Consider the following 57,671-nt stretch of genomic DNA (forward strand, 5'->3'; position numbering starts at 1 on the left):
CGCCCATATTCACGCTCATGACGATAGCCAGGACGAGCGCGCTGAGGCCCAGCAGCAACATCAGGTCGCCTACGCCGACCTGCGTCCATATGCCGCCGGCGACGGCGGCGCTGAAAGCGGAATAGACCACCAGCAATATCGCGCCCCGGTCAACCGGCATCAAAAGCCCCTTACGCCGGTCGATAAAGCCGCCGATATAGGGGCGCAGAAAATGACCCGCGACGAAGGGGACCAACAGTTGCAGGGCGATATTCTGGACGGAATGGATCGTGGCCGTGCCGCCATGTCCCTCTACATTCAGGGTCAAGGTGACGAGCAGCGGCGTTAGCAGGATGCCGATCAGGTTGGACAGCGACGCGCTGCACAGGGCGGCGGCGACATTGCCGCCCGCCATCGCGGTAAAGGCGATCGACGACTGGACCGTGGAGGGCAACAGGGTCAGATAGAGCAGGCCCGACATGAGCACCGGATCGGCCCAGCCCCGCATCAGCGATGTCATCGCGATGCCGACGGCCGGGAACAACAGATAGGTCGATGCAAAGACCAGCAGATGCAACCGCCAGTTGCCCGCCCCCTGCAGAATCGCCGCGCGCGACAGTTTTGCGCCATGAAGGAAGAACAACAGCGCTATCGCGATATCGGCCAGTATATCGATCCAGCCCGCGGCCTGCCCCCTGGCCGGCCACAGCGACGCTGCGCCGACCGTCGCGACCAGCCACAAGAGAAACGGGTCAATCCGCAGGATAGCAAGGGTCGGGCGCGCCATGCCGGCCTTATGCTCGCCTTGCCCCTACCGATCCAATAGAATGACTTCAACGGATCGTTGCAAAAAACAGAGCGGCCCAGGCGTTGATAGCGCGCGTGCGCATTGCGGCCTGCTATCATTTCTATTCGTCACAATGGGCCTGGTGCTCAGGCGATCGTCACTATCTGCGCTCCGCTGTCATGCGGCATCGGCTTAACGACAACCTGATCGCCCATGCGATCGAATGCGATGTCGACTTTGGCCGCATCGATGCCCAGGCTGCTTATCGTCAGGCTCTGAAGGAAATGCGGCAAAGTAGGCTTGTGAAACGAAATCTGCTTTGCCGACACATCGAAACGCAGCCCCAGGCTGGATTGGATCAGCGCCAGTGGCGCGGCGGCCGACCAGGCCTGCGGGCTGCAGGCGACCGGATAGAAAGTAGGGCCTTGAGAGCGGCGCCGTGGGAAACCGCAGAATAGTTCCGGCAGCCGCATCATATCGACATAGGTCGCGGCGGCGAACAGGCCCTCGAATATTTGCGCTGCCTCGCGCTGATAGCCGTAGCGCGAAAAACCGCTTGCGATCAGCGCATTGTCGTGAGGCCAGATTGAACCGTTATGATAGCTCATGGGATTGTAGCGTTTTTCGGTCGAGGCGATCGTGCGCACCCCCCAACCGGAAAAGGACGCCGGCGCCATAAGGGTGCGGACGACTGCTTCGGCGCGCTCTTCCCGCGCCAGCCCGGTATAAAGGACGTGTCCGGCATTGGATGATCGCACCCGGCATGGCCTCTTGTCGCCATCGAGCGCCAGAACGTAGGTGCCCAGCGCGGCGTCGAAAAAGGCGGCGTCGAACCGATCGCGCAACTGACCTGCGCGATCCCGATAATCCGCCGCGCGAACATCGTCGCCGACCGCACGGAACAGCGCTGCCGCCGTACGCCACGCGCCATAGACATAGGCCTGGACCTCCGCCAGGGCGATCGGGCCGCGCGCAATGCTCCCATCGGCGTGGAAAATGGAATCATGACTGTCTTTCCAGCCTTGATTTTGCAGGCCCTGATCGGTCAGGCGTCCATATTCGACGAAACCGTCGCCATCGCGGTCCCCATGCAGGTCGATCCAGGCGAGCGCCGCCTCAATATGGGGAAGGATCGTCTTTAGAAAAGCCATGTCGCCGGTGCGCTCGAGATAGGCGCCCGCCAGCATCACGAACAGCGGCGTGGAATCGATGCTGCCATAATAATGGCGGAATGGCACTTCGCCCAATTCGGCCATCTCGCCGTGGCGCACCTCATGCAATATCTTGCCCGGTTCGGCATCGGCCGCCGGATCGAAGCCGGTCGCCTGATGCGCGGCCAGATACCCCAGCACGCCCCGGCTGATCGCAGGGTCCATCCACAAGGTTTCGAGCGCGGTGATGATGGCGTCGCGCCCGAACACGGTGCTGAACCAGGGGATGCCGGCATAGGGATAGGTGCCAAATTCGGTATCGGTGGACAGCATGGAGATGTCTGCGACCGACCGCCGCGCCACTTCGTTGAACAGGTCGTTGGACGAATGCAAGGTCGCCCCGCGCTTACGCGCGGATCGCAACGCCTGCATCGCTTCGCGCAAGGACTTGAGGAATTGCTTGGACAATCCGTCGCGGACATCGATCTTGCTGCAGGAGATGCGGGTGAACAGGGCGCAACGCGCCCCCGGCGGCACTGTGACATCGAAGCGCGCATGGCTGTCCGTCAATTCGGTTGGCATGGGATCGAAATGCAGGTGGGTCTGTCGTTCCTGATCGTCCCGTCCAAGATAACCGAGCAGGACGTCCGCCGCGCCGACCTGCGCCTCGCGCATCGCCCCGCGCCGCAAGCGGGTCATGCCGCGTATCTCGAACAGGTCGGCGAAGTCGGCGGCAAAGCTCAGGTCGACGCTGATCTGGCGCGTTTCCGTATCAAAATTGCGAAGGGTGATCCGCTCGTACAACGCATCTTTCCAGAGGAAACGGGTGCGGCGCAAATGAATAAGGTCATGCTCCACCGCCACCCGTCCATCGTCACCGAAAAAATCGGGATTGGCGAGGTCGCATGTCAGCATGGCGTTGTCGTCACGCAACGCCGAACTCAACAGGATCGGCCGCATGTCGTTGACAGTGAAATAGAGGTGCGAAAGATGTCGTGTGTCGCGATGATAGAGGCCTTCCGGGCTGCCGGGGCCGGATATCGCGTCACCGCTATGGTCGAACACGGCGAAACTGTCGCCATGTTTGAGCGTGCGCGGCCTGCGTTCATGCAGCGAGGCTGTCGCCGGGATGAAGAATTGAGTTTGCGCCTGAGACAGGGCCTGTCCTCCCGCGATGCCGGGCGTGTCTGGCTGGATCTGCGTCATGGCGTCTCCTATGCGACGATTTGCAATTCGGCGTCTTCGCCCCGCTGCCGGCGTAGTCGGGCGGCGTCCGTCCGCGCGCCGGGCAAATCATGGTATAGCGCGACATAGTCGGTCGCCATGCGCTGCGCCGTGAAGCGTGCGTCAAATGCGCCACGCACCCGGCGGCGGTCGAGATGCGGCAAGGCCGCAATGGCCGCCACAGCCTCATCTTCGCTCTCGACGATGAAGCCGGACACGCCGTGCTCGATCACTTCGGGCACCGATCCGCAGCGGAAGGCGATCACCGGCGTCGCACAGGCCATGGCCTCGATCATCACCAGGCCGAACGGCTCTGGCCAGTCGATGGGAAACAGCAGTGCGCTCGCCTGACCCAGAAACCGCGCCTTTTGCTGCTCATTGATCTCGCCGATATAATGGACATTGGGATAATGTTCGACGAGCGGGGCGATCTCGCTTTCCCAATAAGCGCGATCGACATTGTCGATCTTGGCCGCGATCTTCAGTTGCAGGCCCGATCGCGCCGCGATGCGGATCGCCCGGTCTGGCCGCTTTTCCGGCGATATGCGGCCCAGAAATGCAAGATAATCGTCGCCCGGTCCCAAACGTGGCGCCAGCAGATCGGCAGGCAGGCCGTGATATATGGTGCCGCCCCAATTAACCGGCGGCATGGGCAGTCGTTGATGGTCGGATATCGACACCAGACTATGATCGGGAAAGACGCGGTAAAAGGGCGGCAGGTCTGGCAGGTCGAGCCGACCGTGCAAGGTGGTGACGGTGCGTCCGATAAAGTCCTGAACCATCGGCAGGTGCAGCATGTCGATATGAAAGTGCAGCGCGTCGAATTCGTCGGCGCGGCGGCGGACCTGCTCCAGCATCATCATATGATAGGGAATGGTGTCGGACACGGCCGGATTAAGACGAAGCGCCATGTCGGTGATCGGCACCAGTTCGGCTTGTGTCTGAGAATCGCCGCTGGCGAACAGGGTGACATCATGCCCCTGGCGGACGAGTTCTTCGGTCAGGTAGGAAACGATACGTTCGGTGCCGCCATAGAATTTGGGTGGGACACTTTCGGCCAATGGGGCGATTTGCGCGATCTTCATGCAGGCATTCCTCTCTAACGAGTGGAGCCTCCGTTCCCCGACTTGCGGTAGGCTGTACCGCTACAAGCATTCAGGCACGGACTGGTTTCATGAACAAACGATGTTTCGTCTCCATCCCGGCCGCCAACCATGTCATGAAGATGCGCAATGAGCGCGCATGTGAACGCCTGCGCAATTCGCGCGTCGGTCGGCGCCCTTCAGGGGCGAGCGGAAGCTGGCTGGCATCCATGTCCGCTTTATGGGCTTCAACGATATCGTGGATCCTACTGCGCCAGCGAGACGATATAAGCGGCCATCGCATCGGCCTGATCGTTCGTCAGCGCTGCGCCGCCGCCCGGCGGCATTGGCGCCGGGAATTGCTTGGGGCGGGGCACGCCTTTGAGGACGGTCGCGCGAATGTCGGCCACGCCACCATCGCCCCATAACCATTCCCGGTCGATCAGATTCGGACCTACGGGCGTACCTTCGCCTGCGGGACCATGGCATCCGGCGCAAGGCGCGCCGGCAATTTCCCCTGCATAAAGGCGTCGGCCAAGCGCGACCTTTGCGGAGTCGGCGTTCTTGGCCTGTCCGTCGCTCTCGCCTCCACTGACCGACAGCAGTCCACCGTCCGCCGCTTTGGCCGCGATCAGGGACGCAGCCTTGTCGCCGCGATAGCGGACCCGCCAGACACGACCCTGCCTGTCGTCCGATATATAGAGAGAGCCGTCCGGCCCGATGGCGAGGCCGGTCGGCCGATAGTCTGCCTTGCCGCTTGCGCGTTCAGGGCCGGCAAAGCCATCCGCGAACAATATGGGACCGCCTGACGCACGACCTTGCTTCATCGGCTGGAACAGGATGTTGAAGCCCTGTTGCGGCCCCGGCGCGCGATTCCAGGAGCCATGGAAGGCGATGAAGACGCCGTCCCGATAGGCCGTAGGGAACAGCGTCCCGGCATAGAATATCACCGCATTGGGCGCCCAATGAGCGGGAAACGTAGCGACCGGCCCGCGTCGCCCGGCGCAAGGGCCAATCGCCTTTCCGCCATCGCCGCCATATTCGGGGGCCAGCACCAGGCGCTTGGCACGGGGGTCGAAATAGCATTCCGGCCATCCATAGTCGGCGTCCGCCGCGACCTCGATCAGTTCTTCGGCCGGCGATTCCTGCCCCCGGATGGCCGAATAGAGATGACCCCAATTTTCATGCAACTGGTCGCGGCCATGCTGGGTCGCGAACACGCGCCCCTTACCATCCACGGTGAGACCTACCGCGTTGCGGATGCCCGATGCGAAACGCGCGGCGGGCCCAAAGCGCTGTTCCTTGCCGGCCGCATCGAAACGCCAGATGCCCGCACGCAGCGTCTTTTCGGCACAGGGCGTCTGGCCCGGCGACCCGCTTTGTCGATTATCGATCTGGCAGGCATTGGTGGCGCTCCCGCTGTTGACGAACAGGCTGCCGTCCGCGCGCAGGGCGATGCTGTGGCTGTCATGATCGCCGGTGGCGGGCAATCCGACGACTACCCGCTCGACCGCATTCATGGGCCTGCGGGTGGCGCCGTCCAGCCGATAGCGTAGGATATGATCGCCATCCTCCAGGAACAGTCTGTCGCGATCGATGGCTATGCCGGTGCCGCCGGTCTGGCCGGGGAAAGGGCGCTCGACATGATCGGCGCGGCCGTCGCCATCGCGGTCCTGCAACAGGATCAGGCCGGATGCGACCTGCCCGTCTTCGCGGTCGGGCGCGCTGTTGGCATAGACGGTTCCGTCCACCCCCACCACCAGGTGGCGCACATGGCCCAGCTTGTCGGCGAAAATCTCGGCACAAAAACCGGGCGGCAGCGTCAGGCCGCCCGACAATTCGGCGCAGCCTGCATCAGCCCGCTCAGGCGCGGCCAAATGATCGGAGCAACCGCCAAGGGCGGCAAGAGCGCATAGGATGGCGACAGGGAAAAGGCTTTTGAGCGTCATGCAAATCCTGTTTCGAAAAGCAGGGGCGATGGCGGTCTGCCGCCGCGTCTCTAAAAGCCATAATCTAGTATGAGAAATAGATCAATATCGCTTACAGCATTCCTGCGTCGGCCGATGCGTTGCGGATCAACGCCAGCATCTTCCGCCGGGCTTCTTCGCCTTCGCCGCGCATGATCGCGTCGAACACGGCGTCATGGTCCGGCATGGGATCGCGCGATTCCTTGCGCTCGTCACGGGCGAAGCGCGTGGTCCAGGCGACCACCGCCGTGACCGAGGTGGCCAAGGTGATGAGCGATTCATTGCGAGTGGCGAGCAGGATCAGGCGATGGAAACTCTGGTCGGCCGCGCGCCCCTCCGCGGTTTGCAGGCCGAAGCGCCGCATTTCCTCCAGCGCGTGACCCATGCGCGAAATATCCTGCCCGTCACGGCGCAACGCCGCGAACTCCGCCGCCGCCGGCTCCACGACGATGCGCAACTCAAAGATATCGCGCAGAAATTCCGGCGTCGGCCCGGCCTCGAACATCCAAGCGAGGACATCCAGATCCAGCATGTTCCACCGCAACCTGTCGTTGATGCGTGTGCCGCTCTTGGTTCGGCTATACACCATGCCCTTGGCGGACAGGACGCGGACCGCTTCCCGATAGGCGGTGCGCGACACGCCCTGTTCGGCGCTGTACCGCTCCTCGCCCGGCAGAATATCGCCCGGCTGATAGCGCCCGCCGACTATCGCGACGCCCAGATCATGGGCGATCCGGTCATGGACTGCGCGTTGCGCCGGACTGGAGGCGCGGGCCAGGGGATGGTCGTCTGCTTGCATCATGCAGCCTTCGTCAGCCCTATCAACATGGTCGTCAAGTCCGATCCAAGCCAGTCGGATCATTGGTCTGAGGAAAATAGTCAGCTTTTGGGCCTAATTCATTACTCCGTCAATTTATGGCTTGAATTGGTTTCAAACATTCGTAATCTAGTATGAGAAATAAAAAATGACTCGGAGGGGATGATGTCATGAAAAATAGCGTGCAACTGTCCATATCGCTGTTCGCCCTGCTGGCGGCGCAGTCCGCCCTGGCCCAGGCCGGCGAGGACCAGAGCGCCAAGTCGGTGAGCGATGGCGACATCATCGTGACCGGTATGCGCGCCAGCCTTTCGTCGGCGCAAAATATCAAGCGCAACGCGCAGCAACTGGTCGATTCCGTGGTGGCCGAGGATATCGGCAAGCTGCCAGACAATAATGTGGTGGAAGCGCTCCAGCGCGTGCCAGGCATCCAGGTATCGCCTCGCGCCCGCGGCGAGTCCGCGACCGTGCTGATCCGCGGCCTTCCCGACGTGGTGACGCTGGTCAACGGCCATAACATCTTCAGCACCACCGGCCGCTCGCTCTCGCTGGCGGACGTGCCCGCCGACCTCGTTGCCGGCGTGGACGTCTACAAATCGCGCTCCGCCGATCAGTTGGAAGGTGGCATCGCCGGCCTCATCAACGTCCGCACCCGCCGCCCCTTCGACTTCAAGGGCTTCGAATTCGCGCTGGCCGGTCGCGAAGTCTATAGCGAGCAGCCCGACAGGATCGATCCTTATGCCAGCGCGCTGATCAGCAACCGCTGGTCGACCGGCATCGGCGAAATCGGCGCGCTGGTCAGCCTGTCCTATCACAAGACCCGCTATCGCGACGAAACCATCTATAGCGGCGGCTATTTCGGCTATAATCTCGACAATAGCCGAGCGCCCTATACCCCCGGCGTTCCGCTCGATCCGCGCGGCGCCAGCCCGACCGATCCCAAGGTTTTCCGCACCGACGTCATCGGCGCTTTCGACCGCATCGGCACGCGCACCCGCCCGGCGATCAACGCCACGCTGCAATGGGCGCCCGACGACCGGCTGACCATCCACGCAGACGGACTCTTTTACGGCTATCGTGAACGCGGCAACAGCAACCAGAACTTCACCTCGATGAACGGCGCTCTGCTGTCGCCGCTGGTTTTCGTGGGTGATACAAAACTGGTCCAGTCGCTCAGCATCGCCAATGGCCGCGTCGCCAATTTCGGCGGCGCGTACAAGAATAAGGCGGACCGCTGGCAGGGCGCGCTGGGCGCCGACTGGACCAGCGGCGACTGGAAGGCATCGACCGAGTTTTCCTATACGCGGTCGAAGGCGACCGACATCGGCAACAATCTGGACGTGGATTTCATCGCCTCGCGCACCGATGCGGTGTTCAACGACGGATCTGGCGCGCCCCGTTTCACCCTGCCCAATGACGATATGGCCGACCCGTCGCGCTATTATCTCTCGCGCCTGTCCACCACCCGCACGATCGGCGATGGCAAGGAACTGGCCTGGCGCGGCGACCTGTCCTGGCGCGCGCCCTTCCTCATCTTCTCCGGCCTCGACGCCGGCATCCGTCTCAGCAAGCGCAACGCCAAATCCGACAGCTTCACCCAGACCATCAACTGCTCCGCGACCGGTGCGGTCCAATGCTACAGCATCAAGGCGGCCAGCTTGCCCGGCCTCATGACGGTCACGCCCGGCGACTTTTACACCGGCACGCGGGAATTCGTGCGCCAATGGGCAACGCCCACCACCGATTATCTGCTGAACAACATAGGCTCCTTACGCCAATTGTTCGGCCTTGCGCCGGGCGATCCGGCCTTTCAGGATACCCAACATTTCGACATCGAGGAGAAGAATTACGCCGGCTATGGCCAGGCCAATGTGGAAGTCGGCCGACTGGACGGCCAGATCGGCGTGCGCGTCATCCGCACCGACATCACGTCCAACGCCTTCCTGGTCCTGCGCGGCGCGACATCGCCCGTCACCATCCGCAACAGGAGCACCGACATTCTCCCCAGCCTGGCGCTGCGCTACAAGCTGAAGGATAATCTCTTCCTGCGCTTCGCCGCCAGCAAGACGATCACCCGCCCCAGCTTCGCCCAGCTCAATCCGGCGCTCACCCTGACCCCGCCGGTGCCGGGGCAGCAGCCCTTCGGCCGCGGCTCCAGCGGCAATGCCGACCTGAAGCCGGTGCGGTCGGACAATTACGACCTCTCGCTCGAATGGTATATCGATCGGTCCAGTTCGATCACCGCGACGATCTTCCGCCGCGACGTTAGCGGCTTCATCCAGTCGGTCACCAGCAATTTCGACATCGACTATCTGGGCGCGGACAATGGCGTCTATCAGATCACCCGGCCGGAAAATTCGGGGTCAGGCAAGTTGCAGGGGATAGAGGGCGGCTTCACTTTTTTCCCCAAGGGACTGCCGACCTGGCTGGACGGCATCGGCATCAGCGCCAACGGCACCTATATCGACGGCAAGAACAAGGCGCTCTCGCCGCTGCCGGGCGTCACCGGCTTTATGGACATCCCGTTCCAAAACGTGTCCAAATATTCCGCCACCGGCACCTTCATCTATGAAACGGGCGGCTTTTCCGCCCGCGCCTCCTATGTCTGGCGCGACACCTATAATGCCGGCCTGCACTTCACCGGCGTCAATCCCAATTTCATCACCAACGGCCAGATCAGCAATCTTGACCTGTCCTTCTCCTATGAGATCAATCCCAACTTCACCATCGTCGCCGACGCGACCAATATACTCAAAAATCTCTACCAGACCTCGTTCAAAGACCCCGGCCTCTACCCGCGCGACACCGTTCTCTACACGCGCACTTTCGCGGTCGGGTTCCGGGCGAAGATCTGATGTTCCTATCGAGAGGATGCCATATGACGATTTCCAGGGTGATCGCTTCGCTGTCCATATTGATGGCGCTGCCCCACGCCGCCCAGGCGCAGGAAGCCAGACAGGTCGCGATCAGCGTGGACGCGGCCAAACCGGTGGGCAAACTGCCCCCGATCTGGCGCTTCTTCGGCGCGGACGAACCCAATTATGCGACGATGAAGGACGGCCGCAAGCTGCTCGTCGAACTGGGCGAACTGAAAAAGGGGCAGGTCTATTTCCGCGCCCATAATCTGCTGAGCAGCGGAGATGGCACCGCCGCCTTCAAATGGGGCAGCACTAACGCCTGTACGGAGACAACGGACGGCAGGCCGGTCTATAATTGGGGCATCGTCGATGGCATCATCGACGCCTATCTGGAACAGGGCATCCGTCCCTATCTCCAGATCGGCTTCACGCCAGAGGCCATGGCGAACGCGCCGGCCGGCACGCCCTATCGCCATAGCTGGCGTCCGGGCTTCGCCTATAATCTGATCGCCACCGGCTGGACCTATCCGCCAAAGGATTATGAAAAATGGGCGGAGCTGATCCATCAATGGACGCTCCACAATATCGAGCGCTATGGCCGGGCCGAGGTCGAGAAATGGTATTTCGAGGTCTGGAACGAACCCAACAGCGCCTTCTACTGGAGCGCCAGTCCCGAAGAATTCTACAAGCTGCACGACTATGCCATCGCCGCCGTGCGCAAGGCGCTGCCGACGGCACGCGTCGGCGGCCCGGATGTCGCGGGGCCGGGCGGCGCCTTCATGGACGGCTTTCTGAAGCATGTCTCGTCAGGCAAGAACTATGCGACCGGCCGGACCGGCACGCCGACCGACTTCCTGTCCTTCCATGCAAAGGGGCGGCCGACCTTTGTCGATGGCCATGTCCGCATGGGCATCGCCACCCATCTGCGCGAAACCGATGGCGGCTTCACCAAAGTCCTGTCGATCCCCTCGCTTGCCAATAAACCCGTCGTCATCGGCGAAAGCGACCCCGAAGGTTGCGCCGCCTGTCCGGGACCGGCCAACGCCTATCGCAACGGCACCATGTATAGCAGCTACACCGCCGCCAGCTTCGCGCGCATCTGGGAATTGGCCGAAAGGCGGAAGGTCAATCTGGAAGGCGTCGTGTCCTGGTCCTTCGAGTTTGAGGACCAGCCCTGGTTCGCGGGCTATCGCCAGCTTTCCACCAATGGCGTTGACCTGCCAGTGCTCAACGTCTTTCGCCTGTTCGCGCAATTGGGTGAAACGAAACTGACCACGACCAACAATGCCCAGGTGCCGCTGGACGCGCTGATGCAGCATGGCGTGCAGGGGGATGCCGACATCGGCTCCATCGCCACCCGCACCGCCGACGGCAAGATAGCGCTGCTCGTCTGGCACTATCATGACGACGACATCGCCGGGCCGGACGCGCAGGTCAAGTTCAGCCTGAACGGCATTAAGGGCAAGCCTGCACAGGCGAAGCTGTGGCGGGTCGATGGCGATCATGCCAACGCTTTTACCGCCTGGAAAAAAATGGGGTCGCCCCAATCCCCCGATCAGGACCAGTATAAGCAACTGGAAGCCGCATCGGTTATGCGCGCCGAAACCCTGCCTGTAGCCACAGGCCAGCGCGGCGGCGCCAGCATCGACTTGCGCCTGCCGCGCCAGGGCGTCGCCCTTATCATCCTCGATGGCCAGTAAGGGCAAAAGGTGGCGGCCATGAAGCGAGCGGGGACGCGGTCCTACGCGGGACGCTGGGCGATCGCGGCGATGATTGCCGTCGCCATCGCCATCAGCTATCTCGACCGCCAAACCCTGCCCTGGGCGATCAAATATATCGAGGCCGATATTCCGATCGGCAACCAAACCAAGGCGTTTCTCGATTCCGCCTTCCTCGCCACCTATGGCCTCATGTATCTGGGCGGTGGCTGGCTGCTGGATCGGTGGGGCACCCGGCGCGGCTTTCTGGCGATCATGATCTTCTGGTCGCTCGCCTGCGCCAGCCACGGGTTGGCCAGCGGCATCGCGGCGTTGATGGTCAGCCGACTGCTGCTGGGCGTAGGGGAGGGCGGGGGCTTCCCCGCCGCTACCCGCGCCATCGCCGAATGGTTTCCCGCCGAACGCCGCGCCGCCGCCATGGGCCTCGTCAATGCCGGGACGGCGGCCGGCGCGGTGATGGCCCCGCCGCTGATCGCAGGCATATTGGCCTATGGCGACTGGTTCGGCTTGTCGAGTTGGCGCTGGGTCTTCTTTGTCACCGGCGCTTTCGGGCTGGGCTGGGCGCTCTGGTGGTTCGCGACCTATCGCACGCCGCCGGTCGCGGACAGCGACACGCATGAAGCAGACGGCCCCGCCCCGACCATCGCTATGCTGCTGGCGCGCCGGGAAGTGCGCGGCTTGGTCGCCGCCAAGTTCCTGAGCGACGGCGCCTGGTATTTCTACCTTTTCTGGCTGCCCAAATATCTGTTCGAGGCACATGGCTTCGACCTGAAACAGGCTGCGACGATCGGCTGGATACCCTATGCCGCATCGGGCGTCGGGAGTCTCTGCGGTGGCTGGCTCTCCAGTCGTCTTCTGTCGTCCGGCCGCTCGGTCGATGCCGCGCGCAAGATCGCCCTGGGGCTGAGCGCCGCCTGTATGCCCTGGGTGATGTTCGCGCCCACGACCGGGTCGATCGCCGCGATCATCGCGATCTTCAGTCTCGCCTTTTTTGGGCAGCAAAGCTGGTCCACCCTGGTCATGACCCTGCCGACCGACCTTGCTCCACGCAGCGCGCTCGGCCGTCTCGCCGGCCTGGTCGGCCTTGGCGGCGCGTTCGGCGGCATCGTCATGGGGCAGGCGGCCGGCTGGGCGCTCGATGCCGGGCTTGGCTACACCCTGGTCCTGACCGTCGCCGCGACCCTGCACCTGATCGCCTTCGCGCTGATCTGCATCGCCATTCCCCGCATCGTCCCAATCACCTTCATGCGAAAGGCCGTTCCTTGAAAATCACCGAAATCCGCACCCGCGTCGTCCAGTGGGAAGGCGAGACCGTGCCGTTGCCGCCGCATTTCTGCACGAACCCGATGGATCTTGTCTCGCCGATGCTGTCGCCCGAGACGATGGGCACCTTCACTTTCCATGGCTGGCTGATCTTGGAAATCTTTACGGACGCAGGTCTGGTCGGCATCGGCAACGCCGCGCTCGCGCCGCTCGTGACCAAGCAGATGATCGACCAGTATCTCAGCCCCCTGCTGATTGGCCAGAACCCGTGGGACAGCGAGTTCCTGTGGCAACATATGTATCGCAAGACCATGGCGTTCGGGCGCAAGGGCGTGGCGCTGGTCGCGATCTCCGCGCTCGACATCGCTATCTGGGACTTGATGGGCAAGGCTGCCAAACAACCCGTGTTTCGCCTGCTGGGTGGCCGGACCAAGGCGAAGATCCCGGTCTATGCCAGCCGCCTCTATTCGATCCCGCTGAATGAGTTGGCGCAGGAAGCCGCCGCCTACAAAGCGCAAGGTTATAAGGCGATGAAGCTGCGCTTCGGCTGGGGGCCGATCGACGGGGCCGCGGGCATGGCGCGCAACGTGGAATTGATCCGCACCGTGCGCGAAACCGTGGGCGACGACATCGACATCATGGCGGACGCCTATATGGGCTGGAGCCTGGACTATGCCAAACGCATGATGCGCCTGATCGAACCCTTCAACCTGCGCTGGCTGGAGGAGGCGATCATCCCCGACGACATCAACGGCTATCATGAGCTGCGCCGCTTCGGCACGACGCCGATCGCGGCGGGCGAACATGAGTTCACCAGCTACGGCTTCCGCCAGATGATCGAGGCGAAGGCGCTCGACTATTTCCAGTTCGACACCAACCGCGTGGGCGGCATCACCGCCGCCCGCAAGATCCAGGCGCTGGCTGAGGCCTATTCCATCCCCGTCGTTCCCCATGCCGGGCAGATGCACAATTATCATGTCGTGATGGCCAGCCTGAACAGCCCCATCGCCGAATATTTCCCGATGGTCGATGTGGAGGTCGGCAACGAACTCTTCTGGTATATTTTCAAAGGCGAACCGCAGGCGGTGGACGGCTATATCGATCTGGACGACACTCTCCCCGGTCTGGGCCTCGAAATAGACGAGGCCGCCCTCTCGCGCTTCAAGGTGATCGGATGATGAACAGGAAAGTCGCCGTTCTGGGACTGGGCATTATGGGGTCCGGCATGGCGCGGCGATTGATCGCCGCCGGATTCGAGGTGGCGGTGTGGAATCGTAGCCGCGAAAAGGCGGAGGCACTGGGCGCGGCCGGCGCGCGGATCGCCGAAACGCCGGCAAACGCGGCCAGCGGCGCATCGATCGTCGTCGCGATGCTGGCCAATGATGATGTATCGCGGACTGTCTGGACCGGCGACGACGGCGCCCTTGCCGTCATGGATCGGGACGCGATCGCGATCGAATCCAGCACCCTGACCAGCGATTGGGTATTGGAACTGACGCGGGACGCCGTCGCGCATGGCGTGCGCTTCATCGAGGCTCCGGTCACGGGCAGCCGGGACCAGGCAGCGCAGGGCATACTTCGTTTCCTTGTCGGCGGCGACGCCGATGCGATCGACGCCGCACGCCCTGCCTTCGACGCCATGGGCAGCGCACTCGTCCATCTCGGTCCGGTGGGCAGCGCCGCGACGGTCAAGCTCGCCAACAATTATCTGTGCGGCGTGCAGGCCGCCAGCCTGGCCGAAGCCATCGCCCTGTTCGAAAGGCGCGGCCTCGACATGGAGCAGGCGATGTCGATCCTGTTCGACGGCGCGCCCGCCAGCCCGATGGTGAAGGGGGTGGGTCGCCGGATGCTTGATCGAGATTATGCGCCGCATTTTCTGGTGCCATTGATGGCCAAGGATCTGGGCTATGCCGCCCAGGCCCTGGCCGATGCCGGCATCCCCTCCGCCATAGCCCAGGCAGCGCGACAACGCTTCGCGGAAGCCGATGCGGCCGGCGAGGGGGAACGCGACATAGCGGCGATCGTGGAGCAGCTGCGAAAAGCGTGAAAATCGAGGGCGAGAGAGGCGGACGCCCCAACGCTTTACGGTATTCTGAAAATGCTGAATTCGAATGAATTCGTATGCGCAGCTTGCTCGTCGCCCGTCGCCATGCAAGCGGTGATGGTTGATGCAGGCAAGCGGCGGCAGGCCGCGTCCGCGACGGGAGGGGACAGGCATGAACAAGCCGAAACAGGGCTTTGCCGGATTGTGGAATATCAGTTTCGGTTTTTTCGGCATCCAGATCGGCTTCGCGCTGCAAAACGCCAATATGAGCCGGGTCTTCCAGTCGCTTGGCTCCAGCATCGACGACCTATCGGCCTTATGGGTCGCCGCGCCGCTGACCGGCCTGCTGGTCCAGCCGATCGTCGGGCATCTTTCCGATCGCACCTGGCTGGGGCGGCTCGGCCGTCGCCGCCCTTATTTCCTGGCAGGCGCGATCCTCTCCACGGTGGCGTTGCTGGGGATGCCGCAAAGCGACGGGCTGCTGATGGCCGCATTGCTGCTGTGGATGCTCGACGCCAGCCTCAATATCTCGATGGAGCCGTTCCGCGCCTTTGTCGGCGATATGCTGGGCAAGGATCAGCATATAATAGGCTATGCGGTGCAGACCGCGTTCATCGGTGCGGGCGCGGTGGTGGGATCGCTCTTTCCCTATGTCCTAGACCATCTGGGCGTCGCCAACGTCGCGGCGGCGGGGCAGGTGCCCGATACGGTGCGCTACAGTTTTTGGGCAGGCGGCGCTGCGTTGCTGGCCGCGGTGCTCTGGACCGTGATGACGACGCGCGAATATGCGCCGGACCAGATCCGCGCCTTCGCCGACGCTGACGAAGCCGCCGCCACGGCGCCCGATCTGGCAGGCCGCGCCATCGGTCCCTGCGTCATCTGGATTGGCGCGGGAGTCTTCGTCGCGCTGCTGGTCGCCCTCTGGGCAATGGAAAAGGAAGTCTATCTGCTCGCCGCGCTGTTGGCCGGCTACGGCCTCGCCAGCCTGGTCGCCATTCTGCTGGCCCGCGCTGGACGCGGCGCACATATGCTGGCGCATATCGTCGGCGATATCGGCGCTATGCCTCCGATCATGCGACGACTGGCGGTGATCCAGTTCTTCAGTTGGTCGGCGCTCTTCATCATGTGGATTCACACCACGCCGGTCGTCGCCCAATATATGTTCGGATCGGCCAATCCCGCCAGCGCCGCCTATCAGGCTGGCGGCAACTGGGTAGGGGTGCTCTTCTCGGTGTATAATGGCGTGGCCGCAATCGCCGCCCTGACGCTTCTGCCCTGGGTGGCGGCGCGGATCGGCAAGGCGCGGACCCATGCGCTGTGCCTGGTTGCGGGCGCGGCAGGCTTCGCCAGTTTCCTGATCGTGCGTGATCCCAACCTGCTGCTGCTCAGCGAAGCCGGGATCGGCATCGCCTGGGCCTCGATCCTCGCCATGCCTTATGCCATGCTCGCCTCGACCCTGCCGCAGGCCAAGCTCGGCGTCTATATGGGCGTGTTCAATATCTTCGTCGTGCTGCCGCAATTGCTGGTGGCGACGGCGATGGGATCGATCATGAAGACATTCTTCCCTGGCGACCCCATCTGGACCATGGCCTTCGCCGCGGCCACGCTGCTGCTGGCGGCGTTGGCGACCTTGCGAATCAGGGCGTGAGCCGATGCAGCGATTCGCGCTTCGCATGAAGACCGATATCAGCAGAATTCAGGCCGCTATCAATGCCTAATTCCGCTACGGAAAGCGTTGCACTCTGCCACGGATGCAATCTTTGCAATTGCGAAATAATCGTTCGCACTTGCGAAAGATTACCAGTTGGTACATCAGGAACGGGCCTTTCAGGCATCCTCTCCTAAAACTTTACGGGCTGGTCTTCGGATCGGCCCTTTTTTTGTCTTCGTCGGATCGCGCGTCGTCCAGCCCCTGCGGCACTGTCCAGGCGATGCCCTCATCCAGATAGGCTTCCAGTTCACGCCAATGCCGGTCCCATCCCGGTCCCCGACGGGCGGGGGGCACTTCCTGCTCCACGATCAAGCGCGCGCGTCGGATCGGATTGGACGGCCGCTGCTCCATCCTTAGCACGATATCGCGCACATCCTGGGGACCGTCCTTGCTCATATGCTCCTCCCCCAGGCTTCCCGCCCGGTCGCTCGCCTTTGCCCCGGAAGCCAAGGAACAGGCAATGACCTTGTCGGTGCGACGCAACAACATTGTCTATTCGTCATCCTTCCGTCATAAAGCGCCATGTCATTGCCTTCTGGCCCGTCGGCCCCACCCATCGCCCGTATCCAGCAAAATGTGCTCGCCGTGGCGGAACGTCGCCTTCTCAATTGGCTCTGCGCCCATATGCCGCGCTGGGTCACGCCCGACATGCTCACCGCGCTGGGCATGGTGGGCGCGTTCGCCATTTTCGCGGGCTATGCCGCCAGCAATTGGGGCGTCGATTGGCTATGGCTGGCGATCGCGGGCTATGCGCTGCAATGGTTCGGCGACTCGCTGGACGGCAGCCTGGCGCGGTTCCGCCATATCGAACGGCCATCCTACGGCTATTTCATCGACCATAGTTGTGATGGCCTGGCGACCTTGCTGATCCTGGCGGGCATGGGGGCCAGCCCCTATATCCGCATGGATGTCGCGCTGGTCGCGCTGGCGGGCTATCTGCTGCTGTCGATCCACGCCTATCTGTCGGCGCGAGTCCTGGGCGAATTCAAACTATCCTATCTTGCCGCCGGACCCACCGAATTGCGGCTGTTGCTGATCGGTCTGACGATCGCGATGATGCTGTTGGGCTACGCCCCTGGCTGGTTCGGCGCGGTGTCGGGATTTGACCTTTTCGTCGGCATAATCGGCGCCATCTTGGTGCTGCTGTTCATCGGCCAGACGCTAACCACCGCTAAGCGTTTGTCGTCGTCGGAACAGCCCGGCAAAATGCGCTGAGAGCATCGTGTAGAAAAGCGGGAATCGGATTTTGGCTTGAAATGATGCGAAAACAAAAACTATAGCAGGCGCCGCCTTTCACGCAGCCTGCCATAATTTGCTCGCGTCAAGGACGGCGCCGCATATTGTCCCGCGCGCCACAGCGCGAGATCAATTGGTTGAGGCGCACTTCATCCTGCGCGCCAGACGCAAATAATTGGCAAAGCCAATCCAGACACCGTGCCAATAGCAGCATGGTTCCTCTCCCTTATTATCCGCGCATCATAGCAGATTCGCGCCATGGGAGAAGAGGGGGAGCGATAATATGGTTGCTTACTGATCAGCGCCAATTGCGCGGTAGAGCAGCACTCTGTTGCTCACTAGCGCAAGGTTCGTGACGATAGCCGATTGCCGCGCGCTATAGAGCGCGCGCTGGCTGGTCAGCGCGGTCAGGAACGTGTCGATACCCGACCGATAACGCTGGTCCGCCAGATCATAGGCGCGTTGGCTGGCCGCCACCAATCGCCGCTGCGCCGCCTGCTGCGCATCGATCGTCCCCTCGCGTGCGAGTGCGTCTGCGACTTCGCGGAAGGCGGTCTGCACCGCCTTTTCATATTGTGCGACATAAAGGTCGCGTTGCGCTTTGCTATAGTCCAGGTTCCCGCGGTTCGCACCGCCGAAGATCGGCAGGCTGGCGGATGGGCTGACCGACCAGGCGAAGCCGTTGCCGGTGAAGAGCGAGGACAGGGCCGAACTGGCCACGCCGATCGCCGACGTCAGGCTGATCGTCGGGAACATGGCCGCGCGCGCCGCACCGATATCGGCATTGGCGGCCTTGAGCTGATGTTCCGCCTGCAGCACGTCGGGCCGCTGGAGCAGCACGTCCGACGACAGGCCCGCCGGCGCCTTCGCCACGCCCGCGATCAGGCTGTCGAGCGAGGCGGGTAGCAAGGCCTCCTCCACCGGCGTCCCCACCAGCAGGTCGAGCGCGTTGCGATCCTGCGCGACTTGGGTGACGTTGGCGGCGACGTCCGACGCCGCCTGCTCGACCGTGGTTTCGGCTTGATGGACATCGAGCTTGCCGGTCAGGCCGGCGCCATTGAGCTGGCGGGTGATGTCCAGCGTACGCTGGGCGCTCGCCTGGGTCTGGCGCGAAACCGCCAGCAGTTCCTGGTCAGCGGCCAACGTCGCATAGGCGGTCGCGGTCTCAGCGATCAAGGTGATCCGGGTCGCCCGCGCGCCTTCCTCCGTCGCCAGATAGGTTTCGAGCGCAGACTGGGTCAGGTTGCGGACGCGGCCGAACAGGTCGATCTCGAACGCGCTGAAGCCGATGTCGGCGCTGTAACTATTCTGCCGATTGTCATTCTGGCGGACGAAGCTGGCGCCGGCGTCGGCGGTGATGGTGGGCAATTGGGCGGCGCGTTGCACCCTATATTGCGCGCGCGCCGACTGGATGTTGGCGATCGCGGCGCGCAGGTCGCGATTATTGGCCAGCGCTCGCGCGATCACGCTACGCAGCTTCGTGTCGCCGACCAGTTCGGTCCAGGCTAGGCCAACCTTTTGTCCGGCCTGCCCAGGCGCATAGGCTTCCCCGTTGGGCAAGGTGGCGGGCACTGGCGCTGTCGGTCGCACATAGGTCGGCGCCATGTTGCATCCGGCCAGCGTCAGCAGCGATACCGCCGACAGTGAAAGGCGGATCATGCCGGAACTCCTGCGTCTGGCGCCGGGGCTGGCGGCGCGGCGTTCTTTTTACCGCTGAAAAGGCCCGCAATCGTGACGAAGAACAGCGGCACGTAGAAGATGGCCAGCGCCGTCGCCGTCGTCATGCCGCCAACGACCGCCGTACCGATCGCAACACGGCTCTGTGCGCCTGCGCCCGTTGCGATCGCCAACGGGATGACGCCGGCGATGAAGGCAAGGCTGGTCATCAGGATCGGGCGGAAGCGCAGCCGCGCCGCTTCCAGCGCGGCGGACAGCGCGTCCTTGCCCTGTTTGTGCGCCAGTTCGGCGAACTCGACGATCAGGATCGCATTCTTCGCGGCCAGACCCATCGTGGTGAGCAAACCAACCTGGAAGAAGATATTATTCTCCAGCCCGCGCGCCCACACCGCGATCACCGCGCCGACCAGGCCGAGCGGGATCACCAGCAGCACCGCCAGCGGGATCGACCAGCTTTCATAGAGAGCGGCAAGGCACAGGAACACGACCAGCACCGACAGGCCGTAGAGCAACGGCGCCTGACCGCCGGACAGTTGCTCCTGATAGGACAGGCCGCTCCATGCGTAGCTGGTGCCGGTCGGCAGTTGCTTCTGCAATTCGACTATCCGGTCCATCGCTTCGCCCGAACTGGCGCCCGCGCCGGCCTGGCCCTGGATTTCGAAAGAGGACAGACCGTTGAAACGCGCCATCGTGCTAGGCCCCATCGTCCAATGCGTGGTCGCAAAGGCGGAGAAGGGCACCATTTCGCCGGTGCTGCTCGACCGTACCATCCAATTGTCGATATCGGTCGGCAACGCGCGATAGGCCGCATCAGCCTGCATATAGACGCGCTTCACTCGGCCGCGATCGACGAAATCGTTGATATAGGTGCTGCCCCAGGCGGAACTGAGGACATCGTCGACATCGCTCTGCGTCAGGCCCAGCACCGCCAGCTTCTCATTGTCGATATCGACTTTGAGCTGGGGCGTATCCTCCAGCGATGCGGCGCGCACGCCGGCCAGCACCGGATCTTTGGACGCTGCGTCGATCAACTGGTTGCGCAGTTCCAGAAAGCGCGCGCGGCTGAGGCCGCCATTGTTCAGCAGTTCGAAGGTGAAGCCGTTCGATTGGCCGAGGCCCCGGATAGAGGGCGGCGTCATGCCCAGTATCTTGGCGTCGCGGATCGCCGCGAGTTGCTTGGTCGCGCGTCCGGCAATAGTCCCCGCCGTGTTTGCGATACCCTTACGCTCGTTCCATGGCGCCAGGTTGATGAAGCCCTGGCCGACATTCTCACCCTGGCCCTGGAAGCTGAATCCAGTCATGATGAAGGCGAAGGCGACATTGTCCTTCTCGTCGTTCAGGAAATAATTCTGCACCTGGTCGATCACCGCATTGGTCCGGCTCGATTTGGCGCCGGCGGGCAGCGTGACCTGCACCATCACCTGCCCTTGATCCTCGACCGGCAGGAAGCTGGACGGCAGCCGCACGAAGATGAGAACCAGCAGCGCCAGCACCACGACATACAGGCCCCAGAACAGCTTGCGCCGATTCAACATCTGCTGCGTGCGGCGGACATAGCCGCCGGTCAGCCTCTCAAACCAGCGGTTGAACTTGCCGGCCCAACCTTCGTTGCGATGGTCCTCGCTCGCGGACTTGAGGAGGGTCGCGCACAGCGCCGGCGACAGAATCAGCGCGACCACCACCGACAGTAGCATCGATGACACGATGGTTATGGAAAACTGGCGGTAGATGACGCCGGTCGATCCGCCGAAAAAGGCCATGGGCAGCAACACTGCCGACAGCACCAAAGCGATGCCGACCAGCGCGCTGCCGATCTCCTCCATCGACTTGATCGTCGCCTCGCGCGGGGAAAGCCCTTCCTCCTCCATGATGCGCTCGACATTTTCGACCACGACGATCGCGTCGTCGACCAGCAGGCCGATGGACAACACCATACCGAAGAGGGTCAGCGTGTTGATGGAATAGCCGAACAAGGCGAGAATGCCGAAGGTGCCGAGCAGCACCACTGGCACCGCGACGGCGGGGATCAGCGTCGCGCGCCAGCTTTGCAGGAAGACGAACATCACCACCACGACCAGCGCGACCGCTTCAAGCAACGTCTTGATGACTTCTTCGACCGACAGCTGGATAAAGGGCGTGGTGTCGCGCGGAAATACGACTTTATATCCATGCGGCAGGCTGCTCGACAGTTCGGCGACCTTCGCCTTGACCAGTTCGGCGGTCTTGAGCGCGTCGGCGCCCGGCGCCAGTTGCAGCGCAACGCCGGACGCGGGATGGCCGTTGAGCCGCGCGGCCGTGGTATAGCTTTCATTACCCAGTTCGACTCGCGCCACGTCGGACAGATGGACGATCGATCCGTCGGTCTGGGTCTTGACGATGATGTTGCGGAATTGTTCGGGCGTCTGCAACCGCGCGCGCGCCGTCACGGTGGCGTTGATCTGCTGCCCGGCGGGCGCCGGGTCGGCGCCGATCTGGCCCGCCGACACTTCGACATTCTGCGCCGCAATCGCGCTCTGTACGTCGGACGGCATCAGCTTTACCGCGGCAAGCTTGTAGGGGTCCAGCCACACCCGCATCGCATATTGCGACCCGAAGACCTGGGTGGCGCCGATACCATCGATACGCGCGATCGGGTCCTGGAAATTATTGACCAGATAATCGGCGATATCCGCCTGCGTCGCTATGTCCGTCTCGTCGTAGAGGCCGACCAGCATCAGGAAGTCGGTCTGCTGCTTGGTGACGGAAAGGCCCTGCTGTTGCACCGCATTGGGCAGACGACTGAGCGCCTGCTGCACCCGATTCTGCACCTGCACCTGCGCAGTGTCGGGATCGGTCCCCTTCTGGAAGGTGACGGTGATCCGCGCCTGCCCCGTAGCGGTCGAGGAAGAGGAAAAATACATCAGGCCATCGATGCCGGTGAGCTGCTGTTCCAGCACCTGCGTGACGCTGGTTTCCACGGTTTCGGCCGATGCGCCGGGATAGGTGGCGCTGATGCCGACGCCAGGCGGGGCGATGTCGGGATATTGGGCGATGGGGAGCGACAGCATCGCGCCCAGGCCCGCCAGCATGATGCCGATGGCGATGACCCAGGCGAAAATCGGCCGTTCGATGAAATAGCGGCTGAGCAAGGGCCGGCTCCTATTGCGCTGTCTTGATGGCGACAGGCTTGACGACGTCGTCGGCCTTCACCTTGTCGGTGCCCTCGACGATCAGGCGGTCGCCGGCCTTGAGACCCGCGGTGATCAGCCATTTGTCGCCGATCGCCTGAGCGGCGGTGACGATACGGCGTTCGACCTTGTTCGCCTTGTTCACGACCAGCGCCGTGGCGTTGCCCTTGGGATCGCGGTTGATGCCCTGTTGCGGCGCCAGAATCGCGCCGGGCACCACCGATTGCGGCGCGATCACGCGGACGAACATGCCGGGCATCAGCAGCCCGTCAGGATTGGGAAAGCGCGCGCGCAACGTCACCGTGCCGCTGTTGACGTCGACGATCGGCTCGGCGAATTCGATCCGGCCTTCCTGGGGATAGTCGGCGCCATCTTCCAGTTTCAGCCGGATGGTCGCGCTGGCCGCCAGCGTCTTGCCCGCCGCCAGCGACCGGCGCAACGCCAGGATCTGCGAGCTGGACTGGGTGACGTCGACATAGATGGGGTCGAGTTGCTGGATCGTGGTCAACGGGTCGGTCTGGCTGGTCGTCACCAGCGCGCCGGGCGTGAACAGGGTACGGCCGATTCGCCCGCTGATCGGCGCCCGGACCAATGTGAAGTCCAGATTGACGCTGCTGGTCTGCAGGCTGGCGCGCGCCTGCTGCACCGCGGCGCTCGCCTGTCGCGCGGTCGCGATCACATCGTCGCGGTCCTGCGCGCTCACCGCTTCGGTATCGCCCAGGCTGCGATAGCGCTGCGCCTTGGCCTGCGCGGCTGCGGCGGTCGCCTGCGCACTGGCCAGACTGGCCTGCGCCTCGTCGCGCGACGCGCGATAGAGGCGGGCGTCGATCTGATAGAGCGGCTGGCCGGCGCTGACCATCGATCCTTCGGTGAACAGCCGCTTCTGGATCAGTCCCGCCACTTGCGGCCGCACTTCCGACATCATGGTCGATACGGTGCGGCCGGGCAGTTCGCTGGACACCGTGGCGTCCTGCGTGCTCAGCGTGACCACGCCCACTTCCACCGGCCCCTTTTGCGGCGGCTTTTGCTGTCCACATGCCGCAAGCGACAGGCCAAGAGCGATTGGCGCGACCCGAAGGCTGCGCAAGGTGGCGGAAAGGAGCATGGTGTGGCGCTTATCCTTGAAACTGTGCCGCACAGGCCCCTGCGATGCCCGCCGATGCACGAATAAGACCGGACCGGGCGCACGAGGGGGAGGGGGGAGGGGCGTGCGCGACCGATTCGGGCCGTGCACCGGGTTTCCAGCCAGGATGGCGGGTATAGGCATCGCAAGGACTCCGTTGGCGTCGGCAGGGGAGCCGACCTGGCCCTCTTCGCGGCTTTGCCCGTCTCATGGTAGAGTGACTGTTTTTCGAAATGCGGCGATGCGTTGCATGACCGCGCATGTTCGTATCGCTTTGTATCGGCCTGTATCGGCCAGCAAGAAGCGCAGACTTTTAATGCGCCGCGCGCTAGGACGGGCCATGGCCGATGCTGCATCCTTCCCTTCCGCCACAGTGCTGGTGGCCGATGACGACGCGGATATCCGCGACCTGATCGTCGGCCAGTTGCGGCAGGAAAATTACCGCCTGCTGGCCGCCGCCAATCTGGCCGACCTGCGTCAGACATTGCGGGACGAGGCGGTCGATCTGATCGTGCTCGACCTCAACCTGCCCGATGGCGACGGACTGTCGCTGTGCCGTGAATTGCGGGCGGAGGGATCGGACGTGCAGATCATCATGGTGACGGCGCGCGGTAGCGCGATCGACCGGGTGCTGGGGCTGGAACTGGGCGCGGACGATTATCTGACCAAACCGTTCGAGCCGCGCGAACTGCTGGTGCGCATCCGCAACTTGCTGCGCCGCGCGCGCAACGGGCCGGCCGCGCGCACCGGTGCGATGCGCTACGCGCATATCGGTCCCTGGCGCGTCGATCTGGTGCAACGCCGTCTGGTCGCGCCCGACGATCGGCTGGTGATGCTGTCGTCGGCCGAATTTCGACTGCTCAGCCGTTTCATTGACGAACCCAATGTCGTGCTGGACCGGGAGACATTGCTGCCCGAACGCCGCGCCACCGCCGCCTTCGATCGCTCGATCGACCTTCAGATCAGTCGTCTGCGGCACAAGCTGTCGAGCCTGCCGGGCGGCGAGGATCTGATCCTGACGGTACGTGGCGAAGGCTATGTCCTGGCCTGTTCGGTCGATCATTCATGATCCGCGGGATCGCCGGCCGCGCCCGTGCCTTCTTCCGGTCGATGGCGGGGCAGATTTTCCTGATCCTGACGCTCGGCATGTCGGTTGCCGCGATTGTCGCGCTGCTGGTGGCGGAACAGACGCGCCGCCACGATTTCGAACGGGTGCGCCGCCAGCGCGTTCTTGCCAGCGCCATCGACGTCGCCGATCGTTTCCGCCGCGACCCCCGGCGCATCGAAAAGATGATGGCGACGCACAGCATCATCGGCGCGGCGCCTGCGCCCGAAGGCATCAGTCTGAACGAGCCGGACGGCGATCTCCAATCGCTTCTGCGCGCGCGCCTTGGTCCGCAATCGCAGCCCGAAGCGGGACAGGTGCCGGTCGGCCTTTGCTTCCCCGACCGCTACAGGTCGAAAGAACTGGTCGCCGGGCTGATCGACGCGCCACGCCCGGACTGTTGGGTGGTGCGCTATACCGATGGAACCGGCCAGCGCCGGGCGATCGCGCTCAGCTTCCCGCGCATCGCCAAACCGCCCAGCACCATCTTCAATCCGCTTTACCTGATCGTTATCGTCGCGGCCTCGGCGGGTCTGGGCATCCTTGTCGCCCGCATCGTGGCTACGCCGCTGCGGCGGCTGGAACAGGCGGCAGAGGCCTTTTCCGTGTCGCTCGACCCGGAGGAAATTCCCGAACGCGGGCCGGAGGAGGTGCGCGCCGCCCTGTCCACCTTCAACCTGATGCAGCGCCGCGCGCGGGCGGGCTTTGCCGAACGGACGCAATTGCTCGCCGCGATCAGCCATGATCTCCAGACGCCCTTGACCCGCCTGCGGCTACGCCTGGAACTGGTCGAGAATGAGGAATTGCGCGCACGCCTGTTGCAGGATCATCAGGCGATGCAGACGCTGGTGCGCGAAGGGCTGGACCTCGCCAGCAGTATCGAGGCGCGCGAGGAATGGTCGGCGCTCGACATCGATTCGCTGCTGACCAGCATGGCGGAGGATGCCGAGGAACTGGGCGCGCCTGTCCGTTTCCTCAGCGGGTGCGGCGGCACGGTGCGGGTCAAGCCGAATGCGCTGACCCGCTGTATCGCCAATCTGGTCGACAATGCCGTGCGCTATGGCGGCAGCGCAGAAATAAGCTGCGCGCGATCGGGCGGCAGGCTGATGATCCATGTGCGCGATCATGGCCCCGGCATCCCCGTCGATCAGCTCGACCAGATGTTCGAACCCTTCACTCGCGGCGTCAGCAGCCAGCCCGGCGGGCGACACGGCACCGGCATCGGCCTGACCATCTGCCGCTCGCTGGCGATGAGTTTCGAGGCGTCGGTGCGCCTGCGCAATGCCGATGACGGCGGCCTGATCGCCACCATCGACATGAAGGCCTAAACCAGCAATCCGGCAACCAACATGACGGCCGCAACCGGCACGCCCGCCCGCGCCACCGCCGGACGGTAGGTCATGCCCAGCACCACCACGCCGCCCAGCAGCGGCAACAGCCCGATCCAGGCGATCAGCGCCATGCCAACATCGGCCCACAACATCAGGCTGAGCAGCGACAGGCCCAGCAGCGTCCACCCGGCCAATTCCAGATGACCGACAAAGGGACGCCGCTGCCATGTAGTGAGCAGAACCGGCCGATGTCGCTGCATCCGCCCCGCCAGCGCGAACAAAGCAAGGTAAAGCAGACCGATGGTGACCGTCATGCCGGCGCCATCCGGCGGCGAACCGGGGTCGGCGCGCTGCGGCGGCGCAATTGCTTCCAGACCAGCAGGCCCAGCGCGACCGCAGTCGCGGTCAGCAGCATATTGCCCGACAGGATCATCACATCCCCCGCCCAGATCGGTCCCAGCGCAGCGGCAAGCGCGCATAGCAGCGCCAGCAGTCCCAGCAGTAGCGGCCAGCCCAGCGCAGGTGGCAGGACCAGCCCCAGCAGCAGCGCCGCGCCCGCGCTCCACAGGGCGACCGCAACCTCCTGCTGCGCGCGTTCCGCCAGGCCCAGCGGCAACAGCCGATTGGCGATCAGGAAGGCCGCCATGCCGATCGGCACGCCCACAAGGCCACCGACGTTCAACCGCTCCAGCAGCCGGTTGCCGATCGACAAGGGCGCGCGTTCCCGCCTCTTGACGATCCACAAGACCATGCCGCTCGCGATCGCCAAGGTCAGCATGGCGCCGCCCAGAAAATAGAGCCAGCGCGTTAGCAGCGGGACAAAATGGGCCATGTGCAGGCCGTAGATGGTCTGATAGGCGCGCACGCCCGCCCGCTTTTCCGTCCAGGCTTTCAGCACCTTGCCGGTCGCGCCGTCGAAGCTGATCTCTGCGGGCAGAGTGCCGATCGCGCCCACCTCGACCGGATAGATGGTCACCACCGCGGCGGCATCGCCGGGGTTGAAGATATAGACCCGACCCACCGGCGCACCGCCAAAATAGCGCTGCGCCTGCGCCAGCATCGGCCCGACCGGGGCCAGCGGCGCCTTGGTCCCGCTCGCTTCCCGGCTGACCGTGCCGGGGGTCAGGTCACTGTAAAGCGTCGCCACATCCGCGCCATAGCCGGCCGCGATCGCCCAAGGCATGTTGAGCGACGCCAGCGTCAGCAGTCCGGTGAAGGTGATCATGATATGAAAGGGCAGGGAGAGCACGCCCAGCGCATTATGCCCGTCCAACCACGATCTTTGTCCCTTGCCGGGGCGGAAAGTGAAGATGTCCTTGAAAAAGCGCTTATGCGCGATGATGCCCGTGATGATCGCCACCAGCATCAGCATCGCCGCCAGCGACGCCAGCCACCGTCCCCAGGGATAGGGCAGTTCCAGCTCGAAATGCAGGCGGTAGAAAAATTCCCCGCCCAGCGTGTCGCGCGCCACCGGCGCACCGCTCACCGGATCGAGCGCCCGGCTCATATAGGCGCCGCCGCTGTCATAATTGGCATTGACCACGTTCGACCGGCCGTCGGGTGCGGACAGATACCAGCCTGCCGATCCGATCGTATTGGTCGACAGCCACTCGGTCGCGGCCGTGATCGCGCGGACCGGATCGGCCTGTCCGTTGATTTCCGGGCGCATCCAGCGGCTGATCTCTGGCTTGAACACGGCCAGCGTCCCGGCCAGGCAGATGATGAAGAGGATGTGGCCAAGTAGCAGCCCGGTCCAGCCATGCAGCCAGGCCATGGCCTGCCGCGCCCCGTCGCGCACCATGGCGCTCGTCCCGCTCATGCCGGTTGCCCTGCGATCCAGGCCACGCCGCCCAGCGCCAACGCCGCCAGCACCACGCCCGCGACCGCGCGCCACGGCCCCCGCGCCAGAAAGGCCCAGATGGAGACGCCAGGCGCGATCAGATAGGCGATCATGGTGGCAAAGGTCACCGCCTCCACCCGCGCCATCGGCAGGGTGCGCGCCAGCGCTGCGGCGCCCAAGGCCGCCACGCCATAGGCGCCGACCGTCCCGGCGATGGTGCGCAAAGCGACATTGGCGCGGTATCGCCAGCGGCTCGCCCGATAATGGATGGGCGGGGCCATCGGAACACTCCTCGTCAAAACGATGACCGGATTATCCGACGCGCATCATGCAAGTCAATCGCATTAGCAGCTTACGCGCATAATTTTCCACAACGCAAAGGCGTCCCCGGCGCCCCGCCCAATTTGGGCCTGCGCGACCAGATTTTCGCGCTTCGATGCGCGATGCCGTCCAGCGTCAGCGTCTCCGCCAGCGATCCTCGATCATGCGCCGCGCCGTCAGCAACCTTTCGCTGTCGGCGCGCGACAGCAGCGCATCCTGCCCGATCGGCACGATCGACCGCCATTGCGACAGCATGATCGTGCAGATGCTGGCGACATAGATATTCCCAGAGCTATGGGCGCGCCATCACCCGTTCCGCCGCCAGGCCAAAGACGATTCCGATTGTCGCCCACAACAGCAATTGGGTCGCGATCGAGGCCAAACGGAAGTTCCACAGCAGGGTCGCCGGGAAATCAGCCGGCACTTCATCGACGCTGGGCAGCAGATACTGGCCCAGCACGACCATCGCGCCATAGGCTCCCACCGCAATCAACGTCGCATCGATGCCCGGACGGGATAGGGCCAGCACGCTTCTGATCTTGGCAGCGATCACCGCCCCGCCCACCGACAAGGCGATCATTGCGAAATAGGCGGCGGTGCGAAGACCCACCGTTTCATGCTTGCCCACGGCCGGCGGCGTCTGCGGATATTTGATTCCCGGCACGATGACCACCAGGAAGATGGCGATTCCGCTGAGCAACAGAGCGAAGCTGCGTGGACCGAAGCGGCCAAAGCGTCCATAACCATAGGCGAATATGAGCGCGAAAATCCCGCCGACCGCCGCGCCGTAGAGCGCCAGCGCGGTCAGCAGACCCGCGCCCTTCTGCGTCGCCCGGCTTACCAGTTCCGCTTGCTCCCCATCCGAAGGCATGTCCATATGATGCACTACATGTGCGCTCTCATAGTCAATGGCGAGATCGATCTGCGGCTCCGCGATCGCGCGTGCGAACATCGTCGCGACGAGGGCCGCCAGAATGCCGGCCAGCATTCCGCGCCACAAAAGACTTTTGGTCATCGCCGGCGATCAGTGGCAGGGGAAGCCGAGAAGATGGCGGCCGTCATGCACATATTCATGCACATACATGCCGTCGAACAAGGCGATGGCGCCCTGTTCGGTGCTGACGAAATAAAGGAAAATAAGCGCAATCAGTGTGCCGAACACGGCCCATGGTGCGATGTCCTCGATCGGGATGGCGGAACCGCCCTGGACGGGAATGAAATGGTCGTCGAACAGTGCGGCAGTCGTTGACATAACCCAGACTCCTATAAGGGATTGCGCGTCCCGCGAGAGATTGTTCGTTCAGGAAGAAGGTCTGGCTCTCGACCTTGTACGTCGATAACAGTGGCGCGACCGCGCCGGAATCTCACCGGCTTCTTCTTCCTGATGCCCGCGCTGTTTAGGGTGCGCGATGGCGCGACGTCAACATGTCTTGGAGGTTCCGCTGTCCACATCCCTCCTTCTCCTATGCGCGGCGTCCACGCCGTCCAGCCGGGTCGGCGGCTTCCCGGCGCTGGACGAGGGCCTGGACGCACGCGGCGCGCATGATGCCGCCGCCTGCCGCCTGCCGCCGGGTTTCGACAACCATGTCCTTTGCAGCCCGTCCCGCGCCGCCGCGCAGACTGCCCAGGCGATGGGGCTGGACGCCTCGGTCGAGGTCGCGCTGGTGGACATGGATGCCGGGCGCTGGTCGGGCCGGTCGTTTGCCGACCTTTTCGCCGCCGAACCGGCCGCCCTGTCCGACTGGATCGCCGATCCGACGCAGGGCACCGCGGATGGTGAGACCATGGAAGCGGTGCGACAGCGGGTAGGCGGCTGGCTGGACGGAATCGCGCAGTCGCCCGGATGCGTCTGCGCCATCAGCCATCCCATGACGATCCGCGCCGCGCTGGCGCACGCGCTCGGCTTTCCGCTCGTGACGACGCCTGCCATCGACATTGCGCCGCTATCCGCCGTTCGCCTGTCCTTCAACCGCATCTGGCGGCTTCAGGCGATCGCACCGCACTCAGGGCTTGCGGACGGCCCCGGCAGCCGGTATCGCCGACCGCATCCGGGGAGCCGCAAGCCCCCTTCGATGACTGATCGCGCCGGTTCCCCGCAAGGGGATTAAAATGGGAAGGCGGTGCGGGTGGCAGTCCCTCGACAAGGGCGCTCATCCAAATCCGCAGCTGTCCCTGCAACTGTAAGCGGCGAGCGCGATGCACATCGCTCCCTTTCCAGGGGAGCAGCCACTGGGCCGGACGCTAAATCCTGCGAGGCCTGGGAAGGCGTGCATCAAGCGATGACCCGCGAGCCAGGAGACCTGCCGGCGTCTGGTCGCTCTTGCTTTGGTCCAGGGGATGGCCGGGGCACGGTGAACGCCGTCTGAGCGACGAACCCATGTGGCTGGGGCCGCATCGGTGCGCGCTGACGGGCTCCATGCGCCTGCTCGTCGCCGCGCATCGACCGTTCGTTCGCGTCCGGCACGCCCCCGCCGAGATATCGCTCAGGTGCAGCGGGGGTAGACATGGCCATCATCAGGCTCGGCGATGCCGATCGCCCCTTCGCGCATGAATCCCATGGCGCTTGAAGGAGAAGAAGCGTGAGCAAGATCCCGACCACCGTCATCACAGGCTTTCTGGGGGCGGGCAAGACGACGTTGATCCGGCATTTGCTGCACAATGCCAAGGGTCGCAGGCTGGCGCTGATCGTCAACGAGTTCGGCGATGTCGGCGTCGACGGCGCGCTGCTGCGCGGATGCAATGACGACGCCTGCCCGGAAGACGATATCGTCGAACTGGCCAATGGCTGCATCTGCTGCACCGTGGCCGACGATTTCCTGCCGACCATGCTCAAGCTGCTCGACCGCGCCAATCCGCCAGACCATATCATCATCGAAACGTCCGGTCTGGCGCTGCCCAAGCCGCTGGTGAAGGCGTTCCAGTGGCCCGACATCCGCACCCGCGCGACCGTGGATGGCGTCGTGGCGCTGATCGATGCGGATGCGGTCGCCGCCGGGCGCTTTGCCACCGACGAAGCCGCGCTGGCGCTGGCGCGGGCGGCCGACCCCTCGCTCGACCATGACAGTCCGCTGGAGGAACTATACGAAGACCAGCTCGCCTGCGCGGACCTCGTCATCCTCAACAAGGCCGACATGGTCGATGCTGATGCGCTGACCCGGATCGAGGGCGACATAGGCAAGGATATCCGTAGTGGGGTGAAGATCGTGCGGACCGATCATGGCGCGATCGATGCCGGCGTCGTGCTCGGCCTGTTCGCCAAAGCCGAAGAGGATATCGATGCGCGACCCTCGCACCATGACGGCGACCCCGATCATGACCATGACGATTTCGACAGCTTCGTCGTCACCGGCGGCGAGATTACGGGCGTGGATGCGCTGGTGCAGGCCATGGCCCCGTTGATCGAGGCGCATGATGTCCTGCGCATCAAGGGCATGGTCGCCATCGCCGGTCGCCCGGCGCGCCTGGTGGTCCAGGCGGTCGGTCCCCGCATCCAGCATTATTTCGACCGCGCCTGGAAAGCGGAGGAGTCGCGCCTGTCACAACTGGTGGTGATCGGGCAGAAGGGGCTGGATCAGGCCGCCATCGACAGCGCCCTTCGCGCGGCCTTCGCCTGATGCATTTGCTGGCCGCTACGCCGGGAACCGTCTCCAATGGCGAGGAGGCGATCGACCTCGATCAATCGCCGGGCGAGATTGTGTTCCTGACCGTGGCGGACAGCGAGCTGGCCTGTTTCGCCCAGGCGGCGGCCCTGCTGGGTGAGGATGCGCCGTCGATCCGGCTGGTCAACCTGCTCCAGCTCAAACATCCCTATTCGGTCGATCTCTACGTCGAAAAGGTGATCGCCCATGCGCGTTTCGTGTGCGTCGTACTGCTGGGGGGCAAGAGCTATTGGCCCTATGGCGTCGATGAAATCGCGCGGGTTGCGCGGGAAAAGGGCATCGCCTTTGCAGCGATCGCCGATGGCCGGGAACCCGACCCGTCGTTGGACGCCGCCGCGACGCTGCCGAAGGCGATCAGCGAGCGGCTCCGTGACTATCTGCGGCAGGGCGGCGTCGCCAATGCGGTCAGTTTTCTGCGCCATGCCGCGCGGTTGATCGGTGCGGATGTAGGCGTGCCGGACGATCCCGTGCCGATCGCGGACGCCGGCCTCTATCTGGCCGGCATGAAGCGGCCGACGTTGGATGATGTGCGGACAGGATGGCGCGCCGGACAGCCCGTCGCGCTCCTCTGCTTCTATCGCGCGCTGATGATCGCCGGTACGCTCGATGCCGTCGAAGCGCTGGTCGCCGCGCTGAAGGGACGCGGGCTGAACGTCGTCGCCGTCCATGTGCGGGCGCTGCGCGAACCCTTCGCGATCGACTGGCTGCACGGGCTGATCGGCGCGATCCGGCCCGATATCATCCTGAACGCCACGTCCTTCGCCGCCTCCTCGCCCGGCGACAGGCGAACGCCGGCCGTCCTCGAAGCAGCGGATTGTCCGATCCTGCAGACCGTGTTCGCGGGCGTCGAGCAGGCCAACTGGGCCGACAGTCCGCGCGGCCTTGGTCCTCGCGACCTGGCGATGAACGTCGCTCTGCCGGAAATAGACGGGCGCCTGTTCACCCGCGCCGTCGCCTTCAAGGCGGCCGAGCGTTTCGATGCCCGGACCCAATGCGGCATTGTGGCGCCGCGCGTCTCGCCCGATCGCGTTGCCTTCGTCGCCGATCTTGCCGCCAATTGGGCGGCATTGCGGCGAACGCCCGCCTCGGATCGGCGCGTTGCGCTCATTCTCGCCAACTATCCCAATCGCGACGGTCGGCTAGGCAATGGCGTCGGCCTCGACACGCCCGCCAGCGCGGCCGCTATTCTCTCTACCCTGGGTGAAGCGGGCTATCATGTCGGCGATGCTCCTGTTGACGGCGCGGGACTGATGGCGATCCTGCTGGGCGGCGTCACCAACGCCCGTGCGTCGCTGGATCGCCTGCCGGAAATCCGCCTGCCGATCGGCGATTACCGCCTGCGGTTCGACGCGCTGCCAGCAGCGGTGCGCGAGGCGGTGATGGCGCGATGGGGCGTCCCTGTGGACGATCCTTTCGTGCGTGACGGCGCCTTTCATCTGCCCGCCCATCGCTTCGGCCATATCGTCGTCGCGGTCCAGCCGGCGCGCGGTTACAATATCGATCCCAAGACCAGCTATCACGACCCGGCTTTGGTCCCGCCCCACGCCTATCTGGCCTTCCACTTCTGGCTGAACCATGATTTCGGCGCGCAGGCGGTCATCCATGTCGGCAAGCATGGCAATCTGGAATGGCTGCCGGGCAAGGCGCTGGCCCTGTCCGACAGCTGTTTCCCGGAAATCTGCGCGGGGCCGGTGCCGCAACTCTATCCTTTCATCGTCAACGATCCGGGCGAGGGGACGCAGGCGAAGCGGCGCATCGGCGCGGCGATCATCGATCATCTCACCCCGCCGCTGACGCGCGCGGAAAGCTATGGCCCGTTGAAGGCGCTCGAAGCGCTGGTCGATGAATATTATCTCGCAGCCGGCATGGACCCGCGCCGCATCCAGCATCTGAAAGCCGAAATTCTCGATCTCGCCCGGTCGCAAGGACTGGACGCTGATGCCGGGGCCGTCGGGGATGGCGACGACGCGCTCGCGGCTCTCGACAATTATTTGTGCGAATTGAAGGAGATGCAGATACGCGATGGGCTGCACATCTTCACCCGGTCGCCGACTGGCCGATTGCGCACCGACCTGCTCATCGCTCTGTCGCGCACCCCGCGCGGCTATGACGACGCGGGCCAGGCATCCTTGCTCCGCGCTATGGCCGACGATTTGGACCTTGGCTTCGATCCGCTCGATTGCCGGATGGGCGACGGCTGGACCGGCCCCCGACCGGCCGTGCTGGCAGCGGTGAGCGATGCGCCCTGGCGCAGCCATGGCGACACGATCGAACGGCTCGAACTGCTGGCCGTCGCGCTGGTCGAGGGTGCGACAGCGCCCGGCCCGGCGTCGCAGACCGTTATGCGTTCGCTGCTGGGCGATCTCGCCGGCCGCGTGGACCGTTGCGGCCCCGCCGAAAAGGCTGCGCTGCTGGCTGGCCTGGACGGGCGTTTCCTGTTGCCCGGTCCCTCCGGCGCGCCCACGCGCGGGCGCCCCGACGTGCTGCCGACCGGCCGCAACTTCTATTCGGTCGACACCCGGTCCGTGCCGACCGCGACGGCATGGGAGCTTGGCCGCCGCTCCGCTCAACTAATGGTGGACGATTATCTCCAGCGCGAGGGCGAATATCCAAGGGCCATGGCATTGTCCGCGTGGGGTACGGCCAATATGCGCACTGGCGGGGACGACATCGCCCAGGCGTTGGCGCTGATGGGCGTGCGACCGCGCTGGGACTGGACGTCGGGCCGCGTGATCGGTTTTGAGGTGATGAAGATCGCCGAACTCAACCGGCCACGCGTCGATGTCACCTTCCGCGTCTCCGGCTTCTTCCGCGATGCTTTCCCCGAACAGATCGATCTGCTCGATTCCGCAGCGCGCGCCGTGATGGCGCTGGACGAGCCGGACGAGGACAATCCCGCCGCCGCCCGCCACCGCCGTGAGACGGCGCAACTGATCGACGCCGGCCATGACGCGAAGGCGGCTGCCCTGCGCGCGGGCTTTCGCGTGTTCGGATCGAAGCCGGGTGCCTATGGCGCGGGCCTTCAGGCGATGATCGACGAGAAAATCTGTCACGACCGCGCCGATCTCGCCAACGTCTATCTCGACTGGGGCGGCTATGCCTATGGGGCAGGGGTGGAGGGCGACGCCGCGCGCGACCTGTTCGCCACGCGCCTGGCGCAAGCCGACGCCGTCGTTCAGAACCAGGACAATCGCGAGCATGACCTGCTCGACAGCGACGATTATTACCAGTTCGAGGGCGGCGTCGCGTCCGCCGTCGAGCATCTGTCGGGCAAGCGGCCGCGCGCTTATCATAACGACCATAGCCGCCCCGAACGCCCTGTCGTTCGCACGCTGGAGGACGAGATCGGCCGGGTGGTCCGCGCCCGCGTCACCAATCCCAAATGGATCGCGGGCGTGATGCGCCACGGGTACAAGGGCGCGTTCGAGATCGCCGCGTCGGTCGATTATCTGTTCGCCTTCGCCGCCACGACCCATGCCGTGCGCGATCATCATTTCGACGCAGTCCATGCCGCCTTCATCGAGGATGAAGCCGTGCGTGCCTTCCTGGCGGAGGCCAATCCGGCCGCGCTGCGCGAAACTGCGGCGCGCATGGCCGAAGCGCTGGAGCGCGGCATGTGGAAACCCAGATCGAACAGCGCGGGCCTGTTGCTCGCCCAGCTTGCAGGAGGATGACGATGGCCGAACGGACCGACGAACAACATGCGCAGAAGATGAAGAAGAAGCAGGCCGCGCACGACCGGATCGTGGCGGGCAAGACGGTCGAAAAGGGCCTGCTGATCGTCCACACCGGCAAGGGGAAGGGCAAGACGACTGCGGCGCTGGGCATGGTGGTGCGCGCCATCGGCCATGGCAGGAAGGTCGGCGTGGTCCAGTTCGTGAAGGGGGCGATGGAAACGGGCGAGAAGGCCGTGTTCGATCGTTTCCCAGATCAGGTCGAATTCATGGCCATGGGCGACGGCTTCACCTGGGATACGCAGAATCGGGCGCAAGACATTGCTTCGGCGCGCAAAGCCTGGGATCAGGTCAAGCGCATGATCGCCGACCCGGCCTATCATCTGGTGCTGGCCGACGAACTCAATATCGTCCTGCGCTACGATTATCTCCCCCTCGACGAGGTGCTGGCGGTTCTTAAGGCCAAGCCGGAGATGAAGCATGTCATCGTCACCGGCCGCAACGCGCCCGAAGCGCTGGTCGAAGCCGCGGATCTGGCGACGGAGATGACGCTGGTGAAGCACCCGTTCCGCGAACAGGGCGTCAAGGCGCAGCCCGGCATCGAATTTTAGGGGCGATGGTCGATCTGGTTCACCAGGCTGCGGGCGGCATCGACATAGGCCGGGCCGCCACAGACGGTCCATGCCTGGGGCAGGCGCAGCCGCTTGATGTCTTTCAACAGCGGATGCCGCAGCATCTCCGTGCCCTGATCCACCACCCGTTCGGAACCGCTTTCGATCAGCAAATAGTCCGGCTGGGCAACCATCAACTCTTCGAGGGTGAGTTGCGACAGGACCGGCTTGCCGAGCTTTCCGGCCAGGTTGACCAGACCCGCGCGGGTCATCAGGTCGTCGATCAGCGTGCCCGTTCCGGTCAGGAAACCGCGCCGCTGATAGTAAGCGGCGATGCCGGCCGGGCGCGGCCGAGCGATGGCGGCAAGATCCCGGTCCATCCGGGCGATCAGCGCCTCGCCGCGATCGACATGGCCAATGGCCTTGGCGACGGTGCGGATTTGCGTGACGATGCCGGCATAACTACCAGCCGGTTTGAGATCGAGGGTGTGATAATGCGCGCCCGACAGCGCCGCCATCATGCCGGTGCGGCGGGCCGGCGCGCCTATCACCAGATCGGGATCGATCGCCAGCACCTCCTCCGCCGACCCCCTCAATATGGGCAGGCCGCGCGTCTGCGCCGCCGCTGCGGACATGGCCGCATTGTTCGCATTCCGGGTCAGGCCGGCAATCTGCGTCCGATCGGCCAGCGCAAGCAGATATTGGTCGGCGCACAGGTTCAACGACACGATCCGCCGCGGCGGGGCGCTGCGGCCGGTCTGCGATGCGGGCGCCGAACCAGCCAGGAGGCCGCCCGCCACCCATGCGAACAGGCGCGCCGTCAGCCGGGCGGATGGCCATTTCGTCAGTCTGCATAACATGCCCACCCCATGACCCACACGACCCCGGTACACAAGCGTGACGGGGACCACCGATCCAATGCGAGGTGCCATTTCCCATGTCCTACCCATCAGACGCACGGCGGCGCACCTTATTGCTCATCCTTCTGGTCGTGACGATCCTGGCGGGCGTCGCCTCTCTGGGGGTGGGATCGGCCGCCATCGATCCGGCGCGGTTGCTGGCGGCGGCGACCGGCCATGGCGACCCAATCGCAACGGCCATCCTGTTCACGCTGCGACTGCCGCGCGTCCTGCTCGGCCTGGCGGTGGGCGGCATGTTGGGCCTGGCCGGCGCCGCGTTACAGGGCTATCTGCGCAACCCGCTGGCGGAACCGTCGGTATTGGGGGCATCCAGCGCCGCGGCGCTGGGGGCCGTCAGCGCGCTGTATTTCGGGCTGTCCGAGCGCCATATCCTATTCCTGCCGGTGCTGGCGATCGCGGCCGGGCTTCTCGCGCTGTTGCTGCTCTTTGCGCTGGCGGGACGCGCCGAAAGCCCGCTCAGCCTCATTCTCGCCGGCATCGCGATCTCCGCCTTGGCGAGCGCCGGCATCAGCCTGGCCCTCAACCTGTCCGAAAACCCCTTTGCCGCCATGGAGATCACCGCCTGGCTGCTAGGATCGATCGAAAACAGGTCGATCGAACATGTCTGGATCGCCTTGCCCTGTATCGGATGCGGCGCGGCGCTTCTCCTGCTCGACGCGCGCGCTCTCGATGCCCTGACGCTGGGGGAGGAAGGCGCGCAGGCGCTGGGCGTCACCCTGCGGCGGACGCGGCTGCGGCTGCTGCTGGGGATCGGCATCGGCGTCGGCGGCGCGGTGGCGGTCGCCGGCTCGATCGGCTTCGTCGGGTTGATCGTTCCGCATCTGGTGCGTCCGCTGACGGATCGCAGCCCCTCGTCGATCCTGCTGCCCTCGCTGCTGGCCGGCGCGGCGCTACTGACGCTGGCTGACATCGCGGTGCGGCTGATCCCGACCTATAACGAACTAAAGCTCGGCGTCATCACCGCGTTCCTGGGCGTTCCTGTCTTCCTGCTACATCTGCTGCGGGAGCGGCGGCTATGGTGATGCCACCGGCCGCATATGCCGACCGAGTCCGTCCGACGGTCTATCCCGCTTCCATCAGAATGGCGGGTTGTCGTCACGCTTATGGGCGATTTGCAGGCGAATCATTTTATTCGTCTATATTCAAAAGGATATTCGTATATCTTCTCATAGACTTATATGGGTTGGGTCAAGCCGCGCTCATGTCAATATATACGATAATATATCTTATGTTAAATTTGATAAATTTATGCGATCGCGTGATACTGTCCAACTCGCTGTCCCATCGGCGCGATCAGGCGATCGCCAAGACGCTGCTCAGGATGATCCGCACCAGTTCGGCCTGGCCCCGCGCCCCCATTTTGGCGTAGATTTTCTTTGAATAGTTGCGCGCCGTCTCAACCGTCAGATGGAGATTGGCCGCGGCCTGCGCGATGGGAATCCCCTGGCCCATTTCCCAGGCGAGTCGCGCCTCGCTGGGCAATAGCCCGAACAGGTCGACCAACTGCTCGCATCGGTCCGCCTGCGACGATCGGTCGCCGCTCAGATAGACGATGGCCACCGGCGTCCCGCCCGCCGCCACCGACTGTCCGCGAAATGGCGCGACCAGCATGTCCATCCACGGATCGCGGCTCAGATTGATCGCGCGCGGCCGCGCCTCCGCATCCTGCGCGAACATCTTGACCAGCGCCGTTAATTCGCGGTCCAGCCCCGGCGATGTCGGGGTCAGCCGGTCATAGCGCCCGCGCCGCAGGATAGTGTTGCGCTGGAACAGCTGTTCGACATGGGGCGTCATGTCCAAGATGCGGCATTGGGGATCCAGCGTCAGCCAGCCGAAATTCAGCCGCCCAAAGGCTTCTGACGTCAGGGTCGATCGCAACTTCTCCCGCTCCAGCGCCACAAAGCCGCGCAATGCCGTGCGCAGATGCGGGGCGAGCGCGGTCAGCAACGCCGTGGCCGATGACGATATGCGCGTGCTCGCGCAGCTCAGCCAGGCATCCACCCCGCTGCTCTCCGTCACCCGCACGGATTTTATGTCATCCACGCCCATGCCATGCAGGAAATCGCTCCGATAGGATTGCAACGCGGCATTGTCCGGCGGGATCAGTTCGGCGAGCGAATAAACCCGCCCTTCCCGCATGTTGCGATGAGCCAGCGGATCGTGCACATATTTCTCGGCGAACAGCCGGCCCAGATGTGGCGGCGCCGCAGGGCCGGCATATAGCTCGACAATATTCTTCTCATCGATCGGACGAAAGGCCAGGCTGACATAGCGGACCTGCATCCGGCTGCGCAGCCGGTCGAGAAAATCGTGCCAAAGCGGCTGCTGGAACATGCCCTCGCTCAGGCTGACCAGCAGGCCGGAATCATCCAATCGCATGAGCTGGTCATATACCCTCCCATTTGGGAGGTCCAATGATAGTTGCTTGCTGCCAAGGTCGCTCGCAAGAAGATTGCGAGGATCCATGGCGGACGTGAAGACCCTGACTCATCTGGAGCGGCTCGAAGCCGAAAGCATCCATATCCTGCGGGAGGTGGTGGCTGAGGCCGAAAAGCCGGTAATGCTTTATTCCGTCGGCAAGGACTCGGCGGTGATGCTGCATCTGGCGCGCAAGGCTTTCTATCCCTCGCCGCCGCCCTTCCCGCTCCTGCATGTCGACACGACCTGGAAATTCCAGGAAATGTACAAGCTGCGCGACCGGATGGCGCAGGAAAGCGGCATGGAATTGCTGGTCTATCATAATCAGGAAGCGATGGACCGGGGGATCAACCCGTTCGACCATGGCGCGCTGCATACCGACATGTGGAAGACGGAAGGGTTGAAGCAGGCGCTCAACCTCCATGGCTTCGACGCGGCGTTCGGCGGCGCGCGGCGCGACGAAGAAAAGAGCCGGGCGAAGGAGCGCATCTTCTCCTTCCGCACCGCGTCCCATGGCTGGGACCCCAAGAAACAGCGGCCGGAATTGTGGAACCTCTACAACGCCCGCAAGCACAAGGGCGAAAGCATCCGCGTCTTCCCGATCAGCAACTGGACCGAACTGGATATCTGGCAATATATCCATTTGAACAATGTGCCGATCGTGCCGCTCTATTTCGCGGACATCCGCCCGACGGTGGAGCGGGACGGCATGTTGCTGATGGTCGATGACGATCGTTTCCCCCTGATGCCGGGCGAAACGCCGGTCATGCGCTCGATCCGCTTCCGCACGCTGGGCTGCTATCCGCTGACCGGCGCGGTCGAAAGCACCGCCAAGACGCTGCCGGAGGTGATCCAGGAAACGCTTCTGACGACGACATCGGAACGGCAGGGCCGCGCGATCGACAAGGATGCGGGCGGCGCCGGCATGGAGAAGAAGAAGCAGGAAGGGTATTTTTGACGCGCCACGGAATGCACGGCATTCCGAAGCGTCACCCCGGCGAAGGCCGGAGCCTTGTGCCACCGGGCACCGCCTTCGCCCAGATCATAGCGATCCCAGCTTTCGCTGGGATGACGGGATGAACATATGACCGACCCCATCTACAAGACCGACGCCCTCATCGCCGATGATATCGATCAATATCTCAAGGTCCATGAGCATAAGACGATGCTGCGCTTCATCACCTGCGGGTCGGTGGATGACGGCAAATCGACGCTGATCGGCCGGCTGCTCTACGACAGCAAGATGATCTTCGAGGATCAACTCGAAGCGCTTCAGGCCGACAGCAAGAAGGTCGGCACCCAGGGGCAGGAGATCGACTTCGCCCTACTGGTCGACGGCTTGGCCGCCGAGCGCGAACAGGGCATCACCATCGACGTCGCCTATCGTTTCTTCGCCACCGAAAAGCGCAAGTTCATCGTCGCCGACACGCCAGGCCACGAACAATATACCCGCAACATGGTGACCGGCGCATCGACCGCGGACCTGGCCGTCATCCTGATCGACGCGCGCAAGGGCATCCTCACGCAAACCCGCCGCCACAGCTACCTCGCCCACCTGATCGGCATCCGCAACATCGTGCTGGCCGTGAACAAGATGGACCTGGTCGGCTATGATCAGGCCGTGTTCGACGGCATCGTCAAGGATTATGCCGCGTTCGCCCGCTCGATCGGCATCACCGCCTTCACGCCGATGCCGATTTCCGGGTTCAAGGGCGACAATATCACCGGCCTCAGCCCCAATACGCCCTGGTATAGAGGCCCGGCGCTGATCGAGCATCTGGAGACGGTCGATGTCAACAGCGCGGCCGACGCTGACAAGCCGTTCCGCATGGCGGTCCAGTGGGTCAACCGCCCCAATCTGGATTTTCGCGGCTTTTCCGGCCAGATCGCGACCGGATCGGTGCGCCCCGGCGACGCCATCCGCGTGCTGCCCTCCGGCAAGACCAGCACCATCACCCGCATCGTAACCCTCAATGGCGATCTCGAAGAAGCTGTCGCCGGCCAGTCGGTCACGCTCTGCTTTGCCGACGAGGTCGATTGTTCGCGCGGCGACGTGATCGCGGCGTCCGACAGCCCGCCCCAGGTCGCCGACCAGTTCGAAGCGACGATCGTATGGATGGCGGACGAGGAAATGCTGCCGGGCCGCTCCTACTGGCTCAAAATCGGCACCCAAACGGTCACCGCCACAGTGCAACAGCCCAAATATCAGGTCAACGTCAACACGATGGAGCAACTGGCGGCCAAGACGCTGGAGTTGAACGCCATCGGCGTCGCGAACCTGTCGACCGATCGGCAGGTCGTGTTCGAACCCTATGCCGACAACCGGACGCTGGGCGGTTTCATCCTGATCGACAAGATCACCAACGCCACGGTGGCCGCGGGGATGCTGCACTTCAGCCTGCGCCGCGCCCAGAATGTCCATTGGCAGGCGACCGACGTCAGCCGCGATTTTCATGCGGGCCTCAAGAATCAGAAGCCAGCCGTGCTCTGGTTCACCGGGCTTTCAGGCGCAGGCAAATCGACCATCGCCAATCTGGTCGAAAAGCGGCTGGCGCGGATGAACCGCCATACCTTCCTGCTGGACGGCGACAATGTCCGCCATGGCCTGAACAAGGATCTGGGCTTCACCGACGCCGACCGGGTGGAAAATATCCGCCGCGTGGGCGAGGTCGCCAAGCTGATGACCGATGCGGGCCTGATCGTCATCACCGCCTTCATCTCCCCCTTCCGGGCCGAACGCGACATGGTGCGGCAGATGATGCAGCCGGGCGAGTTCATCGAGGTGCATATCGACACCTCGCTGGCCGATGCCGAAGCGCGCGACGTCAAGGGCCTCTACAAGAAGGCGCGAGCGGGCCAGCTCAAGAATTTCACCGGCATCGACAGCCCCTATGAAGCGCCCGAAGATCCGGAGATCCGGATCGACACGGCGGACATGACTGCGGAGGAAGCGGCCGAGGCGATCGTCGCGCGGCTGATCCCATGAGCACCGCCCCCAATAGTGCGATGTCGGACGCCAAGCTGGCCGCCTATCTCGCCGAGATAGCGGGACGGCTGCTGCTCGACGTCCGGGCGTCCGGCCTGTTCAGCCCCAAGGCGCTGGGCAAGGCCGGGGACCAGACCGCCAACCAGTTCCTCTGCCACGCCCTGCGCGAACAGCGGCCCGACGACGGGCTGTTGTCCGAAGAGGAAAAGGATAATGAAGATCGCCTGGCCAAAAGCCGGGTGTGGATCGTCGATCCGGTCGATGGCACCCGCGAATATGGCGAGGAGCGAGCCGACTGGGCGGTGCATGTGGGGATGGCGATCGACGGCCAGCCGGTGATCGGCGCGGTTGCGCTGCCGGGGCTGGATGGCGGTATGGTGCTGAGGTCCGACGAACCCGTCCCTTTGCCCCTCGCGCCGGACCGGCTGCGCATGGTTGTCAGCCGCACCCGTCCGGCGGCCGAAGCGATCGAAGTGGCCGCACATCTCGGCGCGGAACTGGTGCCGATGGGATCGGCGGGGGCCAAGGCGATGGCGATCATCCTGGGTCAGGCCGACATCTACCTGCACAGCGGCGGCCAATATGAATGGGACAGCATGGCCCCGGTCGCGGTCGCACGCGCCCATGGCCTCCATTGTTCGCGCATTGACGGCGCGCCGCTCGTCTACAACCAGGCTGACGTATATCTGCCCGACCTGCTGATCTGTCGGCCCGAACATGCCGAAACGGTGTTGGGGCATGTCGCCCGTTTCAAACAGGATGCGATCAAAAGCTGAAAGTTGCAGGTGATCGCGCGATCAGAGCTGATCGCGCAGGGTCCGCATCACCTCGTCCAGGAAATCGACCACCGCCCGGACACGCGGCAATCCCTCCAGGTCGGCGTGCATCACCAGCCAGTAGCTGCGCCGCGCCGCCATCTCCACCGGCAGGATTTGGATCAGCCGATCGTCCTGCGCCGACGCGAAGACATGGAGCATGCCCAGCCCCATGCCGGCCGCGACCGCTGCATGTTGGGCCGCGCTCGAACTGGCGCGAAAGCGGATTTGCGCGCCGGGCAGCAATTCGTCGAGCGCGATCATTTCGGGAAATCCGGCCAGATCGTCGATATAGGATACAAAGCCGTGTCGGGCGAGGTCGGCGCGACTTTCCGGCATTCCCTCTCGCTCCAGATAGTCGCGCGAACCGTAGAGAGCGAGGCGATAATCCACCAATTTGCGCGTCACCAGCCGTCCCTTGGGCGGCGGATTGAGCATCACCGCAATGTCCGCCTCCCGCTTGGAGAGACTCGCCGCGCGGCTTTCCGACGCCAGTTCCAGCGTCAGCCGGGGGTGGCGCGCGCGTAACGTCGCGACATGGGGTGCCACCAGATGCGCGGCGCAGGCTTCGGGCGTCGCCAGCCGCACTATGCCCTCGACATCGCGGTCGCGCCCCTCTACGCTGCTGATCGCCGCCAGCAACTCGCTCTCGATCCGTTCGGCATGGCCGACCAGCGCGAAGGCGGCGGGCGTGGGCATCACCCCGCGAGGCGATCGATCAAACAACCGCGCGCCCAGCGTGCGCTCCATATTGGTCATGCGCCGGGCGACCGTGCTATGGTCCACGCCGATACGGCGCGCGGCGGCCAACATATTGCCTTCGCGCATCACCGCCAGGAACAGGCGCAGTTCGTCGGAATTAAGCATAGGCAAATCTGCACAACCATTGTGTTAATGGGCTTGTATATCTGCAAAGCCGGTGGGTCTATAGCGCTGTCATTGCATCGTCTGGAGAGGATCAAAAATCATGCGTTCCATCAGCCATTTCATTCACGGGGAAAGCGTGTCCTTCCCCGGCGCGCGCCTCTCGGACGTGTTGGACCCGTCCACCGGCGCGGTGCAGGCGCAGGTCGGCCTGGCTACGCCATCGCAGCTGCAAAAGGCGATGGATTCCGCGCTGTCGGCGCAACCGGACTGGGCTGCAACCAATCCGCAGCGCCGCGCCCGCGTAATGTTTCGCTTCAAGGAGCTGATCGAGGCTAATCTGGACGATATGGCGCGGATGCTGTCATCCGAACATGGCAAAGTTATCGCCGACGCCAGAGGCGATATTCAGCGTGGGCTGGAAGTGGTGGAGTTCGCCTGCGGCATCCCGCATCTGCTGAAGGGCGATTATACCGAAGGCGCCGGGCCGGGCATCGACGTCTATTCGATCCGTCAGCCCCTGGGTATCGTCGCGGGCATCACTCCATTCAACTTTCCTGCCATGATTCCGCTGTGGATGAGCGCGATGGCGATCGCCTGCGGCAATGCGTTCATCCTCAAGCCATCCGAGCGCGATCCGTCGGTGCCGGTCCGACTGGCTGAACTGGCTCTGGAGGCGGGCCTGCCCGCGGGCATCCTGAACGTCGTCCATGGCGACAAGGAAATCGTCGACGCCATCCTCGACCACCCCGACATAAAGGCGGTCAGCTTCGTCGGGTCGTCTGACATCGCCAATTATGTCTATCAGCGCGCCGCCGCCAACGGCAAGCGCGCCCAGTGCATGGGTGGCGCGAAAAACCATGGCATCATCCTGCCCGATGCGGACATGGACCAGGCGGTCGCCGACATCGTTGGCGCGGCCTATGGTTCGGCGGGCGAGCGCTGCATGGCGCTGCCGGTCGTGACCCCGGTGGGCGAAGCGACGGCTGAAATCTTCCGCACCAAGCTGATTGCTGCGATCGAGACGCTGCGCCCTGGCATCCCCAGCGATCCCGACGCGCAATATGGCCCGCTTGTCACTGGCCAGCATAAGGCGCGGGTGGAGAGCTACATCCAGATGGCGGCCGATGAAGGCGCGGAAATCGTGGTGGATGGCCGCGGCTTCCAGCTCCAGGGTTATGAGGACGGTTTTTACCTCGCGCCCACGCTGATCGACCGGGTCACGCCGCAGATGAAGAGCTATCAGGACGAGATTTTCGGCCCGGTGCTCCAGATCCTGCGCGCCGAGACGTTCGAGGAAGCGCTGAGCTATCCGAGCAAGCATCAATATGGGAACGGCGTCGCCATCTTTACCCGCAACGGCGATTATGCCCGCAAATTCGCGGCGCAGGTCGAAGTCGGCATGGTCGGTATCAACGTGCCTATCCCGGTGCCGGTCGCCTATCACAGCTTTGGCGGCTGGAAGCGTTCAGGCTTTGGCGATCTCGACCAATATGGCGAGGACGGCGTGCGATTCTACACCCGCAACAAGAAGATCACCCAGCGCTGGCCGACCGGCGGCGCAGTTGTGGACCAGAGCTTCGTAATTCCGACGATGAAGTAAACTGCGCGGGGGGATGGTCGCTTCGGCCGCGATCATCTCCCTTTGGACCACGCCCGGGGCTTCGATCAACCCGCCGTCTGGCGCCACGATATTACCAGATATCCCAGCCTGTTACTGCCGACATCGTCGGCCTGATCGGCATGATCCGACTCATCGCGCAGCCCTGCGTCAAAGAGTTGATTATGTTGCCCTCTTTATCGTACGTTCGTTCATGCTGGCCGGGCTGCTCTCTACGTCCGCCATCGTCATGGCTGCGCCACCCGACATCGCCCGCGTCAGCGCTGACATCAAGACGCTCTCCAGTGATCCTCTGCTATAACCATAAGCTATGCCCCGGTCATTTCGGCCCGATTGCCGATGTCGACCGAGGCCACGACTATGACGGCTTGATAAGGAGCCGCCATGTCCCCCACCCTGCCCCAGAACGCCATCGCCACCGTGTCGCTACGCGGCACATTGGAGGAAAAGCTGAAGGCGGCGGCCGTCGCCGGTTTCGCCGGGGTCGAGATTTTCGAGAATGACCTGATCGGCTCCGCCCTCGCCCCGTATGAGGTCCGCGCGATGCTGGACGATCTGGGCCTGGCCTGTATGCTCTACCAGCCGTTTCGCGATTTCGAGGGGATGCCGGGCGACCTGCGCCGCCGCGCCTTCGACCGGGCGAAGGCCAAGTTCGACCTGATGGATGAACTGGGCGCCGATCGCATCCTTATCTGCTCCAGTTGCCACCCCGCGGCGCTGGGCGAGCGGGAGCGCATCGTCGATGATTTCCGCGAACTGGGCGATATCGCGCAGCAAAGGGGCATCATCCTGGGCTATGAAGCGCTCGCCTGGGGCCGGCATGTCAACGACCATCGCGACGCCTGGGCCATCGTGGAGGCGGTCGACCATCCCCATGTGGGCATCATCCTCGACAGCTTCCATTCCTTGTCGCGCAATATTCCAAACGATAGCATCCGCGCCATAACTGGCGACAAGATCGCCTTCGTCCAATTGGCCGACGCGCCGTTGCTGGACATGGACCTGCTCTACTGGAGCCGCCATTTCCGTAACCTGCCGGGTCAGGGCGGGCTGGATGTCGAAGGCTTCGTGGCGGAAATATTGCGCACCGGATATGACGGGCCATTGAGCCTGGAAATCTTCAACGACCGGTTCCGCTCCAATGCCGCGCGGCTGGTCGCCGAAGATGGCTGCCGGTCGCTCGACTATGTGCGTGACGCGGCGAAGCGACTGATCGATCAACCCACCGATATGCCAGCGCCACAACCCGTGCTGAGCGCCGAATTCGTCGAATTCACCGCAGATGGTCGCGATGCCGCGCGCCTGGGCAGCAATTTCGCGACGCTGGGCTTCACGCTGGTCGGCGAGCATCGCCACAAGAAGGTGACACGCTGGCGGCAGGGCGGCGTCAATCTGGTCATCAATGCGGAGCCCAAGGGTTTCGCCAGCGCCTATCGCGCGGCGCAGGGCACGGCGATCTGCGCGATAGGCGTGCGGGTGAAGGACAAGGCGGCGGTGCTGGCTCGCGCCGCGGCGCTGGGCATCAAGGCCTATAGCCCCGAAGGCCGGCCCGGTCGCCTCGCCATGCCGGCGCTGCGCGGGGTGGGCGGCAGCCTAGTCTATTTGATCGACGCGGACGAGGTCGAGGGATTGTGGGCGCGCGAATTTCACGCGACGGATGGCGATGCGGGGGTGGTCGGTGCTGACGCCCGCAGCATCGATCACCTCGCTGCCGTCGTCCATAATGACGAATTTCTGTCGTGGCAGCTCTACTGGCGCGCCCTGTTCGGGCTGGAAGCGCGGGCGGCGCAAGATGTGATCGACCCTTCGGGCCTCGTCCACAGCCAGGCGCTGCAATCGGCGGACGGCGCGTTCCGGGTCACGATCAATGCGACGGACGCGCGTGAGACATTGTCCGCCCGCTTTCTGGACCATGGCATTGGCGGCGGCTATCAGCATGTCGCATTGATCACCGATGATATCTTCGCGACGGCGCAGGCGCTGCGCGACGAAGGCGCGGCGATGCTGGATATACCCGTCAACTATCATGCCGATCTGGCCGCCCGCTTCGATCTGGACGATGCGATGATCGCCCGCATGGCCGACCTTGGCATCCTCTATGACGAGGATAGCGACGGCGCGGGCTTCTGGCAGCTTTATAGCCGCGCGTTCGACAAATTGTTCTTCTTCGAATTCGTCCAGCGCGCCAATGGTTATGCCGGTTATGGCGCGCCCAATGCCGGAGTGCGGCTGGCGGCGCAGAACCGATTCAGGCCAGAAGCGACGCCGACGGCAACGCTGTAAATCAGCCCCTCTTTCCGTGCGTCGGAGCAAAGGGAGATCAGGCTTGATCCGTCAGAAGATGAACTTGATGGTCGCGCCCGCCACCAGCGCGTCCGGATAAAGGTTCGTTGCGCCGACGCGGTGAATATATTGGAGGTTGGGACGCAGCAGCAATTGCCGGGTCGCCTGCCACCCATAGAAAATCTCGCCGCTAACCTCATGGGTCTGCACCGCGACATTCTGGCCCAGTGCGACCTGGTCGTGTTGCCGGTCGGTGATCCGAGGATTGACCCTGGCATAGACAAGCCCCAGCCCGAAATTATCCTTGGGCCGGCTGTCCCACAAACCGCGCGCGACGAAGCCGCCGCTGACGAAAATGGGCACTCGCGCCGTGTGGCGATCCGACAGGGTGGCCGTGCCGAACAGGCTGAGGCCGCGATCCCCCGCCCCGAAGCGGACCACCATTTTTTCGGCCATGGCCCAGGCGCTCCACCGTTCCTGCCGCATGGCCGGGGCGAGGCCGGACAGGACGTAGGAATCGCCATTCACATCGTCGCGCACGTCGGCGCGGTCGGTCGTGTCCACCAGCGCGCCGATGCGGACCAGGCCGGGCAGGCCGCTGACCGCCTGCCCCGTCTTCCAGCCCAGTTCGACCGGCAGTACGAAACTGTCGAAACGCGGTGCCAGCTTCCAGCCTGCTCCGGTCTGGGCGCGGAACGCGTTCACCTCGAACGCCGCGACCGTCACGGTCAGGTTGGGTGCGATCTCTTGTCGCACGCGCAGGCCCCAGCGGGGGATCGGGAAGCCCGAAAAGCCGCTGTTATAGAAGAGCGTGGTCGGGCGCGGGCAGAAGGCGAAATTCTGGAACTGGCAGCCGCTGGGCAAGGTCGCGAAATCGTCACCCGTATGATAGAGGCCGAATTTGAGCGCGGTCTTGCCGCCATTGAGCTTCTGCTCATAGCTGAGTTCAGCCGGGCGTAAATCCTGCCCGCCACCGAATAATTCCTGCACCTCGAACAGGTTGCCAAGGCGCGTCGCGGTCAGATCCTCCCCCTTGCGGTGGATGATCGTCGCGATGATCTTGCCGCCATCCAGGCCGAACGCCTTGCCGGTGTCAATCGCGGCGGAGGCGAGCAATTGCTGGGTGTAGGCCGCGCCGCCGTCGCGCCCGCCCGTGATGGACGCGGCGCTTTCGGACACGTAGGAGAAGGTCAGCTCGACGCCCTTGTCCTTCAACCGCGCGCGCCAGCCGGGTTTGTCGGCCGGCGGCGACGGCGCCGGAGTCTGAGGACCGGCGGACGGCCCCTGCAATTGCCGCGCGGCGACAACCGGCGCGGCGATGACGATGGCGGGCGGACTGTCGGCGATCATGCGGCGGCCTTTCGATCGCTGAAGCTGTCGAAGGCACGCAGCATCCGCGCGGCATCAGGTTCAACGCCAGTGAACAGCGAAAAGGCGTGGGCGGCCTGCATCACAGCCATGCCGCCGCCATTCAGCGTCGCGCAGCCTTTGGCCGCAGCCGCCTGGAGCAATTGGGTTTCCAGCGGGAAATAGATGATGTCCGACACCCATTGATCGGGCGTCAGCAAGGCGGGGTCGAACGGCAGGCCCGGATGGCTGAGCATCCCGATCGGCGAACATTGGACGATGCCATCTGCGCCGCGAACGGCGTCCGCAGCCGACAGCGCCGCCTTCACCTGGGCTTGCGTGAACAGCGTGCCCAGCCGATCGGCAAGCGCGCTCGCCCGTTCCGGCGCGGGGTCCATGATCGTCATGCTCTGCGCGCCGAGGTCGAGGTGGGCGTAGCCGATCGCCGCCGCCGCGCCGCCCGCGCCGATCAGCGCGACATGGGCCCGCGGCCGATCGCCAAGGCCCGCCAGAAAATGCGCGCGATAGCCAGACCAGTCCGTATTGTCGCCATGGCGCTTGCCATCGCGGAACAGGATGGTGTTGACCGCACCCAAGGCGCTCGCCGCGTCGGACAGGCTGTCGACCAACGGCATCACCGCCTGCTTGAAGGGATGGGTCACGTTGATCCCGTCAAAACCCATGCCGACCAGCATGTCGAGCAGGCCCGGCAGGCCGTCCGCGTCATAGCCCATCACTTCCCCGTCGAGGATGCGATACACCATCGGCAGGCCCAGCGCGCGGGCTTCGCCTTCATGCATCTCCGGGCTGCGCGATCCAGCGATGCCTCTGCCGATCAGGCCACAGAGGATGGACGCGCGGGATGAGCCCGCATCGGCGGGGGAAGCGAAGGACATGGCGATGATCCTTGGATGAAGCGGTTCAGGCGGCTTTGGGCAGGCGGATCAGCGAGGCGCAAATCCCCGCCAGCACCACCGGCACCGCAAAGATGCCGAAGATGACCGGCAGCGAGACTTTGGCGGCGAGCAGGACGCCGCCCAGCATCGGGCCGATCACCGCCCCAATCCGGCCGACGCCCATGGCCCAACCGATACCAGTGCCGCGCGCTTCGGGCGGATAGAGGCTGGCGGCGAGCGGATAGCAGCCGTTGAAGCCGCCCTGCACGAACACACCGATCAGGAAGGCGGTGCCGAGCGTCGCGGCCAGCGGCATGGCGACCGACCCGAAGACCGTTAGCGCCACGGCCGCCAGCGCCATATAGACCAGGATCAGGCGGCGCAGGTCGAAATGCATGGCGACCAGGCCGATCGAGGATGTGCCGATGAAAGCGCCGATATTGTAGATCGCGCCGGCATAGATGGCGTCCTTCGCGGGCAGGCCAGCCTCGACCGCCAGCTTGGGAATCCAGCTGATGACGAAATAGAGCGTCATGAAGCTGAAGGTGATCGCCAGCCACAACAGGATGGTGCTGCGCGCGCGCCCTTCGGTCAGCAGGCCACGCACGCCGGCGTGGCGGGTTTCGCTGACATCCTGCGGCGGCAGCGCATCGAGTTGCGGCTGGCCGATCGAGGCGAGCAGCCGGTTGGCCTTTTGCAACGCCCCCTTGGGCTGGCGGCTGAGCAGGAAGGCGATCGATTCGGGCAGCACCAGCCAGACGATCGGGATGGCGATGGCGCACAGGGCGGCGGCGGCGAGCAGCATCGCCTGCCAGCCATGTTCCGACAAATGGCTGGCGACGACAAAGCCGGTGAGCGTCGCCCCGACGGGATAGCCCGCCTGGAGGAAGCCGACCGCGAAGGTGCGATGCTTCGTCGGCGCATATTCGGCGGTCAGCGCCGCCATGCTGGCCAGCACCGTGCCGATGCCGATGCCGACGATGAAGCGGCTGGCGATCAGTTCGCCGATCGAGGTGGCAATGCCGGACGCGAACATCGCGGCGGCCATCATGACCAGCGAGGCGAGGATCAGCTTGCGGCGGCCAAAGCGATCCGCCAGCGGCGCGATGAGCAGGCCGCCCGCGGCCATGCCGGCTAGGCCAGCGCTGAAGACGACGCCCAGGCTTTCGGGGCTGACCTGCCAATCGCTCGACAGGGCCGGCGCGATATAGGACAGGATCAGTACGTCCATGCCGTCCAGCATATTGAGGATGAAGCAGGTCGCAACGACCAGTATCTGACGCGCAGTCCAGACGCTGTCCGACGCCAATGCCGATATGGGCGTGGCGGGATTGTCCACGGTCACATAGGGCCGGACAGATACGGTGCCGCTGGCGGAATAGCTGGCCATCGAAGAAACGCCTTTCATCCTCTCGCGGGGCGAACCATGCCCCATAGCTCGAACCAACCCGGTGCCGTATCTGGTTCTATTCTGCGGGTCTGGCCACCATGTTGCGATTGACCCTTGCTTTCCAGAGCCTCAAACACGGTCGTCCATGCTATTATGTTATGGCTTTGGGCGGGGAACGCTCAACAATATGGTGCGGGCGATCTCTTCGAACGTCTCGCCGATGATCGCGCGCGGCGATTCCAGATTGCGGTTGATATAGACCGGCAGCGTTCCAGGATCGTCAAACTCCAGGAAGCGCACCGTTTCGGCATGAGCCTGCATCGCGGTGAAGCTGTCCACCAAGGCCACGCCCATGCCGTTGGCGACGAAGGCCACCGCTGTTTCGGCGAAGCGGATATAAGTCTCCACGTCCAGCGCCTGCCCCGCCCGCGCGAACATGTCGGCGATAATGCGGCCGTGCGGCGTGTCCGGGCGGAAGGATTGCAGCTGTTCGCCGGCGATGTCGGCGACGCTGATCCGCGTGCGGTCGGCTAGTCGGTGGCTGGTGGGCACCGCGCACACCATCCGCCCCGCGCCGATCCGGCTCGACAGGATGTTGGGGTGGTCGATCGGGAAGACGCTCAGTGCATAGTCGCCCCGCTGCAACGCCAGATAATCCGACGCCTGCTCGACCGACAATATGTCGAACTGAATGGTGAGGCCGGGATAGTTGGCGGTCAGCCGGGCCAGCATCTTGGGCACCACGGAATGGCCGAGCGAGGGCGACGCGCCGACGCGAAAGGTCCGGTCCTCGCCCTTGGCCAGCCGCTTGATGACATGGTTGAGGTCTTCGAAGCCCTTATAGACATGCTCGATTTCCTGAAACAGCATCCGCGCTTCATGGGTCGGCACCAATCGGCCGCGCGTCCGGTCGAACAGCCGGAAATGCAGCTTGTCCTCCATATGGCCAAGCATACGGCTGAGGCCCGGCTGCGACGTGCCGAGCATCTGCGCGGCGGCGCTAACCGTCTTGGCGATCATGATGGCGCGGAATATTTCGATCTGGCGCAGGGTGAGCATGGTGCCTCCCTAGCATCGTCTGCCCGCGACAGCCACGGCGGCCGTGCGCCGGATTCAGTCCATGGTTCAGTCCATGGTTCAGGCCACCAGCGCCTCAACCGTCGGCAGCCGTACTTGGAAGATGCTGCCCTCGCCGGGGATGCTGTGCTTGAGCGACAGCGCGCCGCCGTGCAGCGCCACCAGTTGCCGGACCAGCGCCAGCCCGATGCCAAGGCCATCCTGCGCATCGCCCGCCGGGCGATTCACCTGCGCGAACAGGTCGAAAATCCGGGCCTGCATGTCCGGCGCGATGCCGATGCCGGTATCGGCCACCTCTATCTCCGCCCAGCCATCCACGACGCGCACGGTCAGGCGCACTTCACCACCAGGCGGCGTATATTTGGCGGCATTGTTAAGCAGGTTGCTGGCGATCTGGACGATGCGGGCATAATCGGCGTCGATCCAGATCGGATCGTCGGCGATGTCGATGACCAGCCGGTGTTGCGCCGCCTCGATCGTCGGCTGGCAGGTTTCCACGGCGAAGGCGAGGGCGTTCTGTAGCAGGATATGCTGCGTCTTGAGCGAAATCTTGCCCTGGTCGATGCGGGCGATGTCGAGGATATCTTCGATCAGGCGGGACAGATGATGGACATGCCGGCCCATCCGCCTCCGAACGTCGCGCGCGGCGTCCGTGCCTTCGCGCTTTTCCAACAGGTGCAGGCCCGCACCCAGCGCGGCGATCGGGTTGCGCAATTCATGTCCCAGTATCGCCAGAAATTCATTCTTGCGCCGATCGGCCACCTGCAATGCCGCAGCGAGCGACGCCAGTTCGTCACGCTGCGCGATGATCTGCCGACGCTGATCGTACAGGTCGAAGAAGATCGCGGCCTTCGACCGCAAGATATCGGCTTCGATCGGCTTCTGGATGAAGTCAACCGCCCCTGCCCCATAGCCGCGGAAACGGCGCTGGAGATCGGCGCTGCCCGCGGTCACGAAGATGATCGGCACATGGCGGGTACGGTCGTTGCCCCGCATATATTCGGCCAGTTCGAATCCGTCCATGCCGGGCATCTGAACGTCGAGCAAGGCGAGGGCGACCTCGTGGACCAGCAGCAGTTCCAACGCTTCCTCCCCTGACCGGGCCTTTAGGCATATCAGTCCGTCGCGCTGCAAAAGTGCTTCAAGCGCCAGCAGATTTTCCTCAAGGTCGTCGACCAGCAGGCAATAAAGGGGGTGCGTGTCGCTCGTCATGTCGTCGCCAGTGTCAGAAGATAGAAAATGATGTCATCCAGGGTCATGGCGCTTGCCGACGGGCAGGCCGCGAGCGCCGCCGCCGGCATGGTCGCCACCTGTGCTTCGGCCGGTTCCTGCGCGATGGCGAAGCCGCCGGCATCGGCCACGGCCGCCAGGCCTGCCGCGCCGTCATGATTGGCGCCGGTGAGGACGATTCCAGCAAGCGCGGGGCCATAGGCGTCCGCCGCGCTTTGCAGCAGCACGTCGATCGCCGGGCGGCTGTGGTTCACCGGCTCGTCCCAGGACAAGGCAAGCGAGCGGTCGGCCTCCACCAGCAGATGATAGTCCGAAGGCGCAAAATAGATCGTTCCCGCCGCGATCGGTTCCTTGTCCTCCGCTTCCCGGACCGGAAGCGGGCATTTGGACTGGAACAGAGCGACCAGTGCATTGCTCCGATCAGGCGGCACATGGACGACGATCAGCACCGGCAGCGGAAAATCGGCGGGCAGCGCGGGCAAGATCCGCAGCAACGCCTGAACGGCGCCAGCCGACGCGCCGATCGCGATCGCCTGGATCGGCTGCGCGTTCATGGCTCCCGTCTCTGGTAGATTTTTTCTTCCCGCACGAAATCCGCGAAAGACGGCGCGTGGCTGGAAAAGCGCAGGCTCTCCTTCGACCCCAAGCCCAGAAAGCCCTTTCGCGTGAGCGAGTCGCGAAACAGTCCGAGCGCCCGGTCCTGCAAATCGCGATCGAAATAGATGAGGACGTTGCGGCACGAAATGAGATGCATTTCGGCAAAGACCGCGTCGGTCACCAGACTATGATCGGAAAAGACGACCTGCGACCGCAGGCCCTTGTCGAACACCGCGCGACCATAATCCGCGGTATAATAATCCGACAGCGACGAGCGGGCGCCCGACTGCTGATGATTTTCGGTGAATTTGCGAATCTGGTCTAGCGGATAGACGCCTGCTTCCGCAGCCTGGAGCGCGTCGGGATTGATGTCGGTCGCATAGAAGAGCGTGCGCTGGTCCAGCCCCTCTTCGCGGAACAGGATGGACAGCGAATAAAGTTCTTCGCCATTGCTGCACCCCGCTACCCACACCTTGAGCGAGGGATAGGTCCGCAAATGCGGGATCACCTTTTCCCGCAAGGCGCGGAAATAACTGGGATCGCGAAACATCTCGCTGACCTGCACAGTCAGATAGTTGAGCAGGCGCGGCAACGTCGCGGGATCGTGCAGCAGATGATCCTGCATGGCGGAAAAGCTGGCGAAGCCCAATTGCCCGCGCGCCTGAACCAGGCGGCGCTTGATCGACGCGCGCGCATAATGGCGAAAGTCATAATGATAGCGTTGGTACAGCGCCTCCAGCAGCAGCTGGATTTCGATATCCTCGACGCCGGCCTGCATCTGGCCCTGCATTATCGCGGCATCCATACGCGCACCAGCGAGAGCAGTTTATCAACGTCGATAGGCTTGGCCATATAGTCGTTAGCGCCCGCCTCCAGGCAGCGCTGCTGATCGTCGGGCATCGCCTTGGCGGTCAGCATCAGGATCGGCAGCGCCGCCCAACGGGGATCGCTGCGCAATACGCGGGTGGCGGTCAGTCCATCCATCACCGGCATCATCACGTCCATGAGGACCAGATCGATGCCCTTTACAGGATCGTCCACAGACGCCGCCAGCGCATCGATCGCCTCCTGCCCGTTGCGCGCAATCTGGACCGCCGCGCCGCGCGGTTCCAGCACGCTGGTCAGCGAATAGACGTTGCGCACGTCATCCTCGACGATGAGGATTCGGCGCCCTTCCAACGCGGCATCGCGATTGCGGGCCTTCTGGATCATCTTGCGCTGTTCGGGCGGCAGTTCCGATACGATCTGGTGCAGGAACAGCGACACCTCGTCCAGCAGCCTTTCGGGCGACTTGGCACCCTTGATGATAATCGAGTTGGAATAGCGGCGCAGGCGCTGCTCGTCGTCGGGCGACAGGTCGTGGCCGGTATAGACGATGACCGGCGGGAAGCCATGATCCCCCTCCTCGCTCAGCGTCTCCAGCAGAGCAAATCCCGACGTATCCGGCAGGCTCAGGTCCAGCACCATGCAGTCGAACGTGTGCTGGCGCAGCTGTTCCAGACATTCCGCCGCGGTGCCCACGCCGACCGTTTCCACGTCGTCGGTCAACAGCAGCCGCGCAACGGCGTCACGCTGGACCGGATCATCCTCGACAATAAGGACGCGGCGGACCCGCGTCGCCAGCTTGGCGTGCAGATTTTCCAGCACTTGCGCCAGTTGTTCGCGCTTCACCGGCTTCACCAGATACCCGACCGCACCGAGTGACAGCGCGGCCTGGCTATGGTCGGACGCAGACACGACATGGATGGGAATATGGCGCGTCGCATCATCATGCTTGAGCCGGTCGAGCACGGTCAGCCCGGACTGGTCGGGCAGGCCGAGATCCAGCACGACGGCGCTCGGCTTATATTCCCGCGCCAGCTTCACAGCCTCCTCCGCGGTGCCGGCAATGATGCACTGGAAGCCCAGGTCGCGCGACAATTCGCATACGATCGATGCGAACACCTCGTCATCCTCGATGATCAGGAGCAGGCGGCGCCCTTCGGCGATCGAAGCGCGGTCGTCCTCCACGATCCATTTGGGCTGGTTCGGCGCGCTTCTGGCGGGCGCGGATGCCGCAGGCGCAACCGGCGCGGGTTCGACGCGGGCGGGCGGCGCGGCGGGGGGACGGGACGCAACCGTGGCCGGATCGTAAATAAGCGGCACGATGAGGGTGAAGCTGCTGCCTTCGCCAGGCTTGCTGTCCAGGCTGATGCTGCCGCCAAGCAGACGGGCGAGCTGCCGCGAGATGGAGAGGCCAAGGCCAGTGCCGCCATAACGCCGACTGATCGTGCTGTCGGCCTGATGAAACGCCTCGAAAATATGCCCCTGTTGTTCTTTCGACATGCCGATGCCGGTGTCGGTGACGGCAAGCGCGATCCGATTCCCCTCTACCGGGGACAGGGTCAGGCGCACGCGGCCCTGCTCGGTGAATTTGAAGGCGTTGGACAAAAGGTTCTTGAGGATCTGCTCGATACGCATCCGGTCGGTTTCGATCGCGCGCGGGCAATCGGCCGCTACCTCTATTTCGAAAGCCAGATTACGCGTTTCGGCGACAGGCTGGAACAGCTGGCGCAAATCGCCGACCAGCCGCTGCAATGGCACGGTTTCGGGCTGGACCTGAATATGCCCCGCCTCGATCTTCGACAGGTCGAGAATGTCATTGATGAGCGTAAGGAGATCATTGCCCGACGCTTCGATCGTGCGGGCGAATTTGACCTGATCGTGCGACAGATTGCCATCGGGATTGTCGCCCAACAACTTGGACAGGATCAACAGCGAGTTGAGCGGCGTGCGCAATTCATGCGACATATTGGCCAGGAAATCGGACTTATACTGACTCGCCTGCTCCAGCTCGCGCGCCTTCAACTGCAATGTGCCGGTCGCGCGTTCCAGTTCGTCGC

The 57,671-nt window shown here is 64.0% G+C and carries 46 protein-coding genes and 2 riboswitches (2 of these 48 running past the window's edge); of the genes, 20 read left to right on the plus strand and 26 right to left on the minus strand.

From position 1 onward, the window contains the following. The 5 genes from EWH12_RS03995 to EWH12_RS04015 form a co-directional block, all read right to left on the minus strand. Positions 1-766: the 5' portion of a bile acid:sodium symporter gene (locus EWH12_RS03995; protein ID WP_066608123.1), read on the minus strand. The gene continues 389 nt to the left of window position 1, outside the view; the window shows 766 of its 1,155 coding nt (coding positions 1-766); the start codon lies at positions 764-766; the stop codon falls past the left edge of the window. Between the two features lie 146 nt (positions 767-912). After that, complete coding sequence (locus EWH12_RS04000) at positions 913-3,123, minus strand: amylo-alpha-1,6-glucosidase (RefSeq protein WP_129925793.1); 2,211 nt, start codon at positions 3,121-3,123, stop codon at positions 913-915. Between the two features lie 8 nt (positions 3,124-3,131). Continuing rightward, positions 3,132-4,226, minus strand: a complete 1,095-nt coding sequence (locus EWH12_RS04005; protein WP_066608127.1) for a glycosyltransferase family 4 protein — start codon at positions 4,224-4,226, stop codon at positions 3,132-3,134. Positions 4,227-4,489: 263 nt separating this feature from the next. Continuing rightward, positions 4,490-6,172, minus strand: coding sequence for a PQQ-dependent sugar dehydrogenase (locus tag EWH12_RS04010; protein WP_129925794.1), 1,683 nt, complete (start codon positions 6,170-6,172; stop codon positions 4,490-4,492). 91 nt (positions 6,173-6,263) lie between these two features. Further along, the gene (locus tag EWH12_RS04015; RefSeq protein ID WP_066608751.1) at positions 6,264-6,992 is read right to left on the minus strand and encodes a FadR/GntR family transcriptional regulator; all 729 of its coding nucleotides are present in this window, start codon (positions 6,990-6,992) and stop codon (positions 6,264-6,266) included. Positions 6,993-7,177: 185 nt separating this feature from the next. On the opposite strand from EWH12_RS04015, the gene EWH12_RS04020 reads away from it, so the two are divergent. From EWH12_RS04020 to EWH12_RS04045, 6 genes are all read left to right on the plus strand, one after another. Next, complete coding sequence (locus tag EWH12_RS04020; protein WP_129925795.1) at positions 7,178-9,862, plus strand: TonB-dependent receptor; 2,685 nt, start codon at positions 7,178-7,180, stop codon at positions 9,860-9,862. A 23-nt stretch (positions 9,863-9,885) separates the two neighbouring features. Beyond that, positions 9,886-11,565 (plus strand): GH39 family glycosyl hydrolase, encoded by a 1,680-nt coding sequence (locus EWH12_RS04025; protein ID WP_129925796.1) that lies wholly within the window; start codon positions 9,886-9,888, stop codon positions 11,563-11,565. A gap of 18 nt (positions 11,566-11,583) precedes the next feature. After that, complete coding sequence (locus EWH12_RS04030; RefSeq protein WP_242495948.1) at positions 11,584-12,849, plus strand: MFS transporter; 1,266 nt, start codon at positions 11,584-11,586, stop codon at positions 12,847-12,849. Beyond that, a complete protein-coding gene (locus EWH12_RS04035) occupies positions 12,846-14,024 on the plus strand; it encodes an L-rhamnonate dehydratase (RefSeq protein WP_129925797.1) in 1,179 nt (392 codons plus the stop codon). The genes EWH12_RS04030 and EWH12_RS04035 overlap by 4 nt, the downstream gene beginning before the upstream one ends. Next, positions 14,021-14,893 (plus strand): NAD(P)-dependent oxidoreductase, encoded by an 873-nt coding sequence (locus tag EWH12_RS04040; RefSeq protein ID WP_082679195.1) that lies wholly within the window; start codon positions 14,021-14,023, stop codon positions 14,891-14,893. The genes EWH12_RS04035 and EWH12_RS04040 overlap by 4 nt, the downstream gene beginning before the upstream one ends. A 169-nt stretch (positions 14,894-15,062) precedes the next feature. Then, positions 15,063-16,538: an MFS transporter gene (locus EWH12_RS04045; protein ID WP_129925798.1), complete on the plus strand. Its 1,476-nt coding sequence runs from the start codon at positions 15,063-15,065 to the stop codon at positions 16,536-16,538. Here EWH12_RS04045 and EWH12_RS22445 read toward each other — a convergent pair. Together EWH12_RS22445 and EWH12_RS04055 are read right to left on the minus strand one after the other, a co-directional pair. Beyond that, positions 16,528-16,725 (minus strand): hypothetical protein, encoded by a 198-nt coding sequence (locus tag EWH12_RS22445; RefSeq protein WP_129925799.1) that lies wholly within the window; start codon positions 16,723-16,725, stop codon positions 16,528-16,530. The genes EWH12_RS04045 and EWH12_RS22445 overlap by 11 nt on opposite strands. Before the next feature lie 14 nt (positions 16,726-16,739). Then, positions 16,740-17,090, minus strand: a complete 351-nt coding sequence (locus tag EWH12_RS04055; protein ID WP_129925800.1) for a hypothetical protein — start codon at positions 17,088-17,090, stop codon at positions 16,740-16,742. A gap of 33 nt (positions 17,091-17,123) precedes the next feature. Between EWH12_RS04055 and EWH12_RS04060 the strand changes: the two genes are divergently transcribed. Beyond that, complete coding sequence (locus tag EWH12_RS04060; RefSeq protein WP_066608140.1) at positions 17,124-17,816, plus strand: CDP-alcohol phosphatidyltransferase family protein; 693 nt, start codon at positions 17,124-17,126, stop codon at positions 17,814-17,816. 312 nt (positions 17,817-18,128) lie between these two features. Here EWH12_RS04060 and EWH12_RS04065 read toward each other — a convergent pair whose 3' ends face one another. From EWH12_RS04065 to EWH12_RS04075, 3 genes are read right to left on the minus strand one after another with little or no spacing between them, the layout of a single operon-like run. Next, the gene (locus EWH12_RS04065) at positions 18,129-19,496 is read right to left on the minus strand and encodes an efflux transporter outer membrane subunit (RefSeq protein ID WP_129925801.1); all 1,368 of its coding nucleotides are present in this window, start codon (positions 19,494-19,496) and stop codon (positions 18,129-18,131) included. After that, the gene (locus tag EWH12_RS04070) at positions 19,493-22,642 is read right to left on the minus strand and encodes an efflux RND transporter permease subunit (RefSeq protein ID WP_066608151.1); all 3,150 of its coding nucleotides are present in this window, start codon (positions 22,640-22,642) and stop codon (positions 19,493-19,495) included. The genes EWH12_RS04065 and EWH12_RS04070 overlap by 4 nt, the downstream gene beginning before the upstream one ends. 10 nt (positions 22,643-22,652) lie before the next feature. Then, complete coding sequence (locus EWH12_RS04075) at positions 22,653-23,786, minus strand: efflux RND transporter periplasmic adaptor subunit (RefSeq protein WP_277986011.1); 1,134 nt, start codon at positions 23,784-23,786, stop codon at positions 22,653-22,655. A gap of 358 nt (positions 23,787-24,144) precedes the next feature. Between EWH12_RS04075 and EWH12_RS04080 the strand changes: the two genes are divergently transcribed. Continuing rightward, a complete protein-coding gene (locus tag EWH12_RS04080; RefSeq protein WP_129925802.1) occupies positions 24,145-24,873 on the plus strand; it encodes a response regulator in 729 nt (242 codons plus the stop codon). Continuing rightward, entirely contained in the window at positions 24,870-26,237 is a 1,368-nt protein-coding gene (locus EWH12_RS04085) for an ATP-binding protein (RefSeq protein ID WP_129925803.1), read from the plus strand. The genes EWH12_RS04080 and EWH12_RS04085 overlap by 4 nt, the downstream gene beginning before the upstream one ends. Here EWH12_RS04085 and EWH12_RS04090 read toward each other — a convergent pair. Genes EWH12_RS04090 through EWH12_RS04100 form a run of 3 tightly spaced genes read right to left on the minus strand, consistent with a single transcriptional unit; the run spans position 26,234 to position 28,361 of the window. Next, a complete protein-coding gene (locus EWH12_RS04090; protein WP_129925804.1) occupies positions 26,234-26,554 on the minus strand; it encodes a DUF3325 family protein in 321 nt (106 codons plus the stop codon). The genes EWH12_RS04085 and EWH12_RS04090 overlap by 4 nt on opposite strands. Continuing rightward, entirely contained in the window at positions 26,551-28,059 is a 1,509-nt protein-coding gene (locus tag EWH12_RS04095; protein ID WP_129925805.1) for a PepSY-associated TM helix domain-containing protein, read from the minus strand. The genes EWH12_RS04090 and EWH12_RS04095 overlap by 4 nt, the downstream gene beginning before the upstream one ends. Continuing rightward, positions 28,056-28,361, minus strand: coding sequence for a ketohydroxyglutarate aldolase (locus EWH12_RS04100; protein ID WP_066608165.1), 306 nt, complete (start codon positions 28,359-28,361; stop codon positions 28,056-28,058). Before EWH12_RS04100 ends, EWH12_RS04095 begins: the two co-directional genes overlap by 4 nt. A gap of 155 nt (positions 28,362-28,516) precedes the next feature. On the opposite strand from EWH12_RS04100, the gene EWH12_RS22150 reads away from it, so the two are divergent. Next, positions 28,517-28,681 carry a hypothetical protein gene (locus EWH12_RS22150; protein ID WP_165363566.1) on the plus strand — a complete coding sequence of 55 codons (165 nt, stop codon included), beginning with the start codon at positions 28,517-28,519 and terminating at the stop codon, positions 28,679-28,681. A 12-nt stretch (positions 28,682-28,693) separates the two neighbouring features. Here the strand turns inward: EWH12_RS22150 and EWH12_RS04105 are convergent, their stop codons facing one another. Together EWH12_RS04105 and EWH12_RS04110 are read right to left on the minus strand one after the other, a co-directional pair. Next, positions 28,694-29,416, minus strand: a complete 723-nt coding sequence (locus EWH12_RS04105) for a CbtA family protein (RefSeq protein WP_066608168.1) — start codon at positions 29,414-29,416, stop codon at positions 28,694-28,696. Between the two features lie 9 nt (positions 29,417-29,425). Further along, the gene (locus EWH12_RS04110) at positions 29,426-29,653 is read right to left on the minus strand and encodes a CbtB domain-containing protein (RefSeq protein ID WP_129925806.1); all 228 of its coding nucleotides are present in this window, start codon (positions 29,651-29,653) and stop codon (positions 29,426-29,428) included. Between the two features lie 48 nt (positions 29,654-29,701). Continuing rightward, a riboswitch (adenosylcobalamin (AdoCbl) riboswitch) is annotated at positions 29,702-29,786 on the minus strand. A gap of 24 nt (positions 29,787-29,810) precedes the next feature. Here EWH12_RS04110 and EWH12_RS04115 point away from each other — a divergent pair. The 4 genes from EWH12_RS04115 (at position 29,811) to cobO (ending at position 36,345) form a co-directional block, all read left to right on the plus strand. After that, positions 29,811-30,509 (plus strand): histidine phosphatase family protein, encoded by a 699-nt coding sequence (locus tag EWH12_RS04115; RefSeq protein ID WP_165363567.1) that lies wholly within the window; start codon positions 29,811-29,813, stop codon positions 30,507-30,509. Next, a riboswitch (cobalamin riboswitch) is annotated at positions 30,471-30,723 on the plus strand. Its footprint overlaps the gene before it by 39 nt. Before the next feature lie 257 nt (positions 30,724-30,980). Then, positions 30,981-32,015, plus strand: coding sequence for a cobalamin biosynthesis protein CobW (gene cobW, locus EWH12_RS04120; protein WP_129925807.1), 1,035 nt, complete (start codon positions 30,981-30,983; stop codon positions 32,013-32,015). Continuing rightward, positions 32,015-35,734, plus strand: a complete 3,720-nt coding sequence (gene cobN / locus EWH12_RS04125) for a cobaltochelatase subunit CobN (RefSeq protein WP_129925808.1) — start codon at positions 32,015-32,017, stop codon at positions 35,732-35,734. The genes cobW and cobN overlap by 1 nt, the downstream gene beginning before the upstream one ends. Before the next feature lie 2 nt (positions 35,735-35,736). Then, a complete protein-coding gene (gene cobO, locus EWH12_RS04130; RefSeq protein WP_066608184.1) occupies positions 35,737-36,345 on the plus strand; it encodes a cob(I)yrinic acid a,c-diamide adenosyltransferase in 609 nt (202 codons plus the stop codon). Here the strand turns inward: cobO and EWH12_RS04135 are convergent. Beyond that, positions 36,342-37,205, minus strand: a complete 864-nt coding sequence (locus EWH12_RS04135; RefSeq protein WP_129925809.1) for an ABC transporter substrate-binding protein — start codon at positions 37,203-37,205, stop codon at positions 36,342-36,344. The genes cobO and EWH12_RS04135 overlap by 4 nt on opposite strands. 77 nt (positions 37,206-37,282) lie before the next feature. Between EWH12_RS04135 and EWH12_RS04140 the strand changes: the two genes are divergently transcribed. Continuing rightward, entirely contained in the window at positions 37,283-38,287 is a 1,005-nt protein-coding gene (locus EWH12_RS04140) for a FecCD family ABC transporter permease (protein WP_066608189.1), read from the plus strand. A gap of 271 nt (positions 38,288-38,558) precedes the next feature. Here the strand turns inward: EWH12_RS04140 and EWH12_RS04145 are convergent, their stop codons facing one another. Beyond that, the gene (locus EWH12_RS04145; protein WP_129925810.1) at positions 38,559-39,644 is read right to left on the minus strand and encodes a helix-turn-helix transcriptional regulator; all 1,086 of its coding nucleotides are present in this window, start codon (positions 39,642-39,644) and stop codon (positions 38,559-38,561) included. A gap of 85 nt (positions 39,645-39,729) precedes the next feature. On the opposite strand from EWH12_RS04145, the gene cysD reads away from it, so the two are divergent. The 3 genes from cysD (at position 39,730) to EWH12_RS04160 (ending at position 43,445) form a co-directional block, all read left to right on the plus strand. Continuing rightward, a complete protein-coding gene (gene cysD / locus EWH12_RS04150) occupies positions 39,730-40,641 on the plus strand; it encodes a sulfate adenylyltransferase subunit CysD (protein WP_129925811.1) in 912 nt (303 codons plus the stop codon). 126 nt (positions 40,642-40,767) lie between these two features. Continuing rightward, a complete protein-coding gene (gene cysN, locus EWH12_RS04155; RefSeq protein WP_129925812.1) occupies positions 40,768-42,669 on the plus strand; it encodes a sulfate adenylyltransferase subunit CysN in 1,902 nt (633 codons plus the stop codon). After that, positions 42,666-43,445 (plus strand): 3'(2'),5'-bisphosphate nucleotidase CysQ, encoded by a 780-nt coding sequence (locus EWH12_RS04160; RefSeq protein ID WP_242495949.1) that lies wholly within the window; start codon positions 42,666-42,668, stop codon positions 43,443-43,445. The genes cysN and EWH12_RS04160 overlap by 4 nt, the downstream gene beginning before the upstream one ends. Positions 43,446-43,466: 21 nt before the next feature. Here EWH12_RS04160 and EWH12_RS04165 read toward each other — a convergent pair whose 3' ends face one another. Beyond that, positions 43,467-44,351, minus strand: coding sequence for a LysR family transcriptional regulator (locus EWH12_RS04165; protein ID WP_066608207.1), 885 nt, complete (start codon positions 44,349-44,351; stop codon positions 43,467-43,469). Between the two features lie 100 nt (positions 44,352-44,451). On the opposite strand from EWH12_RS04165, the gene EWH12_RS04170 reads away from it, so the two are divergent. Next, positions 44,452-45,951, plus strand: coding sequence for a CoA-acylating methylmalonate-semialdehyde dehydrogenase (locus EWH12_RS04170; RefSeq protein ID WP_066608217.1), 1,500 nt, complete (start codon positions 44,452-44,454; stop codon positions 45,949-45,951). 402 nt (positions 45,952-46,353) lie between these two features. Then, complete coding sequence (locus EWH12_RS04175; RefSeq protein ID WP_066608227.1) at positions 46,354-48,252, plus strand: bifunctional sugar phosphate isomerase/epimerase/4-hydroxyphenylpyruvate dioxygenase family protein; 1,899 nt, start codon at positions 46,354-46,356, stop codon at positions 48,250-48,252. A gap of 51 nt (positions 48,253-48,303) precedes the next feature. Here EWH12_RS04175 and EWH12_RS04180 read toward each other — a convergent pair whose 3' ends face one another. From EWH12_RS04180 to EWH12_RS04215, 8 genes are all read right to left on the minus strand, one after another. Then, complete coding sequence (locus EWH12_RS04180; RefSeq protein ID WP_129925813.1) at positions 48,304-49,602, minus strand: carbohydrate porin; 1,299 nt, start codon at positions 49,600-49,602, stop codon at positions 48,304-48,306. Continuing rightward, a complete protein-coding gene (locus EWH12_RS04185; protein ID WP_129925814.1) occupies positions 49,599-50,495 on the minus strand; it encodes a shikimate dehydrogenase in 897 nt (298 codons plus the stop codon). The genes EWH12_RS04180 and EWH12_RS04185 overlap by 4 nt, the downstream gene beginning before the upstream one ends. A gap of 25 nt (positions 50,496-50,520) precedes the next feature. Then, positions 50,521-51,885, minus strand: a complete 1,365-nt coding sequence (locus tag EWH12_RS04190) for an MFS transporter (protein ID WP_129925815.1) — start codon at positions 51,883-51,885, stop codon at positions 50,521-50,523. Positions 51,886-52,041: 156 nt separating this feature from the next. Continuing rightward, positions 52,042-52,944, minus strand: a complete 903-nt coding sequence (locus EWH12_RS04195; RefSeq protein WP_129925816.1) for a LysR substrate-binding domain-containing protein — start codon at positions 52,942-52,944, stop codon at positions 52,042-52,044. 78 nt (positions 52,945-53,022) lie between these two features. Next, entirely contained in the window at positions 53,023-54,174 is a 1,152-nt protein-coding gene (locus EWH12_RS04200; protein ID WP_129925817.1) for a hybrid sensor histidine kinase/response regulator, read from the minus strand. Next, positions 54,171-54,746: a chemotaxis protein CheB gene (locus tag EWH12_RS04205; RefSeq protein WP_129925818.1), complete on the minus strand. Its 576-nt coding sequence runs from the start codon at positions 54,744-54,746 to the stop codon at positions 54,171-54,173. The genes EWH12_RS04200 and EWH12_RS04205 overlap by 4 nt, the downstream gene beginning before the upstream one ends. Further along, a complete protein-coding gene (locus EWH12_RS04210; protein ID WP_422917713.1) occupies positions 54,743-55,594 on the minus strand; it encodes a CheR family methyltransferase in 852 nt (283 codons plus the stop codon). The genes EWH12_RS04205 and EWH12_RS04210 overlap by 4 nt, the downstream gene beginning before the upstream one ends. Then, positions 55,579-57,671, minus strand: partial view of a response regulator gene (locus tag EWH12_RS04215; protein WP_129925819.1) — the 3' portion only. The gene runs 1,354 nt beyond the window's last position; 2,093 of the gene's 3,447 nt are visible here — the last part of the coding sequence; its start codon lies beyond the right edge, outside the window; it ends in the stop codon at positions 55,579-55,581. Before EWH12_RS04215 ends, EWH12_RS04210 begins: the two co-directional genes overlap by 16 nt.

The organism is Sphingobium cupriresistens (assembly GCF_004152865.1).
Classification (GTDB): Bacteria; Pseudomonadota; Alphaproteobacteria; order Sphingomonadales; family Sphingomonadaceae; genus Sphingobium; species Sphingobium cupriresistens.

Excerpts from the sequence above, each read along its gene's own strand:
- EWH12_RS04000 (WP_129925793.1), bottom strand. The coding sequence starts at position 3,123 with ATGACGCAGATCCAGCCAGACACGCCCGGCATCGCGGGAGGACAGGCC.
- EWH12_RS04005 (WP_066608127.1), bottom strand. The coding sequence starts at position 4,226 with ATGAAGATCGCGCAAATCGCCCCATTGGCCGAAAGTGTCCCACCCAAA.
- EWH12_RS04010 (WP_129925794.1), bottom strand. The coding sequence starts at position 6,172 with ATGACGCTCAAAAGCCTTTTCCCTGTCGCCATCCTATGCGCTCTTGCC.
- EWH12_RS04015 (WP_066608751.1), bottom strand. The coding sequence starts at position 6,992 with ATGATGCAAGCAGACGACCATCCCCTGGCCCGCGCCTCCAGTCCGGCG.
- EWH12_RS04020 (WP_129925795.1), top strand. The coding sequence starts at position 7,178 with ATGAAAAATAGCGTGCAACTGTCCATATCGCTGTTCGCCCTGCTGGCG.
- EWH12_RS04025 (WP_129925796.1), top strand. The coding sequence starts at position 9,886 with ATGACGATTTCCAGGGTGATCGCTTCGCTGTCCATATTGATGGCGCTG.
- EWH12_RS04030 (WP_242495948.1), top strand. The coding sequence starts at position 11,584 with ATGAAGCGAGCGGGGACGCGGTCCTACGCGGGACGCTGGGCGATCGCG.
- EWH12_RS04040 (WP_082679195.1), top strand. The coding sequence starts at position 14,021 with ATGATGAACAGGAAAGTCGCCGTTCTGGGACTGGGCATTATGGGGTCC.
- EWH12_RS04045 (WP_129925798.1), top strand. The coding sequence starts at position 15,063 with ATGAACAAGCCGAAACAGGGCTTTGCCGGATTGTGGAATATCAGTTTC.
- EWH12_RS22445 (WP_129925799.1), bottom strand. The coding sequence starts at position 16,725 with ATGCCTGAAAGGCCCGTTCCTGATGTACCAACTGGTAATCTTTCGCAA.
- EWH12_RS04055 (WP_129925800.1), bottom strand. The coding sequence starts at position 17,090 with ATGTTGTTGCGTCGCACCGACAAGGTCATTGCCTGTTCCTTGGCTTCC.
- EWH12_RS04060 (WP_066608140.1), top strand. The coding sequence starts at position 17,124 with ATGTCATTGCCTTCTGGCCCGTCGGCCCCACCCATCGCCCGTATCCAG.
- EWH12_RS04065 (WP_129925801.1), bottom strand. The coding sequence starts at position 19,496 with ATGATCCGCCTTTCACTGTCGGCGGTATCGCTGCTGACGCTGGCCGGA.
- EWH12_RS04075 (WP_277986011.1), bottom strand. The coding sequence starts at position 23,786 with ATGCTCCTTTCCGCCACCTTGCGCAGCCTTCGGGTCGCGCCAATCGCT.
- EWH12_RS04080 (WP_129925802.1), top strand. The coding sequence starts at position 24,145 with ATGGCCGATGCTGCATCCTTCCCTTCCGCCACAGTGCTGGTGGCCGAT.
- EWH12_RS04085 (WP_129925803.1), top strand. The coding sequence starts at position 24,870 with ATGATCCGCGGGATCGCCGGCCGCGCCCGTGCCTTCTTCCGGTCGATG.
- EWH12_RS04090 (WP_129925804.1), bottom strand. The coding sequence starts at position 26,554 with ATGACGGTCACCATCGGTCTGCTTTACCTTGCTTTGTTCGCGCTGGCG.
- EWH12_RS04095 (WP_129925805.1), bottom strand. The coding sequence starts at position 28,059 with ATGAGCGGGACGAGCGCCATGGTGCGCGACGGGGCGCGGCAGGCCATG.
- EWH12_RS04100 (WP_066608165.1), bottom strand. The coding sequence starts at position 28,361 with ATGGCCCCGCCCATCCATTATCGGGCGAGCCGCTGGCGATACCGCGCC.
- EWH12_RS22150 (WP_165363566.1), top strand. The coding sequence starts at position 28,517 with ATGCGCGATGCCGTCCAGCGTCAGCGTCTCCGCCAGCGATCCTCGATC.
- EWH12_RS04105 (WP_066608168.1), bottom strand. The coding sequence starts at position 29,416 with ATGACCAAAAGTCTTTTGTGGCGCGGAATGCTGGCCGGCATTCTGGCG.
- EWH12_RS04110 (WP_129925806.1), bottom strand. The coding sequence starts at position 29,653 with ATGTCAACGACTGCCGCACTGTTCGACGACCATTTCATTCCCGTCCAG.
- EWH12_RS04115 (WP_165363567.1), top strand. The coding sequence starts at position 29,811 with ATGGCGCGACGTCAACATGTCTTGGAGGTTCCGCTGTCCACATCCCTC.
- cobN (WP_129925808.1), top strand. The coding sequence starts at position 32,015 with ATGCATTTGCTGGCCGCTACGCCGGGAACCGTCTCCAATGGCGAGGAG.
- cobO (WP_066608184.1), top strand. The coding sequence starts at position 35,737 with ATGGCCGAACGGACCGACGAACAACATGCGCAGAAGATGAAGAAGAAG.
- EWH12_RS04135 (WP_129925809.1), bottom strand. The coding sequence starts at position 37,205 with ATGTTATGCAGACTGACGAAATGGCCATCCGCCCGGCTGACGGCGCGC.
- EWH12_RS04140 (WP_066608189.1), top strand. The coding sequence starts at position 37,283 with ATGTCCTACCCATCAGACGCACGGCGGCGCACCTTATTGCTCATCCTT.
- EWH12_RS04145 (WP_129925810.1), bottom strand. The coding sequence starts at position 39,644 with ATGCGATTGGATGATTCCGGCCTGCTGGTCAGCCTGAGCGAGGGCATG.
- cysD (WP_129925811.1), top strand. The coding sequence starts at position 39,730 with ATGGCGGACGTGAAGACCCTGACTCATCTGGAGCGGCTCGAAGCCGAA.
- cysN (WP_129925812.1), top strand. The coding sequence starts at position 40,768 with ATGACCGACCCCATCTACAAGACCGACGCCCTCATCGCCGATGATATC.
- EWH12_RS04160 (WP_242495949.1), top strand. The coding sequence starts at position 42,666 with ATGAGCACCGCCCCCAATAGTGCGATGTCGGACGCCAAGCTGGCCGCC.
- EWH12_RS04165 (WP_066608207.1), bottom strand. The coding sequence starts at position 44,351 with ATGCTTAATTCCGACGAACTGCGCCTGTTCCTGGCGGTGATGCGCGAA.
- EWH12_RS04170 (WP_066608217.1), top strand. The coding sequence starts at position 44,452 with ATGCGTTCCATCAGCCATTTCATTCACGGGGAAAGCGTGTCCTTCCCC.
- EWH12_RS04175 (WP_066608227.1), top strand. The coding sequence starts at position 46,354 with ATGTCCCCCACCCTGCCCCAGAACGCCATCGCCACCGTGTCGCTACGC.
- EWH12_RS04180 (WP_129925813.1), bottom strand. The coding sequence starts at position 49,602 with ATGATCGCCGACAGTCCGCCCGCCATCGTCATCGCCGCGCCGGTTGTC.
- EWH12_RS04185 (WP_129925814.1), bottom strand. The coding sequence starts at position 50,495 with ATGTCCTTCGCTTCCCCCGCCGATGCGGGCTCATCCCGCGCGTCCATC.
- EWH12_RS04190 (WP_129925815.1), bottom strand. The coding sequence starts at position 51,885 with ATGGCCAGCTATTCCGCCAGCGGCACCGTATCTGTCCGGCCCTATGTG.
- EWH12_RS04195 (WP_129925816.1), bottom strand. The coding sequence starts at position 52,944 with ATGCTCACCCTGCGCCAGATCGAAATATTCCGCGCCATCATGATCGCC.
- EWH12_RS04200 (WP_129925817.1), bottom strand. The coding sequence starts at position 54,174 with ATGACGAGCGACACGCACCCCCTTTATTGCCTGCTGGTCGACGACCTT.
- EWH12_RS04205 (WP_129925818.1), bottom strand. The coding sequence starts at position 54,746 with ATGAACGCGCAGCCGATCCAGGCGATCGCGATCGGCGCGTCGGCTGGC.
- EWH12_RS04210 (WP_422917713.1), bottom strand. The coding sequence starts at position 55,594 with ATGGATGCCGCGATAATGCAGGGCCAGATGCAGGCCGGCGTCGAGGAT.